This window comes from Pseudomonas sp. EMN2 (assembly GCF_009650555.1).
Taxonomy (GTDB): domain Bacteria; phylum Pseudomonadota; class Gammaproteobacteria; order Pseudomonadales; family Pseudomonadaceae; genus Aquipseudomonas; species Aquipseudomonas sichuanensis.
In genome coordinates this window covers 1-54,657 of record NZ_VZZR01000026.1, presented here as the reverse complement: position 1 = coordinate 54,657, position 54,657 = coordinate 1, and the positions used below count along the sequence as shown (strand labels likewise).

59 protein-coding genes (1 of these 59 only partly in view) are annotated in these 54,657 nt (G+C 65.6%); 25 read left to right on the top strand and 34 right to left on the bottom strand.

Translation table 11 applies throughout. The features are described 5' to 3' along the window. The 3 genes from F6X61_RS09770 to F6X61_RS09760 form a co-directional block, all read right to left on the bottom strand. On the bottom strand, positions 1-867 hold the 5' portion of the coding sequence (locus tag F6X61_RS09770) for an ABC transporter substrate-binding protein (RefSeq protein ID WP_153786449.1). The gene continues 174 nt to the left of window position 1, outside the view; only the first 867 of its 1,041 coding nucleotides appear in the window; its start codon is at positions 865-867; the stop codon falls past the left edge of the window. 190 nt (positions 868-1,057) lie between these two features. Beyond that, on the bottom strand, positions 1,058-2,548 hold the full coding sequence (locus F6X61_RS09765) for an aldehyde dehydrogenase (protein ID WP_153786448.1): 1,491 nt from the start codon (positions 2,546-2,548) through the stop codon (positions 1,058-1,060). A 135-nt stretch (positions 2,549-2,683) separates the two neighbouring features. Next, positions 2,684-3,595: a LysR substrate-binding domain-containing protein gene (locus F6X61_RS09760; protein ID WP_153786447.1), complete on the bottom strand. Its 912-nt coding sequence runs from the start codon at positions 3,593-3,595 to the stop codon at positions 2,684-2,686. A 95-nt stretch (positions 3,596-3,690) separates the two neighbouring features. Between F6X61_RS09760 and F6X61_RS09755 the strand changes: the two genes are divergently transcribed. From F6X61_RS09755 to F6X61_RS09730, 6 genes are all read left to right on the top strand, one after another. Continuing rightward, positions 3,691-4,782, top strand: a complete 1,092-nt coding sequence (locus F6X61_RS09755) for a tartrate dehydrogenase (protein ID WP_125464387.1) — start codon at positions 3,691-3,693, stop codon at positions 4,780-4,782. Positions 4,783-5,042: 260 nt separating this feature from the next. Then, a complete protein-coding gene (locus tag F6X61_RS09750; protein WP_153786446.1) occupies positions 5,043-6,641 on the top strand; it encodes a BCCT family transporter in 1,599 nt (532 codons plus the stop codon). Positions 6,642-6,826: 185 nt separating this feature from the next. After that, complete coding sequence (locus F6X61_RS09745) at positions 6,827-7,948, top strand: aromatic ring-hydroxylating dioxygenase subunit alpha (RefSeq protein WP_125858943.1); 1,122 nt, start codon at positions 6,827-6,829, stop codon at positions 7,946-7,948. Between the two features lie 67 nt (positions 7,949-8,015). Then, positions 8,016-8,990: a PDR/VanB family oxidoreductase gene (locus tag F6X61_RS09740; protein ID WP_153786445.1), complete on the top strand. Its 975-nt coding sequence runs from the start codon at positions 8,016-8,018 to the stop codon at positions 8,988-8,990. Positions 8,991-9,101: 111 nt separating this feature from the next. Continuing rightward, the gene (locus F6X61_RS27545; RefSeq protein WP_153786444.1) at positions 9,102-9,923 is read left to right on the top strand and encodes an RHS repeat-associated core domain-containing protein; all 822 of its coding nucleotides are present in this window, start codon (positions 9,102-9,104) and stop codon (positions 9,921-9,923) included. Between the two features lie 171 nt (positions 9,924-10,094). Further along, a complete protein-coding gene (locus F6X61_RS09730; protein WP_153786443.1) occupies positions 10,095-10,412 on the top strand; it encodes a DUF2388 domain-containing protein in 318 nt (105 codons plus the stop codon). Between the two features lie 104 nt (positions 10,413-10,516). Here the strand turns inward: F6X61_RS09730 and F6X61_RS09725 are convergent, their stop codons facing one another. Beyond that, complete coding sequence (locus tag F6X61_RS09725; protein ID WP_256671344.1) at positions 10,517-11,320, bottom strand: helix-turn-helix domain-containing protein; 804 nt, start codon at positions 11,318-11,320, stop codon at positions 10,517-10,519. A 111-nt stretch (positions 11,321-11,431) separates the two neighbouring features. Between F6X61_RS09725 and F6X61_RS09720 the strand changes: the two genes are divergently transcribed. Both F6X61_RS09720 and F6X61_RS09715 read left to right on the top strand, forming a co-directional pair. After that, positions 11,432-11,743, top strand: a complete 312-nt coding sequence (locus F6X61_RS09720) for a DUF2834 domain-containing protein (protein ID WP_153786441.1) — start codon at positions 11,432-11,434, stop codon at positions 11,741-11,743. Further along, positions 11,740-12,153: an MAPEG family protein gene (locus F6X61_RS09715; RefSeq protein WP_153786440.1), complete on the top strand. Its 414-nt coding sequence runs from the start codon at positions 11,740-11,742 to the stop codon at positions 12,151-12,153. The genes F6X61_RS09720 and F6X61_RS09715 overlap by 4 nt, the downstream gene beginning before the upstream one ends. Here the strand turns inward: F6X61_RS09715 and F6X61_RS09710 are convergent. Together F6X61_RS09710 and F6X61_RS09705 are read right to left on the bottom strand one after the other, a co-directional pair. Further along, complete coding sequence (locus F6X61_RS09710; protein ID WP_153786439.1) at positions 12,150-13,346, bottom strand: MFS transporter; 1,197 nt, start codon at positions 13,344-13,346, stop codon at positions 12,150-12,152. The two genes, F6X61_RS09715 and F6X61_RS09710, sit on opposite strands and share 4 nt — an antisense overlap. A gap of 106 nt (positions 13,347-13,452) precedes the next feature. Further along, positions 13,453-14,352 (bottom strand): LysR family transcriptional regulator, encoded by a 900-nt coding sequence (locus tag F6X61_RS09705; RefSeq protein WP_153786438.1) that lies wholly within the window; start codon positions 14,350-14,352, stop codon positions 13,453-13,455. Positions 14,353-14,426: 74 nt separating this feature from the next. Here F6X61_RS09705 and F6X61_RS09700 point away from each other — a divergent pair, with 74 nt between their 5' ends. Beyond that, on the top strand, positions 14,427-14,756 hold the full coding sequence (locus F6X61_RS09700) for a cupin domain-containing protein (RefSeq protein ID WP_153786437.1): 330 nt from the start codon (positions 14,427-14,429) through the stop codon (positions 14,754-14,756). On the opposite strand, the gene F6X61_RS09695 is transcribed toward F6X61_RS09700, so the two are convergent. Further along, the gene (locus F6X61_RS09695; protein ID WP_218575533.1) at positions 14,744-16,114 is read right to left on the bottom strand and encodes an MATE family efflux transporter; all 1,371 of its coding nucleotides are present in this window, start codon (positions 16,112-16,114) and stop codon (positions 14,744-14,746) included. The two genes, F6X61_RS09700 and F6X61_RS09695, sit on opposite strands and share 13 nt — an antisense overlap. A 103-nt stretch (positions 16,115-16,217) precedes the next feature. Here F6X61_RS09695 and F6X61_RS09690 point away from each other — a divergent pair, with 103 nt between their 5' ends. From F6X61_RS09690 to F6X61_RS09680, 3 genes are all read left to right on the top strand, one after another. Beyond that, a complete protein-coding gene (locus F6X61_RS09690) occupies positions 16,218-16,811 on the top strand; it encodes a TetR/AcrR family transcriptional regulator (protein WP_153786435.1) in 594 nt (197 codons plus the stop codon). Between the two features lie 281 nt (positions 16,812-17,092). Continuing rightward, a complete protein-coding gene (locus F6X61_RS09685) occupies positions 17,093-19,510 on the top strand; it encodes a glucose/quinate/shikimate family membrane-bound PQQ-dependent dehydrogenase (protein WP_153786434.1) in 2,418 nt (805 codons plus the stop codon). A gap of 125 nt (positions 19,511-19,635) precedes the next feature. Continuing rightward, the gene (locus F6X61_RS09680; RefSeq protein WP_153786433.1) at positions 19,636-20,895 is read left to right on the top strand and encodes a carbohydrate porin; all 1,260 of its coding nucleotides are present in this window, start codon (positions 19,636-19,638) and stop codon (positions 20,893-20,895) included. Between the two features lie 126 nt (positions 20,896-21,021). Here F6X61_RS09680 and argE read toward each other — a convergent pair whose 3' ends face one another. Together argE and F6X61_RS09670 are read right to left on the bottom strand one after the other, a co-directional pair. Further along, complete coding sequence (argE, locus tag F6X61_RS09675) at positions 21,022-22,182, bottom strand: acetylornithine deacetylase (protein WP_153786432.1); 1,161 nt, start codon at positions 22,180-22,182, stop codon at positions 21,022-21,024. Further along, positions 22,175-22,852, bottom strand: coding sequence for a DUF1028 domain-containing protein (locus F6X61_RS09670; protein ID WP_153786431.1), 678 nt, complete (start codon positions 22,850-22,852; stop codon positions 22,175-22,177). The genes argE and F6X61_RS09670 overlap by 8 nt, the downstream gene beginning before the upstream one ends. Positions 22,853-23,166: 314 nt before the next feature. Here F6X61_RS09670 and F6X61_RS09665 point away from each other — a divergent pair, with 314 nt between their 5' ends. Continuing rightward, entirely contained in the window at positions 23,167-24,483 is a 1,317-nt protein-coding gene (locus tag F6X61_RS09665) for an NAD(P)/FAD-dependent oxidoreductase (protein ID WP_153786430.1), read from the top strand. Then, positions 24,483-24,899, top strand: coding sequence for a RidA family protein (locus F6X61_RS09660; RefSeq protein ID WP_153786429.1), 417 nt, complete (start codon positions 24,483-24,485; stop codon positions 24,897-24,899). The genes F6X61_RS09665 and F6X61_RS09660 overlap by 1 nt, the downstream gene beginning before the upstream one ends. A gap of 86 nt (positions 24,900-24,985) precedes the next feature. Here F6X61_RS09660 and F6X61_RS09655 read toward each other — a convergent pair whose 3' ends face one another. From F6X61_RS09655 to F6X61_RS09650, 3 genes are all read right to left on the bottom strand, one after another. Continuing rightward, complete coding sequence (locus F6X61_RS09655) at positions 24,986-25,891, bottom strand: LysR family transcriptional regulator (RefSeq protein ID WP_153786428.1); 906 nt, start codon at positions 25,889-25,891, stop codon at positions 24,986-24,988. Between the two features lie 347 nt (positions 25,892-26,238). Next, a complete protein-coding gene (locus tag F6X61_RS27250) occupies positions 26,239-26,373 on the bottom strand; it encodes a hypothetical protein (protein WP_256671343.1) in 135 nt (44 codons plus the stop codon). Between the two features lie 266 nt (positions 26,374-26,639). Continuing rightward, positions 26,640-26,882 (bottom strand): hypothetical protein, encoded by a 243-nt coding sequence (locus tag F6X61_RS09650; RefSeq protein WP_153786427.1) that lies wholly within the window; start codon positions 26,880-26,882, stop codon positions 26,640-26,642. Positions 26,883-27,078: 196 nt separating this feature from the next. Here F6X61_RS09650 and F6X61_RS27540 point away from each other — a divergent pair, with 196 nt between their 5' ends. Next, positions 27,079-27,264, top strand: coding sequence for a hypothetical protein (locus F6X61_RS27540; protein WP_218575532.1), 186 nt, complete (start codon positions 27,079-27,081; stop codon positions 27,262-27,264). Positions 27,265-27,296: 32 nt separating this feature from the next. Here the strand turns inward: F6X61_RS27540 and F6X61_RS09640 are convergent, their stop codons facing one another. From F6X61_RS09640 to F6X61_RS09600, 9 genes are all read right to left on the bottom strand, one after another. Continuing rightward, positions 27,297-27,533 carry a hypothetical protein gene (locus F6X61_RS09640; RefSeq protein ID WP_153786426.1) on the bottom strand — a complete coding sequence of 79 codons (237 nt, stop codon included), beginning with the start codon at positions 27,531-27,533 and terminating at the stop codon, positions 27,297-27,299. A gap of 137 nt (positions 27,534-27,670) precedes the next feature. After that, on the bottom strand, positions 27,671-28,294 hold the full coding sequence (gene ureG / locus F6X61_RS09635) for an urease accessory protein UreG (protein ID WP_153786425.1): 624 nt from the start codon (positions 28,292-28,294) through the stop codon (positions 27,671-27,673). 11 nt (positions 28,295-28,305) lie between these two features. Further along, complete coding sequence (locus F6X61_RS09630; RefSeq protein WP_153786424.1) at positions 28,306-28,980, bottom strand: urease accessory protein UreF; 675 nt, start codon at positions 28,978-28,980, stop codon at positions 28,306-28,308. Next, complete coding sequence (locus F6X61_RS09625; protein ID WP_153786423.1) at positions 28,980-29,525, bottom strand: HupE/UreJ family protein; 546 nt, start codon at positions 29,523-29,525, stop codon at positions 28,980-28,982. Before F6X61_RS09625 ends, F6X61_RS09630 begins: the two co-directional genes overlap by 1 nt. Positions 29,526-29,544: 19 nt before the next feature. Further along, positions 29,545-30,030, bottom strand: coding sequence for an urease accessory protein UreE (gene ureE, locus F6X61_RS09620; protein WP_153786422.1), 486 nt, complete (start codon positions 30,028-30,030; stop codon positions 29,545-29,547). A gap of 109 nt (positions 30,031-30,139) precedes the next feature. Beyond that, positions 30,140-31,843: an urease subunit alpha gene (gene ureC, locus F6X61_RS09615; protein WP_153786421.1), complete on the bottom strand. Its 1,704-nt coding sequence runs from the start codon at positions 31,841-31,843 to the stop codon at positions 30,140-30,142. Then, positions 31,840-32,157, bottom strand: a complete 318-nt coding sequence (locus tag F6X61_RS09610) for an urease subunit beta (RefSeq protein WP_153786458.1) — start codon at positions 32,155-32,157, stop codon at positions 31,840-31,842. The genes ureC and F6X61_RS09610 overlap by 4 nt, the downstream gene beginning before the upstream one ends. Before the next feature lie 10 nt (positions 32,158-32,167). Further along, positions 32,168-32,470, bottom strand: coding sequence for an urease subunit gamma (locus F6X61_RS09605; RefSeq protein WP_110992797.1), 303 nt, complete (start codon positions 32,468-32,470; stop codon positions 32,168-32,170). 11 nt (positions 32,471-32,481) lie between these two features. Beyond that, a complete protein-coding gene (locus tag F6X61_RS09600) occupies positions 32,482-33,315 on the bottom strand; it encodes an urease accessory protein UreD (RefSeq protein WP_153786420.1) in 834 nt (277 codons plus the stop codon). A 278-nt stretch (positions 33,316-33,593) separates the two neighbouring features. Here F6X61_RS09600 and F6X61_RS09595 point away from each other — a divergent pair, with 278 nt between their 5' ends. The 4 genes from F6X61_RS09595 to F6X61_RS09580 all read left to right on the top strand — a co-directional run bounded on the left by F6X61_RS09595 (position 33,594) and on the right by F6X61_RS09580 (position 36,440). Next, on the top strand, positions 33,594-33,962 hold the full coding sequence (locus F6X61_RS09595; protein WP_153786419.1) for a glyoxalase superfamily protein: 369 nt from the start codon (positions 33,594-33,596) through the stop codon (positions 33,960-33,962). Beyond that, on the top strand, positions 33,959-34,312 hold the full coding sequence (locus F6X61_RS09590; protein ID WP_153786418.1) for a hypothetical protein: 354 nt from the start codon (positions 33,959-33,961) through the stop codon (positions 34,310-34,312). The genes F6X61_RS09595 and F6X61_RS09590 overlap by 4 nt, the downstream gene beginning before the upstream one ends. A gap of 257 nt (positions 34,313-34,569) precedes the next feature. Then, on the top strand, positions 34,570-35,589 hold the full coding sequence (locus tag F6X61_RS09585) for a branched-chain amino acid aminotransferase (RefSeq protein WP_110992793.1): 1,020 nt from the start codon (positions 34,570-34,572) through the stop codon (positions 35,587-35,589). A 200-nt stretch (positions 35,590-35,789) separates the two neighbouring features. Continuing rightward, positions 35,790-36,440, top strand: a complete 651-nt coding sequence (locus tag F6X61_RS09580; RefSeq protein ID WP_153786417.1) for a TIGR04211 family SH3 domain-containing protein — start codon at positions 35,790-35,792, stop codon at positions 36,438-36,440. Positions 36,441-36,557: 117 nt separating this feature from the next. On the opposite strand, the gene F6X61_RS09575 is transcribed toward F6X61_RS09580, so the two are convergent. The 4 genes from F6X61_RS09575 to F6X61_RS09560 form a co-directional block, all read right to left on the bottom strand. Continuing rightward, positions 36,558-37,493, bottom strand: a complete 936-nt coding sequence (locus F6X61_RS09575) for a 5'-nucleotidase (protein ID WP_125464418.1) — start codon at positions 37,491-37,493, stop codon at positions 36,558-36,560. Between the two features lie 30 nt (positions 37,494-37,523). Next, positions 37,524-38,222, bottom strand: coding sequence for an MOSC domain-containing protein (locus F6X61_RS09570; RefSeq protein ID WP_153786416.1), 699 nt, complete (start codon positions 38,220-38,222; stop codon positions 37,524-37,526). 67 nt (positions 38,223-38,289) lie between these two features. Further along, a complete protein-coding gene (locus F6X61_RS09565) occupies positions 38,290-38,559 on the bottom strand; it encodes a hypothetical protein (protein ID WP_153786415.1) in 270 nt (89 codons plus the stop codon). A 102-nt stretch (positions 38,560-38,661) separates the two neighbouring features. Next, on the bottom strand, positions 38,662-39,582 hold the full coding sequence (locus F6X61_RS09560; protein ID WP_153786414.1) for a LysR family transcriptional regulator: 921 nt from the start codon (positions 39,580-39,582) through the stop codon (positions 38,662-38,664). A 121-nt stretch (positions 39,583-39,703) separates the two neighbouring features. Here F6X61_RS09560 and F6X61_RS09555 point away from each other — a divergent pair, with 121 nt between their 5' ends. Further along, entirely contained in the window at positions 39,704-40,438 is a 735-nt protein-coding gene (locus F6X61_RS09555) for an SDR family NAD(P)-dependent oxidoreductase (RefSeq protein WP_153786413.1), read from the top strand. Positions 40,439-40,457: 19 nt separating this feature from the next. Next, on the top strand, positions 40,458-40,664 hold the full coding sequence (locus F6X61_RS09550; RefSeq protein ID WP_125464422.1) for a 4-oxalocrotonate tautomerase family protein: 207 nt from the start codon (positions 40,458-40,460) through the stop codon (positions 40,662-40,664). A gap of 90 nt (positions 40,665-40,754) precedes the next feature. On the opposite strand, the gene F6X61_RS09545 is transcribed toward F6X61_RS09550, so the two are convergent. From F6X61_RS09545 to F6X61_RS09535, 3 genes are all read right to left on the bottom strand, one after another. Continuing rightward, positions 40,755-42,089, bottom strand: coding sequence for an MFS transporter (locus tag F6X61_RS09545; protein WP_153786412.1), 1,335 nt, complete (start codon positions 42,087-42,089; stop codon positions 40,755-40,757). 28 nt (positions 42,090-42,117) lie between these two features. After that, positions 42,118-43,188, bottom strand: coding sequence for a C45 family peptidase (locus F6X61_RS09540; RefSeq protein ID WP_153786411.1), 1,071 nt, complete (start codon positions 43,186-43,188; stop codon positions 42,118-42,120). Positions 43,189-43,297: 109 nt separating this feature from the next. Further along, complete coding sequence (locus tag F6X61_RS09535; RefSeq protein ID WP_153786410.1) at positions 43,298-44,215, bottom strand: LysR family transcriptional regulator; 918 nt, start codon at positions 44,213-44,215, stop codon at positions 43,298-43,300. 299 nt (positions 44,216-44,514) lie between these two features. On the opposite strand from F6X61_RS09535, the gene F6X61_RS09530 reads away from it, so the two are divergent. Then, on the top strand, positions 44,515-46,236 hold the full coding sequence (locus tag F6X61_RS09530; protein WP_153786409.1) for an amidohydrolase: 1,722 nt from the start codon (positions 44,515-44,517) through the stop codon (positions 46,234-46,236). 7 nt (positions 46,237-46,243) lie between these two features. Here the strand turns inward: F6X61_RS09530 and F6X61_RS09525 are convergent, their stop codons facing one another. Then, positions 46,244-47,125: a LysR family transcriptional regulator gene (locus F6X61_RS09525; RefSeq protein ID WP_153786408.1), complete on the bottom strand. Its 882-nt coding sequence runs from the start codon at positions 47,123-47,125 to the stop codon at positions 46,244-46,246. A 228-nt stretch (positions 47,126-47,353) separates the two neighbouring features. On the opposite strand from F6X61_RS09525, the gene argC reads away from it, so the two are divergent. Together argC and F6X61_RS09515 are read left to right on the top strand one after the other, a co-directional pair. Then, positions 47,354-48,283 (top strand): N-acetyl-gamma-glutamyl-phosphate reductase, encoded by a 930-nt coding sequence (gene argC / locus F6X61_RS09520; protein ID WP_153786407.1) that lies wholly within the window; start codon positions 47,354-47,356, stop codon positions 48,281-48,283. A 71-nt stretch (positions 48,284-48,354) separates the two neighbouring features. Then, positions 48,355-49,041, top strand: coding sequence for a GNAT family N-acetyltransferase (locus F6X61_RS09515; protein ID WP_153786406.1), 687 nt, complete (start codon positions 48,355-48,357; stop codon positions 49,039-49,041). 39 nt (positions 49,042-49,080) lie between these two features. Here F6X61_RS09515 and F6X61_RS09510 read toward each other — a convergent pair whose 3' ends face one another. From F6X61_RS09510 to F6X61_RS09490, 5 genes are read right to left on the bottom strand one after another with little or no spacing between them, the layout of a single operon-like run. Beyond that, positions 49,081-49,836 carry an ABC transporter permease gene (locus tag F6X61_RS09510; RefSeq protein WP_153786405.1) on the bottom strand — a complete coding sequence of 252 codons (756 nt, stop codon included), beginning with the start codon at positions 49,834-49,836 and terminating at the stop codon, positions 49,081-49,083. Then, entirely contained in the window at positions 49,836-51,041 is a 1,206-nt protein-coding gene (locus F6X61_RS09505; RefSeq protein ID WP_153786404.1) for an ABC transporter substrate-binding protein, read from the bottom strand. The genes F6X61_RS09510 and F6X61_RS09505 overlap by 1 nt, the downstream gene beginning before the upstream one ends. Then, positions 51,028-51,849, bottom strand: coding sequence for an ABC transporter ATP-binding protein (locus tag F6X61_RS09500; protein WP_153786403.1), 822 nt, complete (start codon positions 51,847-51,849; stop codon positions 51,028-51,030). The genes F6X61_RS09505 and F6X61_RS09500 overlap by 14 nt, the downstream gene beginning before the upstream one ends. Then, on the bottom strand, positions 51,846-52,946 hold the full coding sequence (locus F6X61_RS09495; RefSeq protein ID WP_153786402.1) for an acyl-CoA dehydrogenase family protein: 1,101 nt from the start codon (positions 52,944-52,946) through the stop codon (positions 51,846-51,848). Before F6X61_RS09495 ends, F6X61_RS09500 begins: the two co-directional genes overlap by 4 nt. 8 nt (positions 52,947-52,954) lie before the next feature. Beyond that, the gene (locus F6X61_RS09490) at positions 52,955-53,515 is read right to left on the bottom strand and encodes a carboxymuconolactone decarboxylase family protein (protein WP_110992776.1); all 561 of its coding nucleotides are present in this window, start codon (positions 53,513-53,515) and stop codon (positions 52,955-52,957) included. A gap of 102 nt (positions 53,516-53,617) precedes the next feature. Between F6X61_RS09490 and F6X61_RS09485 the strand changes: the two genes are divergently transcribed. After that, positions 53,618-54,535, top strand: a complete 918-nt coding sequence (locus F6X61_RS09485) for an AraC family transcriptional regulator (RefSeq protein WP_153786401.1) — start codon at positions 53,618-53,620, stop codon at positions 54,533-54,535. Positions 54,536-54,657: the final 122 nt, after the last annotated feature.

The following is a 54,657-nucleotide window of genomic DNA, read 5'->3' as shown; positions in this document are numbered from 1 at the left end:
GTGGCTGGAGAAGGTTTTCTGCGTGGCGGCCTGGCTGGCGAAGGTGATGAACTGCTGCGCCAGTTCCTTGCTCTTGGAGCCGCGCACGATGGCCCAGTGGTCCGGATCGTACAGGCTGCCCTGCCAGACGATGCCAAGCTTCGAGCCGTCCTTCTGCGCCGAGGCGATGCGCCCGTTGTAGGCGGCGGACATCACCACATCGCCGGCCACCAGCCACTGCGGCGGTTGCGCGCCGGCCTCCCACCACTGGATGCTCTGCTTGATCTGGTCGAGCTTGTGGAAGGCCCGGTTGACCCCTTCTGGAGTGCCCAGCACGGTGTACAGGTCCTGGCGTGGAACGCCATCGGCCAGCAGCGCGACCTCAAGGGTGTACTTGGCGCCCTTGCGCAGCCCGCGCTTGCCCGGGAAGCGCTGGGTGTCCCAGAAGTCTGCCCACGAGGTCGGCCCGTTGGCGAGCTTCTGGGTGTTGTAGGCCAGCACCATGGACCAGACATAACTGGCCACGCCGCACTCGCTCACGGTACCGGGCAGGTAGTTGGCCTGGTCGCCCAGCAGGGTCGGATCGATGCGCTCGAACAGGCCCGCCTCGCAGCCGCGGATCAGCTCGGGGCTTTCGACCTCCACCACGTCCCAGGACACATGGCCGACATCGACCATGGCCTTGACCTTGGACAGTTCGCCGTTGTATTCGCCGGCCACCACCTTGCCTGCCCCGCTCTGCTCGAAGGGCTGGAAGTAGGCGGCCTGCTGCGCCGCCTTGGTGGCGCCGCCAAAGGAGATGACGGTGAGGCTGGAGGTGCCGGCAAGGGCGGGAAGGCTGGCAGCGGCGAGCACTGCAAGGCTGAGTGACGCGGTGATGGTACGCATGGAAACTCCCTCACGATTTATGGTTGTGTGTATCGAGGCAGTTGGGCCAGTCGGCCCGAGCCCGCAGTGCCTTGCGGCTTGCGGGGGGATTTCTTGTTGTGGGTGGTTCGTGGAGCATGGCTGGACAGCGGTGGCGCTCGATCTCCCAGGCGCAACACATCCAAAGGCGAACACCTCCCAGCCCTGACCCTTACCGCAACTGGAACCAGGTGGTCTTCAACTGCGTGTACTTGTCGAACGAGTGCAGCGACAGATCGCGGCCAAACCCGGACTGCTTGCCGCCACCAAAAGGCACCGTGGTATCCAGCGCATCCATGGTATTGACCGAGACCGTACCGGCCTTCAACGCCTTGGCCACACGGTGGGCGCGGTTGAGGTCGTCGCTCCATACCGACGCGGCCAGCCCATAGATGCTGTCATTGGCCAGTTGCACCGCCTGCTCTTCGTTGTCGAACGCGCTGATGGCCAGCACCGGCCCGAAGATTTCATCGCGGGCCAGGCGGCTGTCGCTGCTGACATTGCCGAAAATCGTCGGTGTGATGAAGTTGGATGAACCATTGAAGGTCAGTTGCTCGCCACCGCTGAGCAGCGTCGCGCCCTCCTCGCGCGCCTGGCCAATCGCCCGCACGATGCGCGCGGTCTGCTCGCTGTCGACGATCGCGCCGGCGGCACTGGCCGGATCGAGCGGGTCGCCCGGCAACCAGGCCTGGGCCTTGGCGATCACCCGTTCGACGAACTCATCGTGGATCGAGCGCTGCACATACAGCCGCGAGTTGGCCGAGCACACTTCACCCTGGTTGAAGAAGATGCCGAAGGCTGCCTTCTCGGCGGCCAGGTCAAGGTTCTGGCAATCGGCGAACACCAGGTTGGGGCTCTTGCCGCCACACTCCAGCCACACCTGCTTGAGGTTCGACTGGGCCGAGTACTGCATGAAGTACTTGCCCACCTGGGTGGAGCCGGTGAACACCAGGCAATCGACGTCCGGGTGCAGCCCCAGGGCCTTGCCGGCCTGTTCGCCCAAGCCCGGCACCACGTTCAGCACGCCCTCGGGGATGCCCGCCTCCAGGGCCAGCTGGCCGAGGCGCAGGGCCGAGAACGGCGACTGCTCGGCAGGCTTGAGTACCACACTGTTGCCGGCGGCCAGTGCCGGCGCCAGCTTCCAGGCGGCCATGTCCAGCGGGAAGTTCCACGGCACCACGGCGGCAATCACGCCCAGGGGTTCGCGGGTAATGGTGGCCAGCGCATTGGCGGCCGTGGGCGCGACCTGGTCGTAGACCTTGTCCAGCGCCTCGCCGTACCAGGCGAACACCCCGGCCGCGCCGGGCACGTCGATGTTGTAGGCATCCATCACCGGTTTGCCCATGTTCAGCGAGTCCAGCAGCGCCAGTTCTTCGCGGTGCGCCAGCAGCAGGTCGGCCAGCTTGATGAGGATTTTCTTGCGCTGGGTGGGGGCCATGCGTGCCCAGGGCCCTTGTTCGAATGCGCGGCGGGCGCTGCGCACGGCCAGGTCGACTTCGTCTTCAGCGCAGGCCGCCACCCGGGCGAGCAACTGGTTGGTGGCCGGGTTGATGGCGTCGAAGGTAGCCCCCGAGGAGGCATTCACCGAGTGGCCGCCAATCAGCGCGGTGTCGATGAATGTTTGGCGGTTGGCCCGCTGTTGCCAGAAGGAAAGGTCGAACACGCTGCGCTCCCACATCGACCGCGTTCGCGGTCAGTTGTTATTGATGTGAGCCGATGGTGCGCCACTCTGGATGGCAGGAAAATTAGTAAAAATGTTCTCCAGACCTATGAAAAAACTCTCTAGCTTCAGCAGCCCTCAATCCGGCAAGCGATAGCGCTCGGCGAAGTACTGGCGGAAGAACTCCACCGCGACCCGGACCTTGGCCGAGCCGGCCAGCGGCGCGGTGTACACCGCCCAGATATCTGCCGCCTGCTGGTAGTCGGGCAGCACCTGCACCAGCCGCCCGTCCTCGATGCTGTCGTGCACATCCCACCATGAGCGCAGCAGGATGCCCCGCCCGTCCAGGCACCACTGGTGCGCCACCTCGCCATGGTTGCTCGACAGGGCGCCGGTCACCCGCACGCTCTCCTCGCCTTGCGGGCCCTCCAGGTGCCACAGCCCGAACGGGTGGTCGCGCTCCTTGATCACCAGACAGTCATGGCTGGCCAGGTCTGCCAACACCTTGGGCGTGCCCCGCTCGGCCAGGTAGCCGGGCGCGGCGCACAGCACCCGGCGGTTGCGCGCCAGCGGCTTGGCGATCAGGTGCGGGGCGATGACGTTGCCGACGCGGATGTCCAGGTCCACCCCTTCGGCGATCAGGTCCACCAGGCGGTCGTGCACGTCCAGGCGAATGTCCAGCCGTGGGTAGCGCGCCGCCAGTTCCGACAAGGCCGGCGCCACGAAGCGCCGGCCCAGGCCCAGGCTGCTGGCGATGCGCAGTTGCCCGGCGGGCTCGCGCTGGCCGGCGTTGAGGTCGTCGTCCATGCGTTGCAGGGTCTCGAAGATCTGCTGTGCCCACTGGTAGACCCGTTCACCCTCCTCGCTCACCGTCACCCGCCGGGTGGTGCGGTGCAGCAGGCGCACCCCCAGGCTCTCTTCGAGCAGGCGGATGCGCTTGCTTACGAACGCCGCCGACATGCCGCGCTCGTCCGCCACGGCGGCAAAGCTGGCGCGGCGCGCTACCTGGAGGAAGATATCGAGGTCGTCGAGGTTCGGCAGATTATTCACGTTTCGTGCACCAAGAATTGATCGAATGGGAGATTATCTCCGCAGCGCGCCCTTATAGCATGGCCGCATCCTCCCTGAACACGAGATGCGCCCCCATGACCAAGACCTTCAAAATCGCCGCCATCCCCGGTGACGGCATCGGCAACGAAGTCCTCCCGGAAGGCATCCGCGTGGTCGAGGCCGCCGCCCGCAAGCACGGCCTGAACCTTGAGATCGAATTCTTCGAGTGGGCCAGCTGCGACTACTACCTGGCCCACGGCAAGATGATGCCGGACGACTGGTTCGAGCAGCTCAAGGGCTTCGATGCCCTGTACTTTGGCGCCGTCGGCTGGCCGGACAAGGTCCCGGACCACATCTCGCTGTGGGGATCCTTGCTCAAGTTCCGCCGCGACTTCGACCAGTACGTCAACATCCGCCCGGTGCGCCTGTTCCCCGGCGTGCCCTGCCCATTGGCCAACAAGCAGCCAGGCGACATCGACTTCGTGGTGATCCGCGAGAACACCGAAGGCGAATACTCGTCGCTGGGCGGGCGCATGTTCGAGAACACCGAAAATGAATTCGTCCTGCAGGAGTCGGTGTTCACCCGCCGTGGCGTCGACCGCATCCTCAAGTACGCCTTCGAAGTCGCCCAGACCCGCGAGCGCAAGCACGTCACCTCGGCCACCAAGTCCAACGGCATGGCCGTGAGCATGCCGTACTGGGACGAGCGCACCGCCGCCATGGCCGCGCACTACCCCGAGATCAGCTGGGACAAGCAGCACATCGACATCCTCTGCGCGCGCTTCGTGCTGCAGCCGGAGCGCTTCGATGTGGTGGTGGCCTCCAACCTGTTCGGCGACATCCTCTCCGACCTGGGCCCGGCCTGCGCCGGCACCATCGGCATCGCGCCGTCGGCCAACCTCAACCCTGAGCGCAAGTTCCCGTCGCTGTTCGAACCGGTGCACGGCTCGGCGCCGGACATCTACGGCCAGAACATCGCCAACCCGATCGCGATGATCTGGTCGGGTGCACTGATGCTCGAGTTCCTCGGCAAGGACGGCGACGACGCCCGCTACCAGGCCGCCCACGACGACATCCTCAAGGCCATCGAAACCGTGATCGCCAATGGCGACACCACCCGTGACATGGGTGGCAGCCGCTCGACCCAGGACGTGGGCAAGGCGATTGCCGAGTTGCTCGGCGCCTGATCAGGCGACCCCTTCGCGGGTAAACCCGCTCCCACAGGTTTTGCACAGACCCTGTGGGAGCGGGTTTACCCGCGAAATAGGCGTAACCAATCATCCGGATTGTCCGACGATTCTATTGCCACTCGCCCAGATTCAATGCAAAATCTGTTAACCAAAAGATATTTGTTATCCAATAGTTAACAGAAAGGAAAAACAAGCCTCGATACGGACTTCCCAACGCCTGACTCCAACTACAAAAAAAATGCCCCTGGAGACAATTGATGTCCCCCAACAATAAAAAGATTGATGTGTTTCTGATTGCCGTGAGCCTGGTTGCCGTGCTGCTCACCGTGATCGGCCTTGCCGCCTTCCCCGCACAAGCGGAAAACCTGGCCAACCAGGCCTTCGAACTGTCCACCCGCACCTTTGGCACCAGTGTCCAGGTCCTGGTGTTCGGCAGCTCGCTGGCCGTGCTGTACCTGGCTTTCAGCAAGTACGGCAACATCCGCCTGGGTGCCGGCAAGCCGGAATACTCCACCACCACCTGGGTGTTCATGTTCATCTGCGCCGGCATGGGTTCCTCGACCCTGTACTGGGGCGTGATGGAATGGGCCTACTACTACCAGACCCCTGGCCTTAACATCGCGCCGATGTCGGCCCAGGCCCTGGAATACAGCGTCAGCTACTCGTTCTTCCACTGGGGTATCAGTGCCTGGTCGATTTACGCCCTGGCCTCGCTGGCCATGGCCTACCACTTCCATGTGCGCAAGAAGAGCGGCCTGAACCTGGCCTCGGTGATCGAAGCGGTCACCGGTTTCAAGGCCACCGGCCCGGTTGGCCGCGCCGTCGACCTGATCTTCCTGCTGACCATGATGGGCGCGCTGACCGTGTCCCTGGCGCTCACCGCCTCGACCCTGACCCGTGGCCTGTCGGACCTGGCCGGCACCCCCAACACCTTCACCGTGCAACTGCTGGTGATCGGTGCGGTGGCGCTGCTGTTCTCGCTGAGCTCGTACATCGGCATCGACGGCGGCCTGCAGCGCCTGTCGAAGATGGTCTGCGTCGGCGCCCTGCTGTTCGCCGCCGTGGTGCTGCTGGTCGGCCCGACCCAGTTCACCCTGAACAACACGGCCAACTCCATCGGCCTGATGCTGCAGCACTACGTGCAGATGAGCCTGTTCACCGACCCGGCCGGCGACGGTGCCTTTACCCGTAACTGGACGGTCTTCTACTGGCTGTGGTGGGTGTCCTACGCACCGGGCGTGGCCATGTTCGTCGCTCGCGTGTCGCGCGGCCGGCTGATCAAGGAAGTGGTGTTCGCCCTGCTGCTGGGCGGCAGTTTCGGTTGCTGGTTCTTCTTCGGCGCGCTGGAAAGCTACAGCATGCACCAGTTCATCAACGGCCAGATCGACGTGCCCAAGCTGCTCAGCACCGCCGGTGGCGAAGCGGCGGTGACCGACCTGCTGCTGGCCCTGCCGTGGGGCACGCTGTTCCTGGCGGCGTACCTGTTCATCATGGCGGTGTTCTGCGCCTCGCACATGGACGCCGCTGCCTACGCCGTGGCCGCCACCAGCACCCGCAACCTGCGTGAAGGCGAAGACCCGAGCCCCACCCTGCGCCTGTTCTGGTGCGTGGTGCTGACCCTGGTGCCGCTGGCCATGCTGTTCGCCAAGGCGTCGCTGTCGACCATGAAGACTGCCGTGGTGCTCACCGCGATCCCGTTCATGGTGATCCTGCTGGTGAAGATCTACGGCTTCTTCAAGTGGCTGGCGGCTGACTACGGCCAGGTGCCGGCGTACCGCATCGAGGAAGAGGCCACCCGCCTGGCGGGTGAAGAGCCGCAAGAGCAAGCGCCACGCAGCGCGGCGGCGGTGCACTGAATTGAGTTGAATTGAGATAGCAACGTGGGAGCGGCGGTGCGCCGATGCGACTTGCCCCGCGATATGGGCTGCCATCGCTATCGCGGGGCAAGCCCGCTCCCACGCTGCCAAACCTGCGACAAATTTTTTTGCCTAACTTGTTAACCAATAGATACGCGTTAACCAATAAGAACCGAGATAAAGCCATGAACGATTTCAAACGCCTGCCCGCCGATTTCTGCGCCAACCCCGAAGTGGCCTTCACCCTGCCGGCCAAGTTCTACACCCAGGCCGCGGTGTTCGAGCACGAGAAGGAAGCGATCTTCGCCCGCAGCTGGATCTGCGTCGGCCACCGCAGCGAAGTCGCCGAGAAGAACGCCTACATCACCCGCCAGGTGATCGGCGAAAGCATCATCATCGTGCGTGGCCGCGACGACGTGCTGCGCGCGTTCTACAACGTCTGCCCGCACCGTGGCCACCAGCTGCTCGAAGGCAGCGGCAAGGCCAAGAACGTCATCACCTGCCCTTACCACGCCTGGGCCTTCAAGCTCGACGGCGAGCTGGCCCACGCCCGTAACTGCGAGAACGTCGCCAGCTTCGACAAGGACAATTCCAGCCTGGTGCAGCTGCGTGTCGAAGAGTATGCAGGCTTCCTGTTCATCAACATGGACAACGACGCAGCCCCGGTCGAAGACCAGCTGCCAGGCCTGCAAAAGCGCATGCGCGAAGCCTGCGCGGTGATCGACGACCTGCACCTGGCCGCTCGCTTCGTCAGCGACACACCGGCCAACTGGAAGTCGATCGTCGACAACTACCTGGAGTGCTACCACTGCGCCCCGGCCCACCCCGGGTTCTCCGACTCGGTGGACGTTGGCCAGTACAGCCACAGCCTGCACGGCAACTGGACCCTGCAGTACGGCCTGGCCAAACCTTCGGAGCAGTCGTTCAAGTTCGATGAATCGGTGAAAGACCCGTCCTTCGCCGGCTTCTGGGCCTGGCCGTGCACCATGTTCAACGTGCCGCCAGGGGCCAACTTCATGACCGTGATCTACGAGTTCCCGGTCGATGCCGAAACCACCCTGCAGCACTACGACGTCTACTTCCTCAACAAGGACATCACCGAGGAGCAGCAGAAGCTGATCGATTGGTACCGCGAAGTGTTCCGTCCGGAAGACCTGCGCCTGGTCGAGAGCGTGCAGAAGGGCCTGAAATCCCGCGGCTACCGTGGCCAGGGCCGGATCATGGTCGACGCGCAGCGCAGCGGCGTCAGCGAGCACGGTATCGCCCACTTCCACAACCTGATCGCCGTCGCCCACCTGGACGACTGAGCCACCCCCGTTAGCTGTCCCGCCCCGCGCCAGGGCCTGGCGCGGGGCTTCGTTGTCGAGGTATGCCATGGCCAAGCAATACGAAATGTTCAAAGTGCGCGTGACCGACGTGGAACAGGCCACGCCGCAGATCAAGCGCTTCACCCTGGCCCGCAGCGACGGCGCCGCCCTGCCCGCGTTCACCGGCGGCAGCCACGTCATCGTGCAGATGCAGTCGGCCTGCGGCGGCCAGTTCAGCAACGCCTACTCGCTGATGAGCGACCCGCGCGCGCTGTCCAGCTACCAGATCGGCGTGCGCCTGGAAGAGCAGTCCAAGGGCGGCTCGGCGTTCATGCACCAGCAGGTCGAGGTGGGCAGCGAGCTGACCATCTCCACCCCCAACAACCTGTTCGCCCTCGACCCGAGTGCCGGGCGTCATGTGCTGATTGCCGGCGGTATCGGCATCACGCCGTTCCTGGCGCAGCTGCATGAACTCGAAGGCGGCGACACCCCCTACGAGCTGCACTACGCCTTCCGCGCGCCCGAGCACGGCGCCTTCCAGGGTGACCTGCAGAGCGGCCCGCATGCCGGCAACACGCAGTTCTATATCGACAGCCTCGATCGCAAGCTCGACCTGGCCGCCCTGTGCGCCGGCCTTGCCGACGATGCGCACCTTTACGTGTGCGGGCCCAAGCCACTGATCGATGCAGTGATCGCCACCGCCGCCGCCGCCGGCATCGCCGAGTCACGGGTGCACTGGGAGCAGTTTGCCGCCGCAGCACCGGCCGCAGGCGCCGCCTTCACCGTGGTACTGGCCCGCTCCGGGACCGAACTGCAAGTCGAGGAAGGCATGACCATCCTCCAGGCCATCGAAAAATCCAAGGCCGCCAAGGTCGAGTGCCTGTGCCGCGAAGGTGTGTGCGGGACTTGTGAAACGGCGATTCTCGAAGGCGAGGCCGAGCACTTCGACCAGTACCTGAGCGATGAGGAGAAGGCCGCGCAGCAGACCATGATGCTCTGTGTGTCGCGGGCGAAATCGGCGAGGATCGTGCTAGACCTGTGAGGACGGAGGGGTGGTTCCTCGTTCCAGGCCCACCCACCTGGCAGTTTTGCCAGTTGCCCACGCGCGATGAGGCGACCACAGTGGGCCTAAACCACAGAAACAGAGGCCGCCATGGCACCGCTAAGTTTCCCTCGCCCATCTGCGGCCTTGTTAGCAACCGACACACCGGGTTCAGTGCTGCGGCGCAGCCTCGATCAGGCCGGGATTATGTATGCCTATACCGCATTTGGCCATCTAACGCCCGGGGACACAGGGTTGATGATGTTGGGCTTCAATGGTCAATACCGCGACCCGCTCACCGGAAATTACCAGCTAGGCAATGGCTACCGATCCTATAACCCGGTGCTGATGCGCTTTCTCTCGGCGGATAGCCTGAGCCCGTTCAGCCATGGAGGTATCAATGCCTACGCCTACTGCAAAAATGACCCGGCCAACCAAACAGATCCGTCTGGAGCAGCTCCTGGTTTTTTCACCATAATACGAGAGATCTCAAATAGCTGGTTCGGGTTCAGAGCGTGGCGGGATTTGCCAGCCAGCGCTCCAGCGACAAAAGATCAGTTGCTCAAGCCTGGTACATCCATGCCGCGCCCCTCAAGAACTATCGATAATCCTGGGCCCAGTGCTTCGCGTGCGTCGTTTTCTACAACAACGGCCGCAACTTTTTCGCAAACACCTCATACCTTACGAGCAAATAGTCCTACCCGGATGCAACCAACCCGCCAATCACCTGCTTACAGTAGTGGCTTCGAAACTGTAGGCACTGGATCGCCTCGCCAAATTCCCTTGGTCAGTCCCCCCCCACACTCGCCCAGTCACTCCCTGACTCGCAGGGGGTCGACCGACTCATGGGATGAGTGGTCTGAAAACCCCGTCGAGGTCGCACGCCGAGAGAATGAAGGCATAGCTAACGCCATCCGGACCGCCAGCAGTTAGAACCATTGAGAGCAGAACGCCCTTAGCAAATACGCAGATTCTCAAATGCGAAATGGACAAGTCACTTTGTACCCCACTGCATTTACAACTGCATGGAACTCCCAGCCTCCACCTCCGCTCTTAACAACATGCAGTAATACCCCTGGGCTTTACCTTCGCGGAGGATTCACCATGCGCCACTTACTGCTTGTTCCCTCGTTGCTGCTCCTGCTGCCTGCCGGTGCCGCCCTGGCCCGGGTCGATGCCGGTGACGTCGCCACCTCGGCGGGGATCTCCGCGTCGCTCTACTCGACCTTCAAGGACGACAAACGGATCATCCCCGCCCATGACGAACTGACCGCCTTCATCGCCAGCGGCGGTGCCATCCGTGGCGCCTACCTGGAGTCGGCGTTGGCACAGGCACGCCAGGCCAACCCTGGCCTGCAGGCCAGCGACGAGGAACTGGCCCGGGCGCTGCTGTCGCAGGATGACCCGGTCGCGCAGCACTGACCTGCACGTGCAAGGGGGCCGCTTTGCGGCCCAATCGCCGGCAAGCCGGCTCCCACAGGCATCTTACTCTCCCTGTGGGAGCCGGCTTGCCGGCGATTGGGTCTTCAGGAAAGCGCTGAACAGGCTTCGCGCATGACCTGCCAGGTTCGCGCATCCGCCGGCACCAGATGCTCGATGCGCAATGACTCGACCGTAATGTCCTGGGGCATGCCAAAAGTGGTGAAGGTTGACATGAACGTCAGCTCACCCTGTGGCGACGCCAGGCGCGTCAACAGCAGCGGCGGCAATACGCCCTGCGCGGGTTCAGGCTCGCTTGGCAGCGCCAGCTGCGCCAGGCGCGTGGCCAATAGCGGATTACTCAGCGACTCCTGACGGGCACGCAGCCAAGCCACCGCACGAATTTCTTCGGCATTGAGCAAGTACTCACCCAGCCCGCCGGGCGCAAACAGCATGGCCAGCATGTTCAACCCCTCCACCTGCGACGGCGGCAGCCCGAGCAAGGCAAACAACGCGGCCGTGGCACTGTTGGCCGCCAGCACGTCCCAGTTGCCGTCGATGACGATTGCCGGTGCCGGGTTATTGGCCTGCAACAGGTGCTCGATGGCGTCGCGCACGGCCGCCAGCGCCGGGGCATCCAGCGGCGAGGCCTGGTAGCGCGGCGCCAGGCCGGCGGCGAGAAACACCTCGTTGCAGCGCTCCAGTGGCGCATCGAGCGCGCTCAACAAGGCATGCAGGGTGGCAATGCCTGGCCGGGCCCGGCCGGTTTCGATGCAACTGAGGTGACGCTGGGAAACGCCGGCACGCAAGGCCAGCTGCATCTGGCTGAGCCCGGCCTGACGGCGCAGCTGGCGCAACGGCGAACCTGCGGTGGAGCTTGGCCGGGTGGGGTGAAAGGTCGAAATGTCCATGGGCTGAGCCTGCGAGTGTTCAGGTGAGTCGTCCATGACCTCTGAGGTCATTGCTGGGCTGGGACCCTATCACTAGTGTTCGGGCATCGAAACCGTCACGGAGCTCCCACCATGCGTAAACCCTGGCTGGCACTCGCCACCTTGATCGCCTTGACCCTCTACACCGGCTGGACCATGGCCAACGCCGAGCAGTCGTTGCTGGCCTTCGGGCTGCAACTGATCAGCAGCCCGGACACCCTGCAGGTAGTCATCGACCTGTACCTTATGGCCGTGCTGGCCTGCCTGTGGATGTGGCGCGATGCCCAGCGCCGTGGGCGCCCGGGGAGCAGTGTGCTGCCCTACTGCCTGCTGACCCTGCTGTTCGTTTCGATCGGCCCGCTGCTGTATCTGGTCGTGCACGGGTTCAGAGGCCATCGGCCATGATCACGGTGTTCGCCGCCAGTGTTCTGCTGCTGTTCCTCAAGATGCTGGCAATCTCCTGCTACCAGGGGTATCACCGCTTGCGCCACCTGACCTTCGTCAACGCCGAGGATGCGGCCGTGCTGGGCCGCTCGGCCTCGGCCCAGGAGCGCCCCGAAGTACGCCGCGCGGCCCAGGCCTGGGCCAATGACCTGGAGAACATCCCGCTGTTCTTCGTGCTCGGTGGACTGGCAATCACTCTGCACACGCCTGAGCTGCCGACGATGTGGTTGTGCGCCTTGTTCTCCGCTGCCCGGCTGGCCCACACCCTGGCCTACCTGGCGGCCTGGCAACCCTGGCGCACGCTGGCCTATGCCATCGGCCTGGGCTGCCTTTTGGGGTTGGCCGGGATGATCGCCACCCGCCTGTGCTAAACCCGACGCGCTAGCAGGAAGGCTGCCAGCCCCAGCACCGGCAACGCCGCGCCCAGCATTGCCACGCCCGCCCAGCCAAAGTGCGCATACACTCCGCTGGCCAGCGCCGAACCCACGGCCCCGCCCAGGAAGATGCTGGTCATGTACAGCGCATTGAGGCGTCCGCGGCTGGCGGGGTCGAGCGCATAGACCTCGCGCTGGCCGATCACCATGTTCATCTGCACTGCAAAGTCCAGCAGCACCCCGGTCAACCCCAGGCCGATCACGCTCATGCCCGGTGTGGTCAGGCCCAGCAGCAAGGCCAGCGGCGCCAGCGCCATTGCCAGCAACGAAGCCTGCCGTCCATGCCCGGCATCCGCCAGGCGCCCGGCCAGCGGCGCGGCCACCGCCCCTACGGCGCCGACCAGCGCGAACAACGCGATCTGGCTTTGCGACAGGCCATGCTCTGCGGCCAGGGCCAGTGGCACCGCTGTCCAGTACAAGCTGAAGGCGGCGAACATCAGCGCCTGGTACAGCGAGCGCTGGCGCAACAACGGGTAGCGGCGCAGCAATACCAGCAGCGAGGCCATCAGCCCGGCATAGCTGGCCTTGTGCTCGGGTATCCGGCGCGGCAGGGTCAGGGCCAGCAACAGGATGATCGCCAGCATCACCCCGGCCGCGCCGATGAACACCACACGCCAGCCGAAATGATCGGCCACCAGGCTCGACAACGGCCGGGCCAGCAGGATGCCCAGCAACAGGCCACCCATGATGTTGCCCACCACTCGCCCACGCTGGTGCTCGGGCGCCAGGTGCGCGGCCAGCGGTATCAGCATCTGCACCGCCACCGAACTGAAGCCGATGAGCAAGGCATAGGCCAGGAACAGCTGGCCCTGGCCATGGCCGCTGTTGCCGGCCAGCAGCAGGCTGACGGTCGCCAGCACTGCCGTGGCGATCATCAGCTTGCGGTTTTCCACCAGGTCGGCCAGCGGCACCAGCAACAGCAGCCCGAGGGCGTAGCCCAGCTGGGTCAGCGAGACGATCCAGCTGGCGTGCGCGGCGGACAAACCCAGGTCAGGTGCGATCAGCCCGACGATGGGTTGGGCGTAGTAGATGTTGGCGACGATGGCGCCGCAACAGAAGGCCAGCAGCGTCACCAGGGCGCGGCTCAGGCCGGGCGCTGACGGCTGGGCGACAGCGATGGAAGCATTCATGGGGGTTGCCTCGCTTAACGACTTGGAAGTGCGGGCATGGTGCCGGGAAGCACCGCGCGGCAGAATCCACCGGCAACGCAACAAGGCTTTGCGCCCTGCGCAACGGCTAGGGCGCCAGCAAGGTCTCGCAGAACGCAACGAACGCCTTCACCCGCCGCGACCCTCGGTGGTTGGGCAGGTACAGCGCGTTGATGGTGGCGCTGGCAGCGCCCGGGCTCACCTGCCAGTCGGCGAACAGCCGCTGCAAGCGCCCGGCCGCGACATCCTCGCGCACCAGCCAGTCGGCCAGCAGCGCCACGCCGCTGCCGGCGATGGCGGCTTCGCGCAGCAGGTCGGCGTTGGCACTGCGCAACGGGCCGCTGACGTCCAGCTCCAGGCGCTGATCGCCTTGCTGCAAACGCCAGGGCCGGGCCGACTGGCCATAGCGAAAGCGCAGGCAGGCACGTGAGCTCAGTTGCCGTGGATCGTCCAGCGCGGGGCCTTGTGCCACATAGGCCGGGCTGGCCACCAGCCAGCGCTCGAAGTGCCCCAGCCGACGACACACCAGCTCGTCGCTGGGGGCGGGTTCGCCGAGACGGATGGTCAGGTCATAGCGGCCATCGAGCAAGTCGTCGAAGCGGTCGCTGAGGTCGATGTCCAGTTCCAGGCCTGGATGGCGGGCCAGAAAGGCGCCCAGGTGCGGGGCGATCACCCGCCGGCCGAACTCCACCGGCAGGCACAGGCGCAGCACGCCGACGGGCTCCTCGCCACGGTCGGCGACACTGGCATCGGCCTCGGCCAGGGCTTCGAGGATGTCACGGGCACGCTGGTAGTAGCCGGCACCGGCCTCGGTCAGGCTGACCTGGCGGGTCGAGCGGTTGAGCAAGGTGGCACCCAGTTCGCTTTCCAGCGCATCGACCAGGCGTGTCACCGACGAGGTCGCCACCCCAAGCCTGCGTGCGGCGGCGGAAAACCCCTGGGCCTCGACGGTCGCCATGAACACCTTGAGCGCCAGCAGCTTGTCCATGGCAGTTTTCCCTGGGGCAAAGCCAGGAACCTTCCTACAATCAGGCCCTGGAATCAACCACGGACGCGCCCCTCATGCCTGACAACCTGTTCACCGCCCTGCCCGCCCTCGACCCACAGGCCAGCGAGCGGTTCGACGACCTGCTGCAACGCCCGGGCCTGCGCATCGAACGCATCGTCTCCAGTGGCCAGGCCAGCCCGCCGGGCTTCTGGTACGACCAGGACGAAGGCGAGTGGGTGGTGGTGCTCAGCGGCAGCGCCGGGTTGCGCCTTGAGCACGAGCGCGAAACCCGTGTATTGCGCCCGGGCGACCACCTGGACATCCCACCGCACTGCCGGCACCGGGTCGAATGGACCGAGGCTGGCGTGGCCACCGTGTGGCTGGCGGTGTTCTACCGCGGCTGAGCCAAGGCCACCGAGGCTGGCGCGGCCTGCAGCCGATAAAAGCGCCACGGCAGCAACACGGCGGCCACGCTCAGGCCACTGGCGAAACCGACCCAGACCCCCACCGCCCCCAAGCCGGAATGGAAGGCCAGCCAGTAACTGAGCGGCAGCGCCAGCAACCAGTAACTGACCAGGGTCACCCCCACTGGCCAGCGGTAGTCCTGCATCCCGCGCAGGGCCCCCAGCGCGGTGGACTGCAGGCCGTCGGCCACCTGCATCGCCGCCACCACCACAAACATCGGCACCGCGATGGCAACCACCTGCGGGTCGTCGCTCATGGCCTCGGCAATGCGCCGGCCAAACAGCACCAGCAGCACGGTGGCCAGTAGCATCCATGCCGTGACGCTGACGAAAGTGGCGCTGCCGATGGCCCGGATGCGGGCGGTTTCGCCGCGGCCCTGGGCCTGGCTGATGCGGATGCTCACTGCCGCCGCCATGCCCAGCGGCAGCATGTACAGCAGCGCGCCGATCGAATGCACCACCTGGTTGGCTGCCAGTGCAGCGTTGCCCAGCCAGCCGAGCATCCAGGCGGCGATCACCACCGCGCCGGCTTCGGCCAGGTAACCCATGCCCAACGGCCAGCCTTCGCCGAACAGCGTGCGCCAGCGCAAACGCTGCCCAAGCGGCAGCTGGCGATAACGCGCCAGCGAGGGGGCCAGGCACCAGTAGGCCAGGGCCAGCAGCAGCGCCAGCAACTCGGCGAGCACCCCGGCGATCCCCGCCCCTACCAGCCCCAGCGCCGGCAGGCCGAAATGGCCATGGATCAGGCCGTAGCTCAGCGGGATGTTGAACAACACCGCGCTCATCACCAGCCATACCGCCACCCACGGGCGGCCAATGGCCTCCAGCACGTCCTTGAACACCACGATCAGGCAGTACGGGATCAGGAACACCGCCATGGCCTGCCAATAAGGGGTCAGCAACGCCAGGTCCGGCAACGGTACACCCAGCCACTGCAGCAGCGGCAAGGCAGCCAGCATCGCCAGGCAGCCCAAGGTACCGATCAGCAAGCCGTAACCCAGGCCTGCGCGCAGGGTGCGCGTCACCGTCGCCGGGTCATCGGCGCCGAAGGCATGGCCGACGCGCACGCTGAGGGTGGCGAGCATGCCGTAAAGCCCCGCATGGAAAATCAGCCCGGCGCTGCTGGTCAGTGCCACGCAGGCCAGCACCACGGTGCCGAGCGAGGCCAGCAGCACAGTGTCGGTCAAGCTGATCAGCTCGGCAGCGGACAGGCCCAGCACCAATGGCAGGGCCAGGCGCAGCAAGCCTGGCAGCTCGGCCAGCCAGGAAACGGCGCTGTGCTTTACAGAAGCAGTCACGGTGAATACCTCGAATTGACATACGCCGCGTATGCTAATGCCATTTATTGACATACGCAACGTATGCTAATTTGCGCGGCATCGCTTTCAGCTGGAGCCAGCCATGCCCACCCCTCGCCGTAGCCGCGCCGCCATGAGCGCTGACACCACCGAACGGCTGATCGCCGTCGCCCGCCGCCAGTTCACCGAGAAGGGCTTCAGTGCCGTGGTCATGGACGACCTGTGCGCCGAAGCCGACCTGACCCGTGGTGCCCTGCATCACCATTTCGGTGGCAAGGCCGGGTTGTTCACCGCGGTGGTGCAGAGCTTGCTCGATGAGATCAACCAGGCGCTGGATGTGCGCTACGCCACCCATGAAGACCCCTTGGAGGCATACATCGACACCTGCCTGCACTACTACGACCTGCTGCGCGACCCGGTCCTGCGGCGCATCCTGCTGCAGGATGCGCCGGGCGTGCTGGGCCTGCGCTTGCGCGAGCTGGAAGAGGCCAGCTACATCGGGCCCATGGCCCAGGGGCTGGTGGAATTGCAGGAGGCTGGGCGGTTGCGGGCATTTGACGCGGTGGCCATGGCGCATCTGATCAATGGGGCCATGGGGGATACCGGGATCTGGGTGGTGGCGCAGGATGATCCGCAGGCGGCGGCGGAGCGGGTCAAGGGGGCGCTGCGGTGTTTGCTGGAGGGGTTGCAGGGTTGAGGGGTTGAGGGGTTGGGTTAAGGCCACCAGGTGTTCGCCGATGGTTTTGCAGCGCCTATGAGATCGAGCGCCGCGCGGGCGGCGCTCGATCTCATAGGCGCTACAGAATCCCCCGACAAACCCGGAGCGCAGCCGAATTTTCTCCTCATGATCTAGTCTTTTACCCACAAATTCCCCATTCCACCCCTGCGGCAATCAGCCCCAGCAAAAAATGTACTAACTTGTTAATTAGCTTGCTAAGGGCTTAAACTGCGCCGCATTCCACCTGCGAGATCCCTGGCATGAAAGACAACCCCCGCGCCACTGGCGCCCCCACATTCATCCTGGTCGGCCTGGGCGTGATCGTCGCCCTGCTCGGCCTGCTGCTGGCCGCCGGCGGCTTCAAGCTCGCCGGCCTCGGCGGCTCCTGGTACTTCCTGGTCGGTGGCCTGGCCATGGCCATCGCCGGCCTGCTCATTGCCCGCCGCAAACCCGCCGGCGCCTGGCTGTACGCCGTGTTCCTGCTCGGCACGCTGATCTGGGCCGTGACCGACGCCGGCCTGGTGTTCTGGCCGCTGTTCTCGCGCCTGTTCATGTTCGGCGCGATCGGCCTGCTGGTGGCACTGGTCTATCCGCTGCTGGTGCGCGCCCAGGGCGGCAGCAGCGGCCGCGGCGCCTATGGCATCGCCGCTGTGCTGGCCGTGCTGCTGGCGATTGCCGCCGGCAACATGTTCGTCGCCCACCCCAGCGTAGCCCCCACCGGCAAAGGCCCGGGCCTGACTCCAGTCGAAGCTGGCAAGGAACAGAAGGACTGGGCCCACTACGGCAACACCGAAGGCGGCAGCCGCTTCGCCGTCCTGGACCAGATCAACCGTGGCAACGTCGACAAACTGCAAGTGGCCTGGACCTACCACACCGGTGACGTGGCCATCAGCGACGGCAACGGCGCCGAAGACCAGCTCACCCCGCTGCAGGTTGGCAACAAGGTGTTCATCTGCACCCCGCACAACAACCTGATCGCCCTCGACGCCGACACCGGCAAGGAGCTGTGGAAGAACGCCATCAACGCCCAGTCCAAAGTCTGGCAGCGTTGCCGTGGCATGGCCTACTTCGACGCCAGCGCGCCGATCGCCCAGCCTTCCCAGCCAGGCAGCTCGCCCATCACGGTCGCCAGCGTGCCCGCCGGTGCCAACTGCCAGCGCCGCCTGCTCACCAACACCATCGATGGCCGCCTGATAGCCGTGGACGCCGATACCGGCGAGTTCTGCCAGGGCTTTGGCAACAACGGCCAGGTCAACCTGATGACGGGCCTGGGCAATGTGCCCGACTCGTACTACCAGCTGTCGTCCGCCCCGTTGATGGCCGGTACCACCGTGGTGGTCGGCGGTCGTGTGGCCGACAACGTCCAGACCGACATGCCCGGCGGCGTGATTCGCGGCTTTGACGTGATCACTGGCGAAATGCGCTGGGCCTTCGACCCAGGCAACCCAGAAGATCGCAAAGCCCCTGAAGGCGACGCCACCTACGTGCGCAGCACCCCCAACAGCTGGGCACCGATGTCCTACGATCCGGCCATGAACACCCTGTTCCTGCCGATGGGCTCCTCGTCCACCGACATCTACGGTGTCGAGCGCAACCAGCTGGACCACACCTATGGCGCTTCGGTGCTGGCCCTGGACGCCACCACCGGCAACCAGAAGTGGGTGTACCAGACCGTGCACAACGACCTCTGGGACTTCGACCTGCCGATGCAGCCCAGCCTGATCGACTTCACCAAGGACGATGGCCAGACCGTGCCCGCGGTGGTGATCGGCACCAAGGCCGGGCAGATCTACGTGCTCGACCGCGCCACCGGCAAGCCGCTGACCCAGGTCGATGAAGTACCGGTCAAGCCGAGCAACATCCCCAACGAGCCGTACTCGCCAACCCAACCGAAATCCGTCGGCATGCCGCAGATCGGCGCGCAGACCCTGACCGAATCGGACATGTGGGGCGCCACCCCGTTCGACCAACTGCTGTGCCGCATCGACTTCAAGAAGATGCGTTACGACGGCCTGTACACCGCGCCAGGCACCGACCTGTCGCTGAGCTTCCCGGGCTCGCTCGGTGGCATGAACTGGGGCAGCCTTTCGACTGACCCAGTGCACGGTTTCATCTTCGTCAACGACATGCGCCTGGGCCTGTGGATCCAGATGATCCCTTCGCAGAACAAGGGCGCGGCAGCGGGCGGTGGTGAAGCGCTGAACACCGGCATGGGCGCCGTACCGCTCAAGGGCACCCCGTATGCGGTGAACAAGAACCGCTTCCTGTCGGTAGCCGGCATCCCGTGCCAGGCGCCGCCGTTCGGCACCCTGACCGCCATCGACATGAAGACCCGGCAAATCGCCTGGCAAGTGCCGGTGGGCACCGTCGAGGACACCGGCCCCCTGGGTATCCGCATGCACCTGCCGATCAAGATCGGCCTGCCGACCCTGGGCGGCACCCTGTCGACCCAAGGTGGCCTGCTGTTCATTGCCGGCACCCAGGACTTCTACCTGCGCGCCTATGACAGCAGCAACGGCAACGAAGTCTGGAAAGCCCGCCTGCCAGTGGGCAGCCAGGGCGGCCCGATGACCTACGTTTCGCCCAAGACCGGCAAGCAGTACGTGGTGGTCACCGCTGGCGGCGCGCGCCAGTCGACCGACCGTGGCGACTACGTGATGGCATACGCACTGCCATAAACCTCTGACAGACATCGCGGGGCAAGCCCGCTCCCACGCAGCCCCTTGATGCTGGCGTGGGAGCGGCGGTGCGCCGATGCGACTTGCCCCGCGATGGTTTCCACACGATTTCAGGATTACCTGCAATGCCATCCGCTATTCGCATCACCCCTGCCCTGCTCCTGGCAGTCGCCAGCACCACCGCCCTCGCCGACAACGACCTGCTCACCCGCAACACCCTGACCGGCGACTGGGGCGGCCTGCGCCACCAGCTCGAAGAAGACGGCATCAAGTTCACCGGCGACTACAGCGGCGAAACCGCCTACAACGCCCACGGCGGCCTGCACCGCTCGGCGCGCTACTCGCAGAACCTCAAGCTTGGCGTGCAATTCGACCTGGCGAAGCTGTACAGCCTGGACGGCAAAGTCCAGCTGACCATCAACGACCGTCGCGGCAACAGCGCCTCGGAAGACCTGGTGGGCAACCGCCTGCCCATCCAGGAAAACTACGGTGGCCTGTACACCCGCCTGACCGAACTGAGCTACGAGCGCAATTTCACCCCGGCGCTCAACGTCAAGCTCGGCTACATGGCCATGGGCAACGACCTGGGCGGCCTGGACAGCGGCATCCTGTGCAACTTCATGAACGCCGGTTTCTGTGGCCACCCGCTGAACATGTCCGGCGGCAGCGGCTGGACCAACTACCCCAACGCCCACCTGGGTGCGCGGGTCAAGTACGACCTCTCGCCGGCCTGGCAGCTGCGGATGGCCGCGTTCAACGTCGACCCCGAGAGCAATGGCAATTCCAGCCGTGCCTGGCACCTGGGCCCCAAGCACACCACCGGCACGGTGGTCCCGGTGGAGCTGGTGTACAAGCTGCAGGGCGAGCTGCCGGGCGAGTACAAGCTGGGCTACTACTACGACAGCTCCGATGTGAAGCGCATTGGCAGCAGCAAGGAAGTGTCGGGACGCGGCGGCCATTATCTGCTGATCGACCAGGCCGTATGGAACGACCCCACGTCGCCGGGCCGCAGCCTGCATGCCTTCGGTCAGTATTCGGCATCGAGCAAGGCGGCCTCGCCGTTCACCAAGTGGTATGGCACTGGCGTTGTGCTGTACAAGCCGTTCGCAGGCCGCCCGAAGGATACCGTGGCGCTGGGGTATGGCCGTGCGGTGCCGAACCCGCGTAGCCGGGATGTGCTGGAAGACGCCGCATTCGATGCCGGGCAGGACTTCCCCAACCTGGACAGTGCCGAGCAATTGATTGAACTGAGCTATGGCTACCAGGCCACGCCTTGGCTCAACCTGCGACCGGATGTGCAGTACATCGTCGAGCCGGGGGCGTTTTCCGGGAAAGAGATCGATAACGCGCTGGTGGTGGGCCTGCAGGTCAAGGCCACTTTCTGACTTTCAGGCCTCATTCGCGGGGCAAGCCCGCTCCCACGGGTTAGACCCTTCCTAGAAGTTGGACACCAATCCAACCCTTGGGAGCAGTCCAACCCGTGGGAGCGGGCTTGCCCCGCGATCTGTCCATCAAGCCGTGCGCAAGTACTCCGCCAACCTGACCAGCATCGCATCACACCCGCGCAACTGCTCCACGCTGACAAACTCATCCGGCTTGTGTCCCTGGTCCATGCTCCCTGGCCCACACACCACGGTGGGAATACCGGCCTGGTCGAACAGCCCCCCCTCGGTCCCGAACGCCACCGTACCGAAGTCATCAGAGCCACTGAGCAGTGCCACCAGCCGCGCCGCCTCACTGTCGGCCGGCGTCGCCAACCCCGGGTACGCGCTCAACGGCTTCAGGCGTATGTCACTGCCTGCACTCACCGCCCGCATGCGCGGCAGCAACTCGGCCTCGGCATAGGTCTGCAAGCGGTCAGCCACCGCCTGCGCCTCGAACCCCGGCAAGGCCCGCACCTCAAAATCGAACTCGCACTCCTCGGGCACGATGTTCAACGCCCGTCCGCCCTTGATCACCCCGGTCTGTACCGTGGAGAACGGTGGGTCGAAGCGCTCGTCATGCTGCTCGGGCCGCGCCAGCTCGTCACCGATTTCACCCAGCTTGCCGATCAGCCGCGCGGCATACTCGATCGCATTGACCCCATAGGGCGCATACGCCGAATGACAGGCCGCGCCATGCACCTGGCAACGCATGGCCAGCTTGCCCTTGTGGCCAAGCACCGGCTTGAGCTCGGTGGGCTCGCCGATCAGGCACAGCCTTGGTTTGTGTGGCCGCTGCTGCAGTGCCTCGAGCATCGAGCGCACGCCCAGGCAACCGACTTCTTCGTCATAGGAGAACGCCAGGTGCACCGGCAGCTTCAACGGTTGCGCCAGAAACGCCGGCACCGCCGCCAGCACCGAGGCGATGTAGCCCTTCATGTCGGCGGTGCCGCGACCATACAGCCGGCCATCACGCTCGGTCAGCTCAAAGGGCTCGACGGTCCACGCCTGGCCGTCCACCGGCACCACGTCGGTGTGCCCGGACAACACCACGCCGCCGCGATCGGTCGGGCCGATGGTGGCGAACAGGTTGGCCTTGGTGCCCTCTTCATTGAGGAACAGCTCGCTGTCGACCCCAAGCCCGGCCAGGTAGTCACGGATGAAGCCGATCAGCTCCAGGTTCGAATCGCGGCTGACGGTGGCAAAGCCCACCAGCCGCGCCAGCAACGCCTGGCTGGACCGCTCATTCATCGCCCGGCACTCCGTAGCTCGGCGCGACGGTGGGGTTGAGTGCACGGGTCACGTAGTCCTGCATCTGCGGGCGATAGGCCTGCCACAACTTGTCCAGTTCGCCGATCGGGTCCTGCTCGGCCCAGTCCACGCGCAGGTCAACCAACGGCCAGGTCAGCTCGCCGGCGATCTTCATCGCCGCCGAATGCACCGGCCCCGCCTCGCCGCCGGCGGCCATGGCCGCATGCATCGCTGCCAACAGGCGATCGGCCAGGTGGCCGCCGGCCTGTTCAAAGGCGGCGACCATCGCCTCGATCACGGCCTGCGACGACAACAGGTTGCCCGCCGCCGCGCATTGCTCGCCAGCCACCGCGTTGTGCACGCCCAGGGCCTCCTTGCCGGTGAACAGCGCCACCTGGCCACGGCTGTCGATCACCGTCACCTGGCGGTACTCGCTCCAGCCGTTGGCGCTGAGCACCTGGTCCAGCACTGCGGCAGGCGGCAACTGCCCCTGCTCGAGGGCATCGAGGATCTGCGGGCCGAGCGCCGGCAAGGTGATGTTCTGGGTCGCGACTGCGCCCACGCCAGCCCGCACCCAGGGGCAGCGGGCGCCCACGGCGATGCTCGACGAACTGATGGCGATGCCGACCTGGCCGGTGTCCTGGCAGCGGCCGATGATGGAGAAGGTCATGGGTGCAGCTCCTGTCTGGGTTTGCCTGCATTCTCGGCAAGCCCTGGCAGGTGCGAAACGAGCATTTTCATGGGCATTGCACAGGAAAAAACTAATGGGCCTGTTGGCAAAGTATCGTGGGAGCGGGCTTGCCCCGCGATTGCCATATCGCGGGGCAAGCCCGCTCCCACAGGCCGCCCCCCCTTCGCCAATTTATCGGCAAGCCCCAGCTAAATACTATTTTCGCGATTTCCCAGCCATCCCTAGTCTGGCCCCAGGCAACGGCGGTCCTCCCAACCGACCTCAACAACAACCGCCTGAACAAGGGCTCGGACATGACACTGAACAATTACCAAATCGACACCCTCGTGGTCGGCGCCGGCCAGGCCGGCGTGGCCATGAGCGAACACCTGAGCAAGCTCGGCGTGCCGCACCTGGTGCTGGAGCGCAACCGCATCGCCGAGGCCTGGCGCACCGGCCGCTGGGACTCGCTGGTGGCCAACGGGCCAGTCTGGCACGACCGCTTCCCGGGCCTGGAATTCGACCTCGACGCCGACGCCTTCGCCGGCAAGGACCAGGTCGCCGACTACTTCGAGCAGTACGTACGCAAATACAACCTGCCGGTGCGCACCGGCGTGGAAGTGAAAAAAGTGGCGCGCAACGCCGACCGCCCAGGCTTCACCATCGAAACCAACCAGGGCGTGATCCACGCCAACCGCGTGGTGGCCGCCACCGGCCCGTTCCAGAAACCGGTCATTCCGGCCATCGCGCCAAAGGATGAAAGCCTGCACCAGATCCACTCGGCCGCCTACTTCAACCCCGAGCAACTGCCCGAAGGCGCGGTGCTGGTGGTCGGCGCCGGCTCCTCCGGCGTGCAGATCGCCGAAGAGCTGATGCGTGCCGGGCGCCAGGTGTACCTGTCGGTCGGTGCCCACGACCGCCCACCGCGCAGCTACCGCAACCGCGACTTCTGCTGGTGGCTGGGCGTGCTCGGCGAGTGGGACGCGGAGATCGCCAAGCCCGGCCGCGAACACGTGACCATCGCCGTGTCCGGCGCCCGAGGCGGCCACACCGTGGACTTCCGTGCCCTCGCCCACCAGGGCATGACCCTGGTCGGCCTGACCCAGTCGTTCGAAGGCGGTGTGGCGCGGTTCCAGGACAACCTGGCCGACAACATCCAGCGTGGCGACGAAAACTACCTGGCCCTGCTGGATGCCGCCGACGCCTACATCGAGCGCAACGGCCTCGACCTGCCGCCGGAACCTGACGCGCGCAAGCGCCTGCCCGACCCGGACTGCGTCAGCAACCCGCTGCGCGAACTGGACCTGGCCAAGGCCAATGTCACCAGCATCATCTGGGCCACCGGTTACGGCGTGGACTTCAGCTGGCTGCAGGTCGACGCCTTCGATGCCAACGGCAAGCCCCAGCACCAGCGCGGCGTGTCGAAAGAGCCGGGCGTGTACTTCCTCGGCCTGCCTTGGCTGTCGCGCCGTGGCTCGTCCTTCATCTGGGGCGTTTGGCACGACGCCAAGCACGTCGCCGGCCATATCGCCACCCAACGCACCTACCTGGCCTACCGCGATCGCGACCAGCGCAACGCGCAAGAACAGGACACTTCGCTCAATAATGTCAGCACCCTCGGAGCCCACTGATGCCTACCCATACCCGCATCCGCATGTTCAACACCAAGGTCACCTACCCTAACCAGACCCTGGACAACGACCTGTGCCAGGCGGTCCGCGCCGGCAACACCATTTATGTTCGCGGCCAGGTCGGCACCGACTTCGAAGGCCGCCTGGTCGGCCTGGGTGACCCACGGGCCCAAGCCGAGCAGGCAATGAAGAACGTCAAGCAACTGCTTGAAGAGGCAGGCTCGGACCTGTCGCACATCGTCAAGACCACCACCTACATCACCGACCCACGCTTCCGCGAGCCGGTGTACAAGGAAGTGGGCAAGTGGCTCAAGGGCGTGTTCCCGATTTCCACCGGGCTGGTGGTGGCGGGCCTGGCCCAGGCTGAATGGCTGATGGAGATCGATGTGATCGCGGTGGTGCCGGATCAGCAGTAATCCGACCTGAAGCAATCGCGGGGCAAGCCCGCTCCCACGCCGATCCTTGATGCTGGCGTGGGAGCGGGCTTGCCCCGCGATGCTTTTCAGAACCTGGCCAATTCTTCCCGGCAAAACTCCACGAAAAGCTGTGCCGGCTTGGTCAACTGCACCCGCTTCAGGTGCGCCGCAGCCAGCCCCGACAGCGTCACCGGCTCGGCGATGTCCAGCATCACCAGGCGCTGGCCGTCATAGGTGAACTCGGTATGCGGCCGGGTCACCAGCAGCGAAAATCCGAAGCCCTGCCCCACCATCCCGCGCACCATCTCTATCGACGGCGAACTGAAGACGATGTTCGGCGTGAGCCCCAGTTCGTTGAACAGGCTGACGAAGTAGGTTCGGCTGGGCGCCACGTCGAGCAGGATCATCGGCTCCGGGCACAGGTCGCGCAGCGACACCTGGGCCTGGCCGGCAAAGCGGTGTTTCTCCGGCAACAGCACGTAGGGCTTCTGCGGCGGCATCAGCGGCTCGGCCTCGATGGTGCCGTCCAGGTCATGGTCGTAGAGGAACGCCAGGTCGAAGGTACCGGCGGTCAGGCCCTGGATCAGTTCCTGCTGCTCACCGTCGCGCAGGCGGATGTCCACCCCGGGGTAACGTGCGCGAAAACCGGCGATCAGCCTTGGCAGGTACAGCGGCGCCACGGTCTCGAAACAGCCGATGTCGATATGCCCGGCCACCGTGTCGTTGTCGGCCAGGGCGTTCTGTTCGAACTCGTGGGCCATCTGCAGCAGGGCGCGGGTCTTGGCGTAGAAACGCTTGCCGCTGGGGGTCAGTGACACACCCTGGGCGTGATGACGAATGAACAGCTGTACGCCAAAACTTTCTTCCAGGCTCTTGATCGCCGTAGAGATGGACGGTTGGGCGATATACAGCTGACGCGAGGCTTCGGCAACGCTGCCGGCCTCTACGGTGGTGACGAAGTACTTGAGTTGACGCAAGGTGTATGAAGCCATGGGTACCTCTATGGCGCCGTGGCCGGCACGCTGGGATTTTTCCCACAAGCTTACTCTGTGTGACAGGGTCTCGGAGGGTTGCGGCAGGCAAGGATTAACCTAGGGGTTGAACATATTATTTGTTGCAGCGGACTTGGCCCTCGCCACGCTTTCCGAATACTGGACAGAACCTCCCGACGGCCCCGGAGCATCCCAGGACCGCCGAGTGGTTTTGAAAGGCTGCCGCCGTTACAGGCCATTGCCTTCAGTCGAACCCAGCCTTTGGCACGCAGTCATTACCGATCAGTCTGTGAGCTGCAGCACAGCGAGATTGATCATGGGGTGATGCGCTACGTGAGTGAGACGACTCAATCAAAGTCAAAGTCAGGCTGGCAGAGGCCCACCGGGGTCCAATATGTGCCTTCTGGGCAAGCGGGATTCGCGTGGGCCAGTTGGGTCAGGCCAGCAGTGGTCAACAGGGCGATCAGGACGAGCTTTTTCATACATGTTTCCTTGAATGGGATGTCTGCTTTAACGGCGGCAGGCGAGTTGTCTTACTCTCCTGCCGACAGCCAGACAGACCTTATCCCTCAGCCCAAACCTACGACTTTAGGTAATGCCCCACACATGCCTCGGAAACCTAACGCTGCTTCGTAGGAACGCCAAAGGGCACAGTGCTCCGCCTCCTGCCAGACGATATGATCGCCCCTGCCCACGCGACGCTGTCCACAGACGCAAGCGCATGAACATTCATCAGACGCGCCAAGGTTCAATCAAAATCGAATGCCGGCTGGCACAGCCCCATCGGAGAGCGCAAGGTACCTTGCGGGCAAGCCACTCGGGGGACGCCGATGCTTGCCAAGTGAATGCTCACGGCAAGGGCCGCGTTGCGCGGGGCAAACGGCGAAATGGCCTCACCCTCGGCCCTATCCCGCAGGGTGGGCTCCTGGCCATAGGCAACCTGGAGCACACTTGCAGCGGCCAACAGCGCGATTGTTGCGATCTTTCTCATTCTGACTCCTTGAATGGGCTTCGCTGGCGGGTCGTGCCAGCGTCAAAGACTCTAGCCCTGAACCTCACCACTGCATTCAGGTGTTGGCCGATGCGCCCCCTGAAATCATTTCTTGTTTTGTAGAAGCGCCCTCGCCAGCCCAAGATCGCAAACGCTTTCAAGCGCTTTCGCCAAGCCATTGGTTGACGGCGCTGTGTTGATCAAAGACCGTCGAATCACCGGTTTCACCAATGACGAAGAAGCCGCGTTGGAGCCACCGGATGTCGTGCCGCTGCTGATAGCAGATGAGTTACAGCGTCTGGGCGCACGTGATGAAACTTGGTCAAGGCGTTGCTCTCCAGTTGAAATGATCTTCACCGCCAGACCGGCCCAGGCGTGGTGAGATGAAACAACTGCGCCTTGTGTTGCAGCAGCTCATTCGAACGTAGCGATTGGATGGCAATCATCCCCAATCAGCTTATAGCCAGGCTCGCACACCAAGCCTGCACTACTACCAACCGATCGGTGCTTGGGTACGAGCGGCTGGTTGGCGTGCACGTTATCTACCGCCTGGCCCATCTGTTCGGGGCCGGAGAGCGGTTGTTCCGTCGGTTCTTCGGCTTGAGCCAAAGTGGCGGCGCTCAGTAACAGGATCATCGTCAGCACTTTCATGGGTTGCTCCTCAAGGTTGCCAGGGTTGGGTCATGACACCTGCCAGAAACTGGCAGGTGCAAGACCGTGCAACCGTAGCGAGCGCCCCGGTATCCGGGCACCTGGACACGTTGCCCGCCAAAGGCCGAACAGTTACCTCAGCCCCGCACCCCGAGCATCCCCCGTTCAACGATGAAGTCGATCACCGCCTGCAATCCCTCGCCTTTCTTCAGGTTGCTGAAGGTCCATGGTCGCTCGGGGCGCATGCGGTTGGTGTCGCGCTCCATCACCTCCAGCGAGGCACCGACGTAGGGCGCCAGGTCGGTCTTGTTGATCACCAGGAAGTCCGACTTGGTGATGCCTGGCCCACCCTTGCGCGGGATCTTCTCGCCTTCGGCGACGTCGATCACATAGATGGTCAGGTCGGCTAGCTCCGGGCTGAAGGTGGCGCTGAGATTGTCGCCGCCGCTCTCGACAAAGATCACTTCAAGGTTGCCGAACTTGCGCGCCAGCCCCTCCAAGGCCGCGAGGTTCATCGAGGCGTCCTCGCGGATCGCGGTATGCGGGCAGCCACCGGTTTCCACGCCGACAATGCGCTCGGGCTCCAGGGCGCCGGCCTCGGTGAGGATGCGCTGGTCTTCCTTGGTATAAATATCGTTGGTCACCACGGCGATGTGGTAGTGATCGCGCATGGCCTTGCACAGGCATTCGAGCAGCGCGGTCTTGCCGGAACCGACCGGTCCGCCGACACCGACACGCAGGGGTTGCTGGTAGTTTTCCATCTAGGCAGTCCTCAGGAACGGAACAAACGGGTGTATTGGGTTTCGTGGCGTGACGAAGCGATGGCCAGCAACGGCAGGCCACCACCGAGCTGGTCGTCGTCCAGCGCCAGGGCTTGATCGAGTACCGCAGGCAATTCCTCGCCCAGATCGCGCAGCAGGGTCTGCGCCGCCTGCTGGCCGAACGGCACCAGCTTGACCCCGGCCATCACCGCCCCCTCCAGCCAGGCAAAGCCAAGGCCGAGAGCGAGCTGGCGCAGCGGGATCGACCAGTGCGCGCCAAGCCAGGCCATGCCGCCAAGCTGGCTGAGTTCAAGGCTGGGCCGCCAGGCCGGCGCCTGGCCCAGTTGCCAGCCATCGAGCAGGCGCGACAGGGCGCTGCCGCGCTGCTGCTCTTCAAGGCGCAGCTCGGCGGTTTCGCGGTTGGCCAGCAGAAAGCGGCTCCAGTGCGCGAAGGCTTGAGCGTCGCCCGCCTGGCAGGCACGGTACAGGCGCGCCAGCAGCGGCCAGTCGAGGTAGCCGAGGGTGTCGTGCAACTGTTCACGTTGCCAGGCTGCGAAGCTGGCGGTATCCCGTACCCAGCCGGCTTCGACCGCCCACTCCAGGCCCTGCGAGTAGGTAAAGCCCCCCACCGGCAGGCCGGGGCTGGCCAGTTGCAGCAGGCGCAGCAGCGCCAGGTCGCTGTTCATCAGCCGGCCAGCACCAACGCTGCACCGGCCAGCAGGCCGCCGCCGAAGGCCTTCTGCAGGCCGGCATGGCGGCGCAGCAGGCAACCGACGGCGAAGCCTGCGGCCAGCAGCAAGCCGCTGACGGTGACGAAGCCGGCGCTGAACTGCCAGAACGCACTCGGCGTGGCCTCGACGCCATGGGCCCAGCCATGGAACAGGGCGAACACCGGCATGATCAGCGACAGCAACAACTGGCGGCTGGGCAACAGCATGGCCGCGGCGGCCACCAGCAGGGAGCCGAGGATCATCTGTTCCATGCCGACCACATCACCGAATAGATGGCCGCACACCGCGCCGCCGAACATGGCCGCCAAGGTGGCCAGCGGCAGGGCCAGGGTTCGGCCGGTCAGCGCGGCGAGCACGCCGGTGCCGAGCAGCATCAGCAAATGATCGAGGCCGGTCAGCGGGTGCAGCAGGCCATCCTGCAACGGGTTGGCGTCGTGGCCTGGGTGGGCGAAGGCCGGCAGGGCCACCATCAGCAGCATCAGGGCGAAAGTCTTTTTCATTGTCAGCTCCAGGAGGTGTTCAGGAATGGGCTTGCAGGCGCACGAAGGGATGGTCGTGAGCATGGCTGTGGCTATGCGGAGCGCTCTGGTAGGCGCCGGCCTCGGGCTCGAACGGCGCCTGTTCTGCAGCCACCGTCAGCCCCAGGCCACGCAGCATGTCGTCGAGCACATGGTCGTGTTGGTAACGCAGCAGGCCCGGTTCGATCTGCAGCGGCACATGGCGGTTGCCCAGGTGGTAGGCGGCGCGCGCCAGCAGGTGCGGGTCGCTGCAACGCACGGTGGATACCGCCTCGGGCGCTGCCAGCACGCGGATCACCTGCTGGCCTTCGGCATCGGCGAGCAGCTCGCCACCGCGCAGCAGGTGGCCGCGTTCGAGCATCAGGCCGGCATCACGGCCATCGTCGAGGGTCACGCGCAGGCGGCTCTTGATGCGGCTGTCGACAGTCAGGGTGACGCTGCCGGTCACCGTTTCGGCGTCGGCGACCCTGCGGGTAAGTACGATCATGTTCACTCCTTTCAATCAAATCGGTCATGCGGGCCTGGGGACGTGAGAGCGGCGGTGCCGTCCATCGCGGGGCAAGCCCGCTCCCACAGATGCCGTCCAGCCAAATCATTCAGAACAGGAAATAACGCTGGGCCAGCGGCAGTTCGCTGGCCGGCTCGCACACCAGCAGCTCGCCGTCGGCGCGCACCTGGTAGGTCTGCGAATCGACCTCGATCACTGGCTGCAGGGTGTTGTGCAGCATGTCTGCCTTGCGCACCTGTCGGCAGCCGTGGGCCACGCCGATCAGACTGTGCAGCTTCAGTTCCTCGGGCAGGCCACGGTCCATGGCGGCCTGGGACAGGAAGGTCATGCGCGTGGCATGCCGCGCCGCGCCCAGGGCACCGAACATCGGCCGGTAGTGCACCGGTTGCGGCGTGGGGATCGAGCCGTTGATATCGCCCATGGGTGCGGTGACGATCATGCCGCCCTTGATCACCAGCGCCGGTTTGACCGCGAAGAACGCCGGTGCCCACAGCACCAGGTCGGCCAGCTTGCCCACCTCCACCGAGCCGACCTCGTGGCCGATGCCATGGGTCAGCGCCGGGTTGATGGTGTACTTGGCGATGTAGCGCTTGACCCGGAAGTTGTCGCTGTAGCTGCTGTCCGGCGCCAGCGGGCCACGGCGCAGCTTCATCTGGTGCGCCACCTGCCAGGTGCGCAGCACCACCTCGCCGACCCGGCCCATGGCCTGGGAGTCGGACGAGGTCATGGCGAAGGCGCCCATGTCGTGGAGGATGTCCTCGGCGGCGATGGTCTCGCGGCGGATGCGCGACTCGGCGAAGGCCACGTCCTCGGCGATGCTCGGGTCCAGGTGGTGGCAGACCATCAGCATGTCCAGGTGCTCATCGACGGTGTTGACGGTGTACGGCAGGGTCGGGTTGGTCGACGACGGCAGCACGTTGGCCTGCCCCGCCGCGCGGATGATGTCCGGGGCGTGGCCACCGCCGGCACCTTCGGTGTGGAAGGTGTGGATGGTGCGGTCGCCGATGGCGGCCAGGGTGTCTTCGATGCAGCCGGACTCGTTCAAGGTGTCGGTGTGGATCGCCACCTGGATGTCCATTTCTTCGGCCACGCCCAGGCAGCAGTCGATCGCCGCCGGGGTCGAGCCCCAGTCCTCGTGCAGCTTGAGGCCCACCGCACCCGCGGCGATCTGCTCGCGCAGCGCGTCGGGGCGCGAGGCGTTGCCCTTGCCCAGCAGGCCGATATTGATCGGCAGGCTGTCTGCGGCCTGGAGCATGCGCGCCAGGTACCAGGGGCCGGGGGTGCAGGTGGTGGCGTTGGTGCCGGTGGCCGGCCCGGTGCCACCACCGATGAAGGTGGTGACGCCGCTGGTCAGTGCTTCTTCCACCTGCTGCGGGCAGATGAAATGAATGTGCGAGTCGATGCCACCGGCGGTGACGATCTTGCCCTCGGCGGCGATCACCTCGGTACCCGGCCCGACCGCCACGGTCACACCGGGCTGCACGTCGGGGTTGCCGGCCTTGCCGATCGCAGCGATACGCCCGTGCTTGACGCCGATATCGGCCTTGACGATGCCCCAGTGGTCGATGATCAACGCATTGGTCAGCACCAGGTCCATGGCCTCGGCCGCCAGCATCTGGCCCTGCCCCATGCCGTCGCGGATCACCTTGCCGCCGCCGAACTTGACCTCTTCGCCATAGACCGTGAAGTCTTTCTCCACCTCTACCCACAGCGCGGTGTCGGCCAGGCGCACGCGGTCGCCGACGCTGGGGCCGAACATATCGGCGTAGGCCCGACGGGAAATTCGGCTCATACCTTGTTCTCCAGCGCGCCCATCACCTTGCCCTGGAAGCCATACACTTCACGCTTGCCGGCGTAGGCCACCAACTGCACGGTGCGCGCCTGGCCCGGCTCGAAACGCACCGCGGTGCCGGCCGGGATATCCAGGCGAAAGCCCAGGGCCGGCTCGCGCTCGAATACCAGGCAATCGTTGACTTCATAAAAGTGGTAGTGCGAACCGACCTGCACCGGCCGGTCGCCATGGTTGGCCACACTGACACTGACCGTGGCGCGGCCGACGTTGAGTTCGATGTCGCCAGCGGCGACCTGGATTTCTCCGGGGATCATGGGCAGCACCTCAGACGATAGGGTCATGCACGGTCACCAGCTTCGTGCCGTCGGGGAATGTGGCTTCGACCTGGACGTCGTGGAGCATCTCCGGCACGCCGTCCATCACCTGTTCGCGCACCAGCACTTCACGACCCAGGCTCATCAGCTCGGCCACCGTGCGGCCATCGCGGGCGCCTTCGAGCACCGCCGCGCTGATCAGCGCCACGGCCTCCGGGTAGTTGAGCTTCAGGCCACGGGCCAGGCGCCGTTCGGCCAGCAAGGCGGCGGTGAACAGCAGCAGTTTGTCTTTCTCTCTTGGGGTCAGCTCCATGGAGGCTCTCTTCAGGTGGCCCAGATGCGCGGCGGGCACGGCGCCAGGCCGAGCACGGCCGGGCGCAGCAGGTGCCAGAGGCGCTGCAGGTGGTGTTGCAGGTGTTGGTTGTCGTGGTCGAGCAGGCGAATCACCAGCAGTGAGCCAAGCAAAGTGGCGCCGGCCGGGGTCTTGAGTTCATCGAGCAGCTCGCGCACCTGCTCCAGCACCGCGGTGTCAGCGGGGGCGGCGCAGAAAGTGGCCAGCAGCGGGTGGTTGCCGAGCTTGGCCAGTTGCCCGCCGTCGATGCGCAGGCGCTCGTGCAGGCCGGGCTCGTCGGGCAGTTCGATGCACAGACGGCTGTCGAGGGCGCCCTGCTCGAACCGCTCATTCATCACCGGGCGGCCCAGGCACAGGGTTTCCCAGGCCAGCAGGCGGGCACCGGGCGCCAGGGTGAAACGGCTGTCGAGGCTGGCGCGGGCACCATTGAAGAAGATGCTGTCCTGGGGCAGCCATTCCAGGGTGCTGCCGGCTGCCAGGTGGAAGCGCTGCGCCAGCCGTGCGGTCGGGCCGATGCTGCGGTAGAACTTGCTGGCGCCGGGCATGGTCAGCAGTGCATGGCTGCCCGCTTCAAGGTGAATGTCCAGCTCCAGGCGGTCACCGGCGACGATGCCGCCGGGCGGGTGCAGCACATAAACGTGGCATGGGGCGCCCTCGGGGTAGAACGGCCGCTGCACCAAAAGAGGTCCGACATGGCGGCGCGCACCAAGCCGGGTCACGCCTTCACGTTGGACGAAGCGCAACTGCAGGTGCGCGCTCCAGCCCGCCTGCTCGTCGTGTGCCGTGTGCGGCTCCGGCAAGGACATCCCAAACCCCCGTCATCCGTGGCCTTGGCCGCTCTGGCTTAACGTCTTGAACGCCATGCCAGCGCGGCTGCCTGACCAATCGATCAAAATTCATAAACGGGATGTTGCAGGTTGCAGGCCAAGTAATCAGATGAATCCGGATGAATTTTCCTACGATGTATTCAAACGACGCTGCCACGGGCCTCGCACTGCGCAAATGCAGGGCAAAAGCGCGCCCTCAAGCAGTGCCGACGGCGTTACACTCACGCCCCAGGAAAATGCACAGCACAGGAGTTCCGATGCAATTCGCCGCCGCCATCCCCATCCTGCGGATCTTCTCGGTCGACAAGGCCCGGGAGTTCTACCTTGATTTCCTCGGATTCAGCCTCGACTGGGAGCATCGTTTCGCCCCGGACCTGCCGCTGTACATGCAGGTCCACCGCGACGGGCTGATCCTGCACTTGTCCGAACACCACGGCGACGCCACCCCGGGCTCGGCGGTTTTCGCCAGGGTGGAAGACCTCAAGGCCCTGGAACGGGAACTTCTGGCCAAGCAGTACGGCTACTCCCGGCCGCACGCCGAAAAGGTCGACTGGGGGCTGGAAATGCAGATCGCCGACCCGTTCGGCAACCGCCTGCGCTTCTGCCAGCAGATCGACGACGCCTGATGGCCAGCAATAAACGCGCGCTGGCGCGCCTGGAGCGGGAAATGGTCGCCTGCCTCACCGAGGCCTGCGCCACTGCCCAGGCCGAGATCGTCGGCTTTGCCTGGCTCACCCACCAAGTCGACCTCGACGACTTCCCTGCCAGCCTGCGTATCACCTGGGTGTTCACTGACGATACGGCCAAGGCCGATGCACTGGCCGGTGCGGCCAAGGCGCGGATACTGGCGCTGACCACCCAGGCACTGGCCGAGGCCGGAGTGCAGCTGGACCATGTGGCGTGGCATTTGCGCTATGACAGTGAAGAAGCTTGCTGGCGCGACCATGGTGGGGACTGGAATCGGCGGTTGCGCTGAGTTTGGATCGTGTGAGGGCCGGCAGGTGCATGGCGAAAGATGTGCAGCGCCAGGCACCTGGTGGCCCTCACCCAATATCCCGCCATGCACCCGAAGGCCCAACTCAAATCCTGTATCAACCAACAACCGAGCCGCCCAGCCGCAAGCCCGGCCAATTCGTGACTGGCCGTTTCCGATCCGCGCCGGATGTATTAAGGTGGCGTGGTGCGCATATAACAGCAGCCCGCCGTGTTCGGGCTTTGAGCTATGAGGGTGTCATGAGCAACGCAAGCATTAACTGGGACAAGCTGGGCTTCGACTACATCAAGACCGACAAGCGTTACCTGTCCGTATGGCGTAACGGCGAGTGGGACAAGGGCACCCTGACCGACGACAACGTGCTGCACATCAGTGAAGGCTCCACCGCCCTGCACTATGGCCAGCAGTGCTTCGAGGGCCTGAAGGCCTACCGTTGCAAGGACGGCTCGATCAACCTGTTCCGCCCCGACCAGAACGCCGCGCGCATGCAGCGCAGCTGCGCCCGCCTGCTGATGCCGCACGTGCCCACCGACGTGTTCATCGAGGCCTGCAAGCAAGTGGTCAAGGCCAACGAGCACTTCGTTCCGCCGCACGGCAAGGGTGCCCTGTACCTGCGCCCGTTCGTGATCGGCACCGGTGACAACATCGGCGTGCGCACCGCGCCCGAGTTCATCTTCTCGATCTTCGCCATCCCGGTCGGTTCGTACTTCAAGGGCGGCATGAAGCCGCACAACTTCCAGATTTCCAGCTTCGACCGTGCCGCCCCCCAGGGCACCGGCGCGGCCAAGGTCGGTGGCAACTATGCCGCCAGCCTGCAGCCGGGTGCCGAAGCGAAGAAAGCCAACTTCGCCGACGCCATCTACCTGGACCCGCTGACCCACACCAAGATCGAAGAGGTCGGCTCGGCTAACTTCTTCGGCATCACCGCCAACAACGAGTTCGTCACTCCGAAATCGGCCTCGGTACTGCCAGGTATCACCCGCCTGTCGCTGATGGAACTGGCGCAATCGCGCCTGGGCCTGACCGTGATCGAAGGCGATGTCGAGATCAACAAGCTCGACCGTTTCATCGAAGCCGGCGCCTGCGGCACCGCCGCGGTGATCACGCCGATCGGCGGCATCGAGTACAACGGCAAGCTGCACGTGTTCCACGACCTGGAAAAGGTCGGCCCGGTCACCCAGAAGCTCTACAACGAGCTGACCGGCATCCAGAGCGGTGACGTCGAGGCACCGGCTGGCTGGATCGTCAAAGTCGCCTGATCCGGCGCGTTGACAGGAACGGGGCAGGCCTGCCCCGTTTTCGTTTATGTGTACATCCGGCAACACTCTGTAGGCATTTCCTGCACCAAGCAGTGAACCTGCCTACAAAAATGCGGTCTTTGGCTGACGGTCAATTCACCCGACCGGATCGCCGGCCCAGTCATCGGGCCTTCATTTGCCCCGTTTCAGCGAAGACCACCATGTCAGACAAGCAGCCCGCCAACTCCGCCCTCCCCGCCCTGCGCGGCGGCCTGATCGCCGCCCTGATCGCCCTCGCCGCCCCGGCCCATGCCGAAGAGCCGGCCAGCGATGCACGCTGGGTCAGCGACAGCCTGAGCACCTACGTGCGCAGTGGCCCCACCGATGGCCACCGGATCGTCGGCTCGCTGAAGTCGGGGCAGAAAGTCAGCCTGGTGACCAGCCAGGGCAACTACAGCCAGGTGCGCGGCCAAAGCGGCGACCTGGTGTGGATCCTCAGCAGTGACTTGCAGGCGTTGCCGGGCCAGAGCGAGCGCCTGCCGCAGCTCGACCAGCAGGTGGCCGACCTGTCCGGCCAGTTGAAAACCATCGACGACAGCTGGAAGAACCGCGTGCAAGGCATGCAGGAGACCCTGGACTCGCGCAAGGCGCTGATCGACGAACTGGAAAGCCGCAACAAGGCACTTAACGAGCAGCTCACCGAGGCCCAGTCGAACCTGCGCGACACCCAGGCGCGGCTGGGGGATGAGAACAAGCAAGTGATGATGCGCTACATGGTCTACGGCGGCAGCATTGCCGGTGCCGGGTTGCTGCTGGGGTTGATCCTGCCGGCGCTGACCCGCGGGCGAAAGCGTAACGACCGGTGGTTCTGAGACGATCTTCTTGACGCCCCATCGCGGGGCAAGCCCGCTCGCACGTGGGCTTAGGTCTCGCTTCCTGCACATGAAAATACGTGGGAGCGGGCTTGCCCCGCGATGGGACCGATCATGTCACGCCGAACGGTTGGTCACCCCGAACGGCACATGCACCGACGGCACCACGGTACTGGTGCTCTTCAGATGCCCGGACTGGTCATCGAAGAAGATGTGCGGCTTGAGCACCTGCAACACGCGACGCTTCTCGATGCCACCGAGGAAGAACGCATCGTTGGCCATCACCCCCCAGCTCTTCAATGTGTTCAACGCCCGCTCGTGGGATGGCGCGTTGCGCGCGGTGACGATCGACACCCGCAGACGGTTCTCGTAGCCGGGGTGGTCAAGTTTGAACTGCTCCTCCGCGGCCTGTATCCGCGCAATGCGCACGAAGAACTCCTTCAGCGGGCCGGGGTTGTGCGGCTGGGCCTTGTTCAGCACTTCGTGGGCATGGAAGCTGCCCAGCCCGCCGGACTGCATCACCGCCTCCGACTCGTCGCCGGCCAGCACGCCATCGAAGTCGAAGGCGATGCGCAGGTTGTCGTCGCTTTCGTCGTCATCGAACTGCGAGTCGAGCACCTGCCCGGCCGGGTAACCGGCCTGGATCGCCGCGTCCACATGCTGCTTGTCGGCGGACAGGAACAACGCGATGTTCAGCGCCGGAATGTATTCATAAGGCGAGCGACCCTGGGTGAAGATCGCCCGGGTCATGTTCAGCCCGTAATGGCCGATGGTCTTCATCACCCGCAACCCGGTGTCGGGGTCGTTCTGCGACAGCAGCACCACCTCCACCAGCGGGTCCTCCGGGTCTTCACGCAGGTCATTGAGCGCCAGCAGGCGCTTGATGAACGGGTAGGCAATGCCCTTGCCCAGCGGCACGTCCAGGTGCTGCTCCTGGTACTTGCGGTACTGCGCCTCGCCGTCGCGGCGGAACACCGCATCGGCTTCGCTGAGGTCGAACACCGCGCTTGACGCAACACCAATCACCAGGCGGTCGTCCAGTTCGAAGGGCATGCTGGGTTCCTTGTCTTGTAGGGCAGATGTTCAGGTGTCGCTGCGCCCCTGCAGGCGCGACGACCAGTCTTCGACCTGGCGTTGCGCCAAGCGCTTTTCCAGGGTCCGCCGCCAGTTCGGCACCAGCGGCAGCGCCAGGCATTCCTGCAGCAGCTCAGGCTCCAGGCATTTGTCGAACAGCACCGCCGACAGCCGCGCCACCGACCACTGGCCATGGGGGCGCTCGACCAGTTGCAGGGCATCGCCCGCCTGCACCACGCCCTCCTCCACGACCCGGTAGTACCAGCCGGTGCGTCCGCTCTGCTGCACCCGCAGGGCCATCTGCGCCACGTCGAAACGCTCGTTGAGTTTCCAGCACGGCATGCGCCCCTGGGAGATTTCCAGCAAGGCGGTGCCAGCACGTATGCGATCGCCCAGGCAAACATCGGCCTCGGTCCAGCCGGTGCTGCTGAAGTTTTCGCCAAAGGCGCCGGGTTGCGCCAGCAGCGGGTGCTCGCCCAGCTCGGCAGCCCAAGCGGCGTAGTGTTCACGAGGGTAGTGATGGATGGCTTTCTCGACCCCGCCGTGTACGCGCAGGTCACCTTGTTCGTCACCCGCGATACCCAGCGCGGTCACCTGCAAGGCACCCTGGCGGGGCTGCTTGTCGATGGCGCTGTGCGAACCTGGCCGGGTGAAGGGCCGAGCGATGCCGGTGAGCAGGCTGTCGAGGCGCGGGCTGGACGGGATCATGGGGAGCTCTCGTGGGATGACCCAAGCGAGCTTACACGAGACCCCGCGCCCTCCCAAAGGCTCGTGGCTACTTGCCGCGCGCTTTGTTGTAGATGGTCTTGGCACGGTCGGCCGAGGCCTGACACTTGGCCATGTCACCGCTGGCCTTGGCGTCCTTGGCTTCCTTGAGCAAGTTATGGTAGTCGTGCGCCATACCGCCATGCAGCGCCTGGCCATCGGTTTTGCTGATGTACTCCAGGTCATTGATCTTGGCATCGCAGTTGGTCGCCGCGCTGTCCTCGGCCTGTGCGGCAAAACTCAGTACCGAGGCAATCACTAGCAGTGTCATGGATTTCATGGAGCGTTCTCCTGGGAAATAGCCGGACTGCTGAAAGGTCGGCGGCACAACGCGCCGACGCAGCGACAAGAATAGTGCTCCAACGCACGCCCTGCGCGGGCTTCAGCCAAACGGCAGCGGCCGTTCGCTGACCAGGAAATCAATGAACACGCGCACCTTCAACGGCATGTGCCTGGCCTGCGGGTAAACCAGCATGAAGGGCCGCGTGGTGCCGCCGAAATCCGCCAGCACCTCCACCAGCTCACCGCTGTCCAGGGCGTCCTGCACGGTGAAGCGGTAGGCCTGCATCAGGCCGCCACCGTGGCGCACCAGCGTGCTGGTGGCGAGGAAGTCGCCCAGACAGGTGAAGGCGCCCTGGGTGTCCAGCTCGATCATCTGCCCGTCGCGCCGAAAGCTCCAGGGCGGACGGCGACCACTGCTGGGCATCTCGAACTGGATGCAGTCGTGCCCGGCCAGGTCATCCGGTGTCTGCGGCACCCCCGCCCGGGCCAGATAACCCGGGGTGGCGACGATCACCAGCTCGGCGTCCTCCAGGCGCCGCGCCACCAGCCGCGAGTCAGCCGGGGCACGGCCGCGGATGGCCAGGTCGAACTGCTCCTCGGCGAAATCGACATTGCGATTGCTGACGTGCACATCCACCAACACCTGCGGATAGCGTTCGCGAAAGCGCGGCAACAACGGCAGCAGGCGGTGGTGGGCATAGGGCGTCGGCGCGCTGATACGCAGCCGGCCGCTAGGCTCGAGCTGCCCACCCGTCACCTGCCGCTCGGCCTCCACCAGTTGCCCCAGGGCCTGGCGGCATTGCTGGTAGTAGGCCTGCCCGGCCTCGGACAAGCGCATCTGCCGGGTGGTACGCACGAACAGGCGCACGCCTAGGCGCTCTTCCAGGCGGGCCACCGACCGGCTCACGGCGGCAGGCGTGACCCCGGCCAGGGTAGCCGCCTCGGTGAAGCTGCCGGCATCGGCGGCAAGGCAGAACAGCTCCAGGCTGCCCAGTTGCAGGTCATCGAAATGGCGGGTCATGACGGCTCGATTGATTACACGATGTATCGATTGAAATGCCATGCGCCTCATTTTTCAAGCGAGCGTTGCAACTTACAGTGATTCCACACCGAGCCAAGGCTCATCCACTGGAGATCACCCCATGAGCAACCCACGCACCGTCATCATCACCGGCGCATCCAGCGGCCTGGGCTTCGCCCTCGCCCAGGCCTTCCTCGAACGCGGCGACAACGTGGTCGGCAATGCCCGCAGCCAGGCGCGCCTGGACGCCGCTGCCGCGCAGCTGGGCAACCCGGCCGGGTTCGTCGGCGTGGCCGGCGACATCGCCGAAAAAGCCACCGCCGAGCGCCTGTTCGCCACCGCGCTGGAGGCCTTCGGCCGGGTGGATATCCTGGTCAACAATGCCGGTATCTTCATTCCCAAGCCGGTGGAGGAATACAGCGAAGCCGATGTCGATGCGTTGGTCGGCACCAACCTCAAGGGTTTCTTCTACCCCGCCCAGGCCGCCGCCCGGGTGATGAAGGAGCAATGTCACGGGCATATCATCGCCATTACCGCGTCGGTGGCCATGCAACCGGACACCCGGGTACCGGCGCTGCTGCCGGTGCTGGTCAAGGGCGGCCTGAACCAGGCGGTCAAGGGCCTGGCCCTGGAGCTGGCCAGCAGCGGCGTGCAGGTCAACGCCGTGGCCCCTGGGATCATCGACACCCCGCTGCACGGCGGCGAGGCCCAAGGGCTGGGCGCGCTGTCGCCGAGCGGCCGTACCGGCAAGCCGCAGGATGTGGTGGACGCCGTGCTGTACCTGACCGACGCACGCTTCGTCAGCGGCGTCATCCTGCCGGTCGACGGCGGCAGCACCGCCGGCACCTGGCACTGAACCCACGGAGAAACTGAACATGCCTTATGTCCATATCCGCGTCACCGATGAAGGCGTCAGCGCTGAGCACAAGCGCCAGTTGATCGAAGGCACCACGCGACTGTTGCAGGAGGTGCTGGGCAAACCACCGGCCAGCACTTTCGTGGTGATCGAAGAAGTGCCCACCGACAATTGGGGGGTGGGCGGCGAGACGGTGACGGCGTTGCGCCAGCGCGAGCGGGGTTGAGCCCTTTCGCCTGTAGGAGCGGCTTTAGCCGCGAAGCAAGCGCCACGGTAATGGCCCCGGCCTTGCCGGGGTTCGCGGCTGAAGCCGCTCCTACAGGGGCCGCGCAGATCTTGAGACTTGCCGGCGAAGCGTCGACGCAGGCGCCTCGTCGATCTGCGCCATGCTCAACCACGCCGTTTCCCTGAGCAGCAGCGAACACACCGCCACCAGCGCCAGCGCCGCGGCCCCGTACAGCGCCACACCCAACGGGTTGTGGTCGGTGAGAATGAGGATCGCCGTGGCAACGCTCGATGCCGTGCCCCCGCCCAACGCCGCGCCGATCTGGTAGCTGGCGGAAATCCCCGAATAACGCATCTCACGCGGGAACTGCTCGCCGAGGAACGCCGGGATCGGCCCCTGGGTCGCGCCCATCAGCAATCCGACCAGGCTGTAGGCGCACAGCGCAATCGCGAAACTCTTCATGTCGACCAAGGCAAAGAAGGCAAACAACCCCAGCGCCATCACCAAAGCACCGAACACCATCACCCTGCGCCGCCCAAGGCGGTCGGACAGGTGCCCGAACAGCGGCGCCGACAAGACGATGGCCACCGACAGGGTCAGGTCGAACATCAGTGCCTGGGTGCTGCCGAACCCGGCCTGGGTGGCATAGGTGAGAAAGAAGGTGCTGCCGATGTAGGCGATGGTGCAGTAACCGAAGGCGATGCCGGTGCACAGCAGCAGTTGCCGTGGCCGCTGGCGCAGCGCTTCGGCCAATGGTGCCCGCACCGGTTTGGCTGCAGGCACGGCAAGCGGCGCGGGCGTCTTGAGCCGCGCATACAGGCCGATCAACACCAGGCTGCCACCGAGCCAGAACGGAATCCGCCAGGCGAAATCCACCAGGTTGTCGTTGGCCGCGGCGCTGACGATGGCGAACACCCCGGCGCCGAGAATCCCGCCGACGCCGATGCCCATGCTCGTGAAGCTGCCCCACAGCCCACGTCGCCCGGGCGGCGCCGACTCGATGCCGAACAGCGCCGCGCCGCCCCATTCGCCGCCGGCGGCGAAACCCTGGACCAGGCGCAACAGCACCAGCAGCACCGGCGCAGCCACGCCGATGCTGGCGTGGCTGGGCAGGCAGCCGATCAGGAACGTACTCAAGCCCATCAGCAGCAAGGTGGCGACCAACACTTTCTGCCGGCCAATGCGGTCGCCGTAGTGGCCGAACACAAAGCCGCCCAGGGGCCGGGCGAAGAAGCCGGCACCGAAGGCGCTGAACGCCACCAGGGTCGCCGTCAGGTGGTCGAGCCCAGGGAAGAACACCTGAGGGAAGACCAGCGCGGCAGCGGTGCCGTAGATGATGAAGTCGTAGAACTCCAGCGCGGTGCCCAGGCCGGAGACGCAAAAGGTCCGCAAGGCGGAGCGGGATGAAGCGGTGTGCGCATGCATTGTTTTTATTCTCGGAATGCAGATGGGCTCAGAAGCGCTGGAAGCCGGCCTTGGCCAGTTGCAGCGGGGTGCCCGCCACGTAGTCCAGCGCGCAGTGTTCAGTGTCGATGCCAACGCTGAGCAGGGTTTCCCAGCGCTCGGTATCGGGCATGGTCATGTCCGGATGGAAGCAGATCGGCGCGCTGTCGCCGGCCGCGCCGCACATCGCCTCGGCGCGGGCGCGCAGGTCGGCATCGGTCATCTGACCGATCACCTGCTGCAGATGGCCCAGGCGGCCGAGGGTGTCGGCGCGGTCGGCGACCTGCTCGCCCTGGCTCAGCTGGGGGTCGAGGAAATGGTTGGTGTGCAGCAGCCAGCCATCTTCGCGGGGCAACACCAACGCCGTGCGCTCGGGGCTCAGTTCGATGCTCACCGCGCGCGGGCTGCGGTCCTCGCGGGAAAACACGGTGAGCACGGTGGACGCACTGACCCGCGCCGAGCGCGCCAGCTCCACGGCCTCGTCGACGCTGCGGGCGTCTTCCAGCAGGCGCCGGGCGATGGCATGCACCGGCACGCCGCCGCTGGCGTTGTCGCTGGCGTGATGGAGGATGTTGAAATGCAGGCCCACGCCTGCGCTGTTCACCCCCAGCTTGGCCAGCATGCCAAATTCGCAGAACAGCTTGACCTGCATGCCGCCCACTGTGTGCAGCCCGAGCATCAGGCCGTGGGGGCACAGGCTGTCATGCCAGTCCCAGGTCTGCAGGGTCTGCGGCGGGCGCGCACCGCGCGGGGCGTGCACGCTGGTCGAGCATTCGTGGTGGCGGGTCCGGGCGGCCAGCACTTCGGTACGGGCGTTGAGGGCGGCCAGTTGCCACAGCGGCAGGTCGGCGCCCTTGGCCATGCCAATCACCTCGGTGGCCAGCTCCGGGCTCCAGGCCTGAAGCGCGGCCAGGCTGTTTTCGCCGATGCGCCGGGCCTCGCCCAGGCTCACGCCGATCCTGGGGAAGAAGCCCAGGTACAGCTCGGTGGTGTGGCGGACTTGTTCGGCGAACAGCGCGCCGAGCTGCGCACCGCGTGCCAGCGGGTCGCGGATGTCGGTGACGAAGGTGTGAATCTTCACTGCGGGGAACTCCTGGTACGGCAGGCTCGATGTTCAGGCAAGCCTAACCACGCCGGCGCAAGCGATCATCGCCCTGCCCCGCACAACTTTTGTGCCCAGGCGGAAAAACTCAGGCCTGCAAACCTTGCTCACGCAGGTGCTCGTGCAGCAAGGCGATGAAGGCCTGCACCTTGCGCGTATTGCGCCGGTGCGGCAGGTACAGCACGTGCACCCAGGGGCCGAAGGCGCTGAGGGCGCGCCAGTAGTCTGGCAGCACCTCGACCAGCTCGCCGCGGGCCAGGTACGGCGCCGCGCACCAGGTGGGCACGAATTGCAGGCCCTGGCCGTCGAGCAGGCAGGCCAGCAGGAAATCGAAGTTGTCACTCAGCAAGCGCGGGGTGGGCTGGCGCACCCGCAGGGCCTGGCCGTCGCGCTCGATCCACCAGAAGCTGCGGTTGAGCAGCGGGTGGCGCAGCAGCAGCCAGTCGTGCTGGGCGTAGTTGTCCAGCGTGATGTCTGCGCCGCGCCGCTGAAGGTAGGCCGGGCTGGCACAGAGGATCACCCGGTTCTCGATCAGCGGCTGGGCGATCAGCTCGGGCTGGTCGGTGGGGCCGTCGCGCAGCGACAGGTCGTAACCGCCGTCGATCAGGTCCTCGTTGGCGTCGTTGAGGTTCACCTCCAGGCGCACCTGCGGGTGTTCGCCCATGAAGCGGCAGCACACCTGGTTGAGAAACGCCGGGCCGAACGAGGGCGGCGCGGTGATGCGCAGGGTGCCGCGCAGTTCATGCTGCAACTGCTCGACCTCCTCGGTGACCAGCTGCAGATGCATCAACGCCTGGCGCGCGCCGTCCAGGTACAGGCTGCCGGCCTCGGTCAGGGCCATGCGCCGGGTGGTGCGTTCGAACAGGCGCACCCCCAATTCCGCCTCCAGGTGGGCGACGGCCTTGGTGATCGCCGACGGCGTCTTGCCCAACTGCTCGGCGGCGCGGCTGAAACTGCCGTGCTCGGCGGCGGCGACGAAGATGGTCAGGGCCGTCATTTTGTCCATGGTTGGTTCCTGTGAGGCACAAGTGGGCGTGCGAAGCAGTATCCATCCAGAGCCGAGGTGTGGGCAAACAGCGGGCCGCTTCGCGACCCTTTCGCCGGCAAGCCGGCTCCCACACCGACCGCGCCGGCCTCTGGCCTTGTGCTGTTCCTGTGGGAGCCGGCTTGCCGGCGAAAGAGCCACAGGGCAGCCCCGGTCGCACTCTTTCCCCAAAGCAAAAAAAGTTGTGCCCAAGACTGCGTTTAACCGACTTCCCACCTTGGCTAGCCTGCGGTCTGATCAAAACAACAACGAGACAGCCGATGAAGCAGTTCCTGAAGATCGCCCTCGGCGCAGGCCTGGCCTGCACCGCCCTGCCCGGCCTCGCCGCCGTGGACCTGATCCTGCACAACGCCAAGGTCTACACCGCCGCCCCCGATCAGCCGTTGCAGCAGGCCGTGGCGGTGGACGGCGAGAAGATCGTCGCGGTGGGCTCGGACCAGGCCGTGCTGCGCCTGAAAACCGCCGGCACGCAGGTCATCGACCTGGGCGGCAAGCTACTGATGCCGGGCATGCTCGACTCCCATTCCCACGCCATCAAGGGCGGCCTGCAACTGGAGCTGGCCAACCTGGCTGGCGAGCAACTGCCCCTCGACGAGCTGGAGCGGCGCCTGCGCCAGTGGCGCGACAACGGCAAGGCCCGGCGTGGCGAGTTCCTCAGTGTCGGCGGCCTGCCACCGACCTACTGGGACGATATCCCGGCCCTGGAACAGCGTTTCAATCACGGCGAGTGGGCCACGCAACCGATCCTGTTCGCCGCCAACGACATGCACACCGGCTGGGCCAACCAGGCCATGCTCCAGCGCGCCGGGGTGAATGCCGCCAGCATCGCCGTCCTGCCCGAGGACGCCCGCAATACCATTGGCCGTCACCCGGACGGCACACCCAATGGTTTCCTGGTCGACGCCAGCCTGTACCCGGTCACTGATCTGCTACCGCCGCTGAGCCAGGACACTTTGCTGACCGCCGGGCGCATGGCCCTAGACTACTACAAGCAGCTGGGCATCACCGGCTGGATGGACCCACTGGCCAACGAGCTGCCGGGCGCCGACGTGCACAACGACTCGCTCGGCGTGCTGCCGGTGTACAAGGCCCTGGCCGAAAACGGCGAACTCACCGCCCACGTCGCGGCGCTGCTGATGGCCGACAGCAAGGCCCGCCCCGCCGACCTGGACGAACTGGACAAGGTGCGTCAGCAGTTCATCGACGTTCCCAACCTCACCCTGCCGGGCATCAAGGTGTTCGCCGACGGCGTGGCCGAGATGCCGGCGCAGAGCGCGGCGATGCTCGAGCCCTACCGCAACTCCGGGCAACGCGGCGAGCTGCTGCTGGACCCGGCGCATTTCGGCGAGCTGGTCAGCGCCGCCGATGCCCGTGGCTGGCTGGTGCACGTGCACGCCATCGGTGACCGCGCGGTGCGCGTGGCGCTCGATGGTATCGAACAGGCGCGGCACGCGCGGCACAGCGGCATTGCCCATTCGATCACCCACCTGCAGATGGTCAGCCCCAAGGAGTACGCGCGTTTTCGCCAGCTCGACGTGATCGCCTCGATGCAGCTGTACTGGGCCAGCGCCGACGAGGCCAACCTCGATCTGGTCAAGCCCTACGTCAGCGCAATGGCCTTCATGCACACCTTCCCGGCGCATTCGCTGCTGAACAACGGCGCCACCATCGCCGGTGCCAGCGACTGGCCGATCAGCACCCCTGAGCCATGGAAAGCCATCTACCAGGCCATCACCCGCAAGGGGCCCAAGGGCGTGCTCAATGCCGGCGAAGCCATCGACCTCAAGACCATGCTGCAGGCCTATACCCTCAACGCCGCCCGGGCCATGCGCCTGGAGCGGCAGGTCGGCTCGCTGGAAGTGGGCAAGCAGGCGGACATGATCGTGCTCGACCGCGATGTGCTGAGCGTGGCCCCGGAGGCGCTGCGAGATACCCAGGTGCTGCAGACCTGGTTCGCCGGCAAGCGTATCTACGCACGCTGAGGCGGCGTCATTGGCGCAGGCGCTCCAGCGCCTCCAGCACATGCCCGATGGCGCGCTCCGGCTCGCCCTCGCGGCAGGCGATGCCGAGCTGGCGCCACAGCCCCGGGCGCAAAGGCCGCCGGAGCACACGCGGATCGTGCTGCGGGCCTTCACCCTCCTGGGGCAACAGGGTCGCACCGTACCCCGCGCCCACCAGGCTCTTGATCGCGTCGTTGAAGTTCAGTTCGATGCGTGGCTCGGGGTAGAGCCCGGCGGCGGCGAACCATTCCGAAGTCACCCGCGACAACTGTGTGGTGCTGTCGTTGAGGATCAGTGCCCGCCCGGCCAGCCAGGCCGGCGTGACCCGCGCCGGCGGGCGCCAGTCGGCGGGCACGTAGGCCAGGATCGGGTCGCGGCGCCAGGGTGTGAGCTTCAGCCCCTTGCCTGCCACCTGTGGCAGCGCCACCAGGCCTATGTCCAGGGAACCTTCGCGCAGACGGGCCAGCGAGGCCTGCGAGGTCAGCACCTGCACCTGGACGTCGATGCCTGGGTGATCCACGCGCAAGGCGTCGAGCGCCTGGGGTAGCAGGTGGGCGATAGCGCCCGTGGAAGCGCCCAGGCGCACGCGGCCGGTCAGGCCTTCGACCTGTCGGCGCACCTCGTCCAGCGCCTGGTCGGCATCGGCCAGCAGGCGCCGGGCACGTAGCAGCAGGGTCTCGCCGACCGGGGTCGGCCGCACCTGGCCACGGGCGCGAGTGAGCAAGGGCGCGCCGATGCGCGCCTCAAGCTCGGCCACGTGCAGGCTGATGGTCGGCGGCGCCAGGTTGAGCTGGCGGGCGGCGTCGGCGAAGGAGCCGTGGTCGGCGATCACCACCAGGGTGCGCAGGCGGTCGAGGCTGATTTCTCGCATGGGGTTTCCTGGGTACGTGGGAGCGGGCTTGCCCCGCGATGGCGCCAGGCCTGGAAATGATCTTGCCTGGGCGGGCCCTATCGCGGGGCAAGCCCGCTCCCACGGGATAAGTTCAACACAGATTACTTCGTTCAGATTTAATGAACTTTACGATCATGATATTCAAATTTTCTTTCGTCCAGCCGCAAGCGAGGATACGCCCACTCCCCTTCTCCACGGACACACTCCATGACCCAGCCCCTTGTCTTCATCGACGGCGACCAAGGCACCACCGGCCTGCAAATCCACGCGCGCCTGCACGGCCGCCAGGACCTGCGCCTGCTCACCCTGCCCGAGGCCGAACGCAAGGACCCGGCGCGGCGCAGCGAAGCGATCAACAGCGCCGACATCGCCCTGCTGTGCCTGCCCGATGACGCTGCCCGCGATGCCGTGGCGACGCTGCGCAACCCGGCGGTACGGGTAATCGATGCCAGCTCCGCGCACCGTACCGCGCCCGGCTGGGTATACGGCCTGCCGGAGCTTGACCAGCACCAGGCCGAGCGCATCGCCGCCAGCACCCGTATCAGCAACCCCGGCTGCTACCCCACCGGCGCCATCGCCCTGCTGCACCCGCTGGTCAAGGCCGGGCTGCTGCCAGCGGACTACCCGTTGAGCATCCATGCCATTTCCGGCTACAGCGGCGGTGGCCGGGCGGCGGTCGAGCGCCATGAGCAGCCCGCCGAAGGTTACCTGCCGACCTTGCAGCTGTACGGCCTGGAGCTGGCGCACAAGCATGTGCCGGAAATCCAGCAGCACGCCGGGCTCAGCGCCCGCCCGCTGTTCGTGCCCGGCTACGGCGCCTATCGCCAAGGCATCGTACTGAGCATCCCCGTGCAACTGCGGTTGCTGCCAGGCGTGACCGCGCAACAGTTGCAGACCTGCCTGGAGCAGCACTACCAGGGCGCCCGTCATGTGCAGGTGATGCCCTTGCATCAGGACGGCCCGGCCCCGGCGCTTGACCCGCAGGCGCTGAACGACAGCAATGACCTGCGCCTGGCGCTGTACGCCAACCCCGAGCACGGCCAGGTATTGCTGACAGCCGTGTTCGACAACCTCGGCAAGGGGGCCTCGGGCGCCGCGGTGCAGAACCTCGACCTGCTGCTGGCTGGGCTGCGCTAGCCACAGCGGGTAAACTACGCGCCCGCCTCGTTCGAAGCGGGCGTTTCAGCCCACCCGGAGCCCTACCCGCGATGTTCATCCTCCGCCGCCTCGACGGCGTGCCGCCCGAATCCTTCCAGAACCAGATCCGCCAGCTGGTGATCGACCATGTCGGCCAGCTCAGCAGCGTCGCCATCAGCCCGGACAATCCGCTGTACCCGCTGTACCAGTACGGCGTCGGCCTTGAGGTCCACCAGTACCTGATGGCCCTGGACGGCACCCGTGGCCTGGCCGTAGAGCTGACCCTGGCGCTGGATGCCGACGCCCCGGACCAGTTGCTCGGCTTTGCCCTGGCGCTGCCGGCCCAGGACGATGCGCAGGCCTGCAGCCTGGCGTTCCTTGCAGTACATCAAGACCATCGCCGCCAGGGCATCGCCCGCGCATTGCTGGATGACCTGCGCAGCCGCTACGCCTGCGTCGAGCTGAGCGCCTTCGCCGAGCAGGTCCCATGGTTCGAGGCCATGGGCTTGCAGGTGATTGCCAGCGCCGGGCCACAGGTGCTGATGAGCAGCACCGGGCGTGCCAGCGGGGCGCTGATCGGGCGGCTGGACATTGCGCCGATCTACCAGACGGTCGAGGTGATGCAGATCCACACCTACCTGCTCAATCAGAACGGGGAGGACGTGATGATGGAGGCGGAACAATCGCGCGATGAGCGGTTGGATGAGTTGGCGGAGCAGGCCAAGGCGTGCGTGAGGCAGCGGCTGACGCGGCATTGAGGTAGAACGCTGGGGGCGCTTTGCGCCCCCCGGCAATCCTCAGCCATGCACCCAACGCCGGTGCAACCCTCGGGCCAGCGCATCGAGCATGAACCCCAGCACCCCGATCAACAGCACCATGGCCATCAGCTCGGAATACGCCAGGCGGTCACGGGTATCGAGGATGAAATACCCCAACCCCGCACTGACCCCAAGCATCTCGCACGGCACCAGCACGATCCACAGGATGCCGATGGCCAGCCGCACGCCGGTCAGTACATGGCCAATCACCCCCGGCACGATCACCTTGCACAAGGTCTCCCAGCGCGTGGCGCTGAGGCTGCGCGACAGTTGCAACCAACGCGGATCGAGCTGTCGCACCCCGGCGGCGGTATTGAGCAGGATCGGCCACAGCGCGGCGAAGGCCAACAGGAAGTAGATCGGCTGGTCGCCCACGCCCATCAGCATCACCACCACCGGCATCCACGACAGCGGCGAGATCATCCGCAGAAACTGGAACGCCGGCGTGGTTGCCGCCTCCAGGTGCCGGTAACTGCCCACCAGCAAGCCCAACGGCACGCCGATCAACAGCGCCAGCAAAAGGCCGATCAGGATGCGCTTGAGGCTCACCCAGATATGCCCGTACACCTCGCCCTGCCCCAGCAACTCCACCAGGCTCGCCAGCGTGGCCTGGGGCGAGAAGCGCGCCGACAGGCCGTCGGCCGCGCCGAACACCTGCACCCCCGCCCACCACAGCAACAGCAGCAGCGCCAGGCCGGCAAGACCCAGGGCGCCATGTACGACATGCCTTTGCATCAGACCGCGAACTCCTCGCTGCGCTGGAAGTTCTCGGCAATGCCGAAGGTTGCCGGGCCGCCCACCGCAGCGATGGCATTACGCACGAAGCGATCGTCGACCAGATCGCGAGCGACGTGCGCGGGGTCGAGCCCGGCGAGGAAGCCGTTCTCGCCTTCGATCAGGGTGCCTTTCAGGCGCTTGACCAGTTCCTCGGTGTAGCTGGGGTACGGGTACGGCTGGAAGTCGATGCGCTTTTCATCCCATTGCTGGTGCTGGATCGCGCCACTGGCGATGTAGCCGGCACGGTCCTCGGCGGCAGGCGCCAGTACCTTGGCCAGCACCGCGGGCTCGTGCGGGGTGTACTTGTTGGGGCCGGCCTTGGACAGCAGCGCGGCCGCCTCGGCTCGGTGGTCGCGGGTCCATTGCTGGGCCTTGACGATGGCGTTGACCACCTTCTGCGACCATTCCGGGCGGTTGTTGAGGTCGTGTTCGTGCATGAACACCACGCAGCAAGCATGGTTGCGCCACACGTCACCGGTGAAGCGCTGCACGCGGCCGACCTTGAGGTTCTCGGCCAGGGCGTTGAACGGCTCGGCGACGATGTAGCCGGCGATGCGCTTGCTGGCCAGGGCCGGCGGCATGTCCGACGGCGGCAGCACCAGCAGGTTGACCTCGTTGGCGGCCAACTGTGCGTTGGCCGGCTTCGACACCGGCGTGAGGCCGTTGTCGTTGAGCATCTGCTGCAGCACCACGTTGTGGATGGAGTACCAGAACGGGATGGCTACCGTCTTGCCGCCGAGCTGCTTCATCTCGGTGATGTCCGGGGCCACGGTCAGGCCCGAGCCGCCGACATGGTTCCAGGCCACCACCTTGGCCGGCACCTTGCTGCCATAGCGGGCCCACACGGTCATTGGCGACAGCAGGTGGATCACGTTGACCTGGCCGGAAATGAACGCCTCGATCACCTGCGCCCAACTGCGCAGCAGCACCGGGCGCTCGGCCTTGATGCCTTCGGCCTCGAACAGGCCGTTGTTGTGCGCCACCAGCAAAGGTGTGGCGTCGGTGATCGGCAGGTAGCCGATGCGCACCGGTGCGTCAGGCTCGGCGGCGGCGCGCGCCTGCAGGCTGGCCAGCAGCGGCACGGCGCCAGCGGCGGTGAGCATGGCGCTCAGTTTGAGAAAATCGCGACGGGACGTGGTGGAGCAGCAGTCATCCATGCACATGGACAGCCTCCGAGGGCAAGGGGGATGGGGTGGGTTCGGCTGTGCGGCTTGCCCGCCGAAGGGTTTTGAGGATTTCGATGCGCAGCGCGCCCAGTTCCTCGACCCGCTGCGCCCGGGGTTGCGGCAGGTCGATATGCCATTGGCCGAGGGTGCGCGCCGGGTGGTTGCCCAGTAGCAGCACGCGATCGGACAGCAGCAGGGCTTCGTCGATATCGTGGGTGATCAGTACGGCAGCGGTGTTGTGGGTGGCGATCAGTTGCAGCAGCAGTTGCTGCATGGCGGCGCGAGTCACTTCGTCCAGCGCGCCGAACGGCTCGTCCAGCAACAGCACTTCGGGTTGCCGCGCCAGGCAGCGGGCCAGCGCGGTGCGCTGGGCCATGCCGCCGGACAACTGCGCCGGGTACTGGTTGCGGGCATGGCTCAGGCCCACCGCCGCGATGGCGTGGTCGATGCGTGCGCGGCGCTCGCTGGCGGCCAGCTTGGGCTGGCGGGCGAAGTCGAGGCCGAAGGCAACGTTCTTCTCCAGGCTCAGCCAGGGCAGCAGGCTGGGGTCCTGGAACGCCACCGCCAGGCGCGGGTGCGGGCCCTGCAGCGCCTCGCCGTGCAAAGTCACACTGCCGCCACGGGGCTGCTGCAGGCCGGCCAGCACCCGCAGCAGGCTCGATTTACCGACCCCGCTGGGGCCGAGGATGGTCACCACCTCGCCCGGTGCCAGCGCCAGGTCGAACTGTTCCAGCACCGGCTGCCAGCCGCCCTCGCGGGGGTAGCCCAGGCTGATGTCGCGGGCGTCGAGTAGCACGTCGGTCATGCCGCACTCGCCTGGCGTTGCAGTTCGGCGCGCAGTTGCACCAGGCTCGGCGTGACGATCGGCACGAACGCCGACTCGCGCCAGCGGCGCGCGAAGCTTTCGCCATAGGCGGTGAGGTAAGCCTTGCCGCCACTGGCCTGCAGCTCCAGCTGCACGGCGTCGGCAGCGCTTTCGGCGAGGGTGATGCGCAGTTTGAACAACGCGGCCGGCTGCTTGAGGAAGCGGCCGTCGAGCAGGCCCTGCTTGAGCTCGCCGACGGTGTTCTCCAGGCGTTCCTGAAGCACCTGGCGCGCCTCCTCGAGGAAGGACACACGACCATGCAGGTGCTCCTGCACTTCGTCCAAGGCACGCCGCGCCAGACCGATGGCCATGCCGCACTGCAGGGCGAGGAAGGCCGGGCGCACCTGGGGCAAGAACTCGCGGGCGTTGTCGTGCAGCAGCCAGTCACGGGCCAGCGGTACCTGGTGGAAGGCCAAGGCAGCGGTGTTGCTCGACTGCAAGCCCATCAACTGCAGGTCGTCGGAGCGTTCCAGCCCCGGTGCATCGGAGGGGATGGCCAGCACGAACGGCGCGCCTCCGGCATCGTCTTCGATGGCCGCGGCCACCACGAAACCACTCTTGCGCAGGTTGGTCACCCAGTGCAGCCGGCCTTCCAGGCTCCAGCCATCGGCTGCGGGGCGCCCGCGCACCTGCAGTGCCTCGATGCCGGAGAGGAACTTCATGGCATTGGAAAGCCCGGTGGCGCCGGCGAGCTCACCCTTGAGCAGCGCTGGCAGCAGGCGTTCGCGCAAGCCTTGGTTAGGGCTTTGCAGCAGGTATTCAATGAAGGCGCGCTGCCCCCAGCAGACGAAAGCCGCCGCCAGTGAGCGGCTGGCGATAGCGGCAATGGCTTCGACCGCCTCGGTGACATCACCGCCCGCGCCGCCGAGGGCCGGGTCGACGCCTATGCGCAGCAGTTGCGATTCGGCGATGTGCGCCAGTACCAGGTGCGGGTCGCACTGGCCCTGGTCGATGGTCTCGGCGTTGGCATCCAGCCATTGGCGAAAAGCGCTATCAAGCATGTCCCTACTCCTTTGGTGCGCCGGACACGCCGGCATCGGGCGGTTTAGGCCGAAGGCTGCCAGCGGTATTTGCTCAGCTCGTCATTGAGCGGCGTTTGGGCGAACACATTAGCAAAGTTGCACAGGGTTGCGAGGCTCACGCCGAGAATCACTTCCAGGGCATTGCCCTCGGTGAAGCCGGCCTCGCGGAAGGCCTGGTAGGTGGCGTCGCCGACGTTGCCGCGGGTGGCGATGACCTCACGGGCGAACTCGGCCAGGGTTTCGTAACGTGCGTCGGGCAGCTCGCCACGGGCGCGCAGGGCATCGACCACCGCCTGCGGCAGCTTGGCCTTGTTCAGCGCCACGGCGGTGTGGCCGGCAACGCAGAAGTCGCAACCGTGCTGGGTGGCGGCAATCAACTGCACCACTTCGCGCTCGGCCAGGGTCAGCTCGGCCTTGCCGTTGAGCGCCGAGACGGTGACGTAGGTTTCCAGCGCGGCCGGGGCATTGGCCAGCACGCCCAGCAGGTTGGGGATGAAACCGGAGTTCTTCTGTGCGTTTTCGAGGAACGGACGTGCGGCTTCCGGGGCGGTCTGCAGGCTGTGTAGAGTGATGCGCGCGGACATGGAGTGGTCTCCTTTGATGTAGGTCGCTACAGTCTGTTGGTTATAAGAAGTAGCATCCATATTCATCAGTCGCCTTTCCTTGCTCCTGAGTCCTTGCATTAGATGATTTCATCCAGCCACCTTGTCGATTGGTTATTAGAAGGCCTCGAGCTTGACGCCAGCCTGTTCCATGTCGGGCGCTATTGCGGTGGCTGGCACGCCAGCACCCAGGGCATGGGCCGCGCCAGTTTTCACCTGGTGGTACAGGGGCATTGCTGGCTGCACGTCGATGGCCACGCCGAGCCTGTGCGACTTGAGTGTGGTGATGCGGTGTTTCTGCTGCGTGACCTTGCGTATCGCCTGTCGGGTGACGAGGACGTCGCCGACGCCTGCGCCCAGCCGCGCCGGACCATGCAGGCGCTGGACCTGGAGGCCGACGATGGCGTGGGGCTGGTCTGTGGTTTCTTTCATTTCCAGACGGGCTTGTCGTCGCTGATCGTCGAGGGGCTGGCGGACTGGATTCTGCTGCGCGCCAATGATCCGGCCGGCAGTGCGGCTCGTGCGCTGTTCGGTTTGATTCTCGAGGAATGCCGGCGGGCACCGCAGCCGTCGCAGACGGTGCTCGAGCGGCTCACGCACTTGCTGTTCCTGTATGTGCTGCGCCAGCAGGTGCATACAGGGCAGGCACTGGGTGGCTTGGTCGCCCTCGCCCGCCAGCCGGCGTTTGCCGGGCTGCTGGAGAGGCTGATAGAGGAGCCGGGGCAGGCTTGGACGCTGGAGAGCATGGCGGCCTATGCGGGGCTGTCGCGCTCGGCGTTCTTCAAGCGGTTCAATGAACTGGCCGGGCAGTCGCCTGGGCAGGTGTTGCTGGCGCTGCGCATGCGCCAGGCCTGCCAGTTGCTCAAGGCGGGGAATACGGTCGAGCAGGTTGGCGGGCGGGTGGGGTATCAGTCGGTGGCGGCGTTTACTCGGGCGTTTGCCAAGGCGGTGGGAGTGCAGCCGGGGGCTTATCGCAAGCAGCATGAGGGGCGGGAGGGGTAGGTTTTTTGGGGTTCGGGTTTCAGAGTGTGGGTTTTGATAGATGCATGCGCATTCAGCGGCGATGGCGACGCATAGTCACCTTTCCGCCCTTACGGCGGCCTACTTTGGTCTTGGCCAAAGTA

Excerpts from the sequence above, each read along its gene's own strand:
- F6X61_RS09710 (WP_153786439.1), bottom strand. The coding sequence starts at position 13,346 with ATGAATGCTTCCATCGCTGTCGCCCAGCCGTCAGCGCCCGGCCTGAGC.
- F6X61_RS09495 (WP_153786402.1), bottom strand. The coding sequence starts at position 52,946 with ATGCCGGCGTGTCCGGCGCACCAAAGGAGTAGGGACATGCTTGATAGC.
- F6X61_RS09605 (WP_110992797.1), bottom strand. The coding sequence starts at position 32,470 with ATGGAGCTGACCCCAAGAGAGAAAGACAAACTGCTGCTGTTCACCGCC.
- F6X61_RS09485 (WP_153786401.1), top strand. The coding sequence starts at position 53,618 with ATGATTTCATCCAGCCACCTTGTCGATTGGTTATTAGAAGGCCTCGAG.
- F6X61_RS09650 (WP_153786427.1), bottom strand. The coding sequence starts at position 26,882 with ATGAGAAAGATCGCAACAATCGCGCTGTTGGCCGCTGCAAGTGTGCTC.
- F6X61_RS09570 (WP_153786416.1), bottom strand. The coding sequence starts at position 38,222 with ATGATCCCGTCCAGCCCGCGCCTCGACAGCCTGCTCACCGGCATCGCT.
- F6X61_RS09575 (WP_125464418.1), bottom strand. The coding sequence starts at position 37,493 with ATGCCCTTCGAACTGGACGACCGCCTGGTGATTGGTGTTGCGTCAAGC.
- argC (WP_153786407.1), top strand. The coding sequence starts at position 47,354 with ATGACCCAGCCCCTTGTCTTCATCGACGGCGACCAAGGCACCACCGGC.
- F6X61_RS27250 (WP_256671343.1), bottom strand. The coding sequence starts at position 26,373 with ATGAAAAAGCTCGTCCTGATCGCCCTGTTGACCACTGCTGGCCTGACC.
- F6X61_RS09580 (WP_153786417.1), top strand. The coding sequence starts at position 35,790 with ATGTCAGACAAGCAGCCCGCCAACTCCGCCCTCCCCGCCCTGCGCGGC.
- F6X61_RS09705 (WP_153786438.1), bottom strand. The coding sequence starts at position 14,352 with ATGGACAAGCTGCTGGCGCTCAAGGTGTTCATGGCGACCGTCGAGGCC.
- F6X61_RS27545 (WP_153786444.1), top strand. The coding sequence starts at position 9,102 with ATGGCACCGCTAAGTTTCCCTCGCCCATCTGCGGCCTTGTTAGCAACC.
- F6X61_RS09530 (WP_153786409.1), top strand. The coding sequence starts at position 44,515 with ATGAAGCAGTTCCTGAAGATCGCCCTCGGCGCAGGCCTGGCCTGCACC.
- F6X61_RS09670 (WP_153786431.1), bottom strand. The coding sequence starts at position 22,852 with ATGACCTTCTCCATCATCGGCCGCTGCCAGGACACCGGCCAGGTCGGC.
- ureC (WP_153786421.1), bottom strand. The coding sequence starts at position 31,843 with ATGAGCCGAATTTCCCGTCGGGCCTACGCCGATATGTTCGGCCCCAGC.
- F6X61_RS09690 (WP_153786435.1), top strand. The coding sequence starts at position 16,218 with ATGCCCACCCCTCGCCGTAGCCGCGCCGCCATGAGCGCTGACACCACC.
- F6X61_RS09565 (WP_153786415.1), bottom strand. The coding sequence starts at position 38,559 with ATGAAATCCATGACACTGCTAGTGATTGCCTCGGTACTGAGTTTTGCC.
- F6X61_RS09680 (WP_153786433.1), top strand. The coding sequence starts at position 19,636 with ATGCCATCCGCTATTCGCATCACCCCTGCCCTGCTCCTGGCAGTCGCC.
- F6X61_RS09725 (WP_256671344.1), bottom strand. The coding sequence starts at position 11,320 with ATGGACATTTCGACCTTTCACCCCACCCGGCCAAGCTCCACCGCAGGT.
- F6X61_RS09700 (WP_153786437.1), top strand. The coding sequence starts at position 14,427 with ATGCCTGACAACCTGTTCACCGCCCTGCCCGCCCTCGACCCACAGGCC.
- F6X61_RS09515 (WP_153786406.1), top strand. The coding sequence starts at position 48,355 with ATGTTCATCCTCCGCCGCCTCGACGGCGTGCCGCCCGAATCCTTCCAG.
- F6X61_RS09600 (WP_153786420.1), bottom strand. The coding sequence starts at position 33,315 with ATGTCCTTGCCGGAGCCGCACACGGCACACGACGAGCAGGCGGGCTGG.
- F6X61_RS09720 (WP_153786441.1), top strand. The coding sequence starts at position 11,432 with ATGCGTAAACCCTGGCTGGCACTCGCCACCTTGATCGCCTTGACCCTC.
- F6X61_RS09595 (WP_153786419.1), top strand. The coding sequence starts at position 33,594 with ATGCAATTCGCCGCCGCCATCCCCATCCTGCGGATCTTCTCGGTCGAC.
- ureE (WP_153786422.1), bottom strand. The coding sequence starts at position 30,030 with ATGATCGTACTTACCCGCAGGGTCGCCGACGCCGAAACGGTGACCGGC.
- F6X61_RS09740 (WP_153786445.1), top strand. The coding sequence starts at position 8,016 with ATGGCCAAGCAATACGAAATGTTCAAAGTGCGCGTGACCGACGTGGAA.
- F6X61_RS09525 (WP_153786408.1), bottom strand. The coding sequence starts at position 47,125 with ATGCGAGAAATCAGCCTCGACCGCCTGCGCACCCTGGTGGTGATCGCC.
- F6X61_RS09610 (WP_153786458.1), bottom strand. The coding sequence starts at position 32,157 with ATGATCCCCGGAGAAATCCAGGTCGCCGCTGGCGACATCGAACTCAAC.
- F6X61_RS09640 (WP_153786426.1), bottom strand. The coding sequence starts at position 27,533 with ATGAAAGTGCTGACGATGATCCTGTTACTGAGCGCCGCCACTTTGGCT.
- F6X61_RS09625 (WP_153786423.1), bottom strand. The coding sequence starts at position 29,525 with ATGAAAAAGACTTTCGCCCTGATGCTGCTGATGGTGGCCCTGCCGGCC.
- argE (WP_153786432.1), bottom strand. The coding sequence starts at position 22,182 with ATGAATGAGCGGTCCAGCCAGGCGTTGCTGGCGCGGCTGGTGGGCTTT.
- F6X61_RS09560 (WP_153786414.1), bottom strand. The coding sequence starts at position 39,582 with ATGACCCGCCATTTCGATGACCTGCAACTGGGCAGCCTGGAGCTGTTC.
- F6X61_RS09505 (WP_153786404.1), bottom strand. The coding sequence starts at position 51,041 with ATGTGCATGGATGACTGCTGCTCCACCACGTCCCGTCGCGATTTTCTC.
- F6X61_RS09745 (WP_125858943.1), top strand. The coding sequence starts at position 6,827 with ATGAACGATTTCAAACGCCTGCCCGCCGATTTCTGCGCCAACCCCGAA.
- F6X61_RS09510 (WP_153786405.1), bottom strand. The coding sequence starts at position 49,836 with ATGCAAAGGCATGTCGTACATGGCGCCCTGGGTCTTGCCGGCCTGGCG.
- ureG (WP_153786425.1), bottom strand. The coding sequence starts at position 28,294 with ATGGAAAACTACCAGCAACCCCTGCGTGTCGGTGTCGGCGGACCGGTC.
- F6X61_RS09500 (WP_153786403.1), bottom strand. The coding sequence starts at position 51,849 with ATGACCGACGTGCTACTCGACGCCCGCGACATCAGCCTGGGCTACCCC.
- F6X61_RS09755 (WP_125464387.1), top strand. The coding sequence starts at position 3,691 with ATGACCAAGACCTTCAAAATCGCCGCCATCCCCGGTGACGGCATCGGC.
- F6X61_RS09555 (WP_153786413.1), top strand. The coding sequence starts at position 39,704 with ATGAGCAACCCACGCACCGTCATCATCACCGGCGCATCCAGCGGCCTG.
- F6X61_RS09535 (WP_153786410.1), bottom strand. The coding sequence starts at position 44,215 with ATGGACAAAATGACGGCCCTGACCATCTTCGTCGCCGCCGCCGAGCAC.
- F6X61_RS09715 (WP_153786440.1), top strand. The coding sequence starts at position 11,740 with ATGATCACGGTGTTCGCCGCCAGTGTTCTGCTGCTGTTCCTCAAGATG.
- F6X61_RS09660 (WP_153786429.1), top strand. The coding sequence starts at position 24,483 with ATGCCTACCCATACCCGCATCCGCATGTTCAACACCAAGGTCACCTAC.
- F6X61_RS09545 (WP_153786412.1), bottom strand. The coding sequence starts at position 42,089 with ATGCATGCGCACACCGCTTCATCCCGCTCCGCCTTGCGGACCTTTTGC.
- F6X61_RS09585 (WP_110992793.1), top strand. The coding sequence starts at position 34,570 with ATGAGCAACGCAAGCATTAACTGGGACAAGCTGGGCTTCGACTACATC.
- F6X61_RS09490 (WP_110992776.1), bottom strand. The coding sequence starts at position 53,515 with ATGTCCGCGCGCATCACTCTACACAGCCTGCAGACCGCCCCGGAAGCC.
- F6X61_RS09730 (WP_153786443.1), top strand. The coding sequence starts at position 10,095 with ATGCGCCACTTACTGCTTGTTCCCTCGTTGCTGCTCCTGCTGCCTGCC.
- F6X61_RS09550 (WP_125464422.1), top strand. The coding sequence starts at position 40,458 with ATGCCTTATGTCCATATCCGCGTCACCGATGAAGGCGTCAGCGCTGAG.
- F6X61_RS09655 (WP_153786428.1), bottom strand. The coding sequence starts at position 25,891 with ATGGCTTCATACACCTTGCGTCAACTCAAGTACTTCGTCACCACCGTA.
- F6X61_RS09630 (WP_153786424.1), bottom strand. The coding sequence starts at position 28,980 with ATGAACAGCGACCTGGCGCTGCTGCGCCTGCTGCAACTGGCCAGCCCC.
- F6X61_RS09665 (WP_153786430.1), top strand. The coding sequence starts at position 23,167 with ATGACACTGAACAATTACCAAATCGACACCCTCGTGGTCGGCGCCGGC.
- F6X61_RS09750 (WP_153786446.1), top strand. The coding sequence starts at position 5,043 with ATGTCCCCCAACAATAAAAAGATTGATGTGTTTCTGATTGCCGTGAGC.
- F6X61_RS09685 (WP_153786434.1), top strand. The coding sequence starts at position 17,093 with ATGAAAGACAACCCCCGCGCCACTGGCGCCCCCACATTCATCCTGGTC.